The sequence below is a fragment of the Herbaspirillum rubrisubalbicans genome (assembly GCF_003719195.1).
GTDB classification, from domain to species: domain Bacteria; phylum Pseudomonadota; class Gammaproteobacteria; order Burkholderiales; family Burkholderiaceae_D; genus Herbaspirillum; species Herbaspirillum rubrisubalbicans.
This window is the reverse complement of the sequence record NZ_CP024996.1, coordinates 633,395-689,901: the sequence shown is the minus strand read 5'-3', so window position 1 is coordinate 689,901 and position 56,507 is coordinate 633,395. Positions and strand designations below refer to the sequence as shown.

Below are 56,507 nucleotides of genomic sequence, written 5' to 3'. Positions count from 1 at the left end.
CCTGATCTATCAGGTGCACGATCTGTCGGACGACGAAAAGATCGCCGCGCTGTTGCAGATCACGCTGGACCGCGGCCTGGAGATTCCTCCGGCCGTGATGATGTACATGCTCACCCACTATCGGCGCGACATGCCCTCGCTGTTGCGTATGCTTGACGCGCTGGACCGCTACTCGCTGGCCACCAAGCGCGCCATCACCCTGCCCTTGCTACGCGAACTGTTACAACAGGAATCCGGAGAACAATGAACCTCGCCCTTTTCGATCTCGACCACACCTTGCTGCCACTGGACTCCGACCACGAGTGGGGCGAATTCATGGCCCGCATCGGCGCCGTGGATGCCGACAGCTTCCGCAAAGCCAATGACCAATGGTTTGCCCATTACCAGAACGGCACCCTGGACCCGGTGGCCTACCTGGAATTCGCGCTGGGCAACCTGGCGCGCTTTTCGCGCGAGCAACTCGATGAAATGCATCTGCAATTCATGGACGAAGTGGTCAAGCCCGCCATCCTCCCGCAAGCCGTAGCCCTGGTCAAAAAACACCTGGATGCCGGCGACCTGGTGGCCATCGTCACCGCCACCAATCACTTCGTGACCAAACCCATCGCCGCCCACTTCGGGGTGGAGCACCTGCTGGCCGCCCTGCCGGAACTGGATGCGCTGGGCAACCTCACCGGCAAGCTCAACGGCACACCCACCTTCGGCCCCGGCAAGATCGTCCACACCGAAGCCTGGCTGGAGCGCCTGGGCCACACCCTCGACCAGTTCGAACGCAGCTACTTCTACAGCGATTCGCAAAACGACATCCCGCTCATGGAGCGCGTCACCGATCCCATCGCCACCAACCCCAACGACAAGCTGCTGGCCCATGCCCAGGCCCGCGGCTGGCCGGTACTGAACCTCTTCGCCGACGGCCACGCGCAATGATCAAGAAACTGATTCGCTCCATCCTGGGCAAGGGCAAGACGACCGACAAAAGCAAGACCAAGGCGGTCGGCCCGGACGGCAAGATCGAACCCGATGTGCTGGATCCGAAGCAACATGGCATCGATCCCGCCCTGGTCTCGCCCAATGCGGTACGCGTGACACAGACCCTGCAGGAAGCTGGCTACAAGGCCTTCATCGTCGGCGGCGCGGTGCGCGACCTGCTGCTGGGCATCAAGCCCAAGGATTTCGATGTCGCCACCAACGCCACGCCGGAACAGGTCAAGCAACTGTTCCGCCGCGCCTTCATCATCGGCCGTCGCTTCCAGATCGTGCACGTGATGTTCGGCCAGGAACTCATCGAGGTCACCACCTTCCGCGGCGCCTCGGCTGAAGCCGCGCCCAAGGATGAACATGGTCGCGTGCTGCGCGACAATACCTTCGGCGAGCAGCATGAAGACGCCACCCGGCGCGACTTCACCATCAACGCGATGTACTACGATCCGGCCAGCCAGGCCGTGCTGGATTACCACGGCGGCATCGCCGACATCCGCGACAAGAAGCTGCGCATCATCGGCGAACCGGAAGCCCGTTATCGCGAAGACCCGGTACGCATGTTGCGCGTGGTGCGCTTCGCCGCCAAGCTCAAGTTCACCATCGACCCGGCCAGCAGCGCGCCCATCCGCGTGATGGCGCCGCTGATCGACAACGTGCCCGCAGCGCGCGTGTTCGATGAAATGTTGAAGCTGCTCATGAGCGGCCACGCCCTGGCCTGCTTGCAGCAGTTACGCAAGGAAGGCCTGCATCATGGCCTGCTGCCGCTCTTGGACGTGGTGCTGGAACAGCCTCTGGGCGAGAAGTTCGTCAGCCTGGCGCTGGCCAATACGGATGCGCGCGTGAAGGAAGGCAAGGGGGTCTCGCCGGGCTTCCTGTTCGCTTCGCTCCTGTGGCATCAGGTGCTGGAAAAGTGGCGCGCTTATCAGGCTGCCGGCGAATATCCGATTCCTGCCCTGCATCTGGCCGCCGATGACGTGCTCGATGCTCAGACCGAGAAGCTGGCCCTGCAACGCAAGATCGCCTCCGACATGCGCGATATCTGGGCCATGCAGCCGCGCTTCGAACGCCGCGTCGGCAAGGCCCCGTACAAGCTGCTGGAACACCTGCGCCTGCGCGCCGGCTTCGACTTCCTGCTGCTGCGCTGCCAGTCCGGTGAACTCGATGCCGAACTGGGCGAATGGTGGGAAGCCTTCATCGCCGGCAATGGCGCCGAGCGTGAAGAACTGATTGCCCGCAAACCGACCGATACCGCCAGCGCCTCGGCCGGCCCCAAGAAGCGTAAGCGCCGTGGCGGCCGCAGCCGTAGCAAGTCCACAGGCGAAGGCAGCAGCAACGCCGAGAGTGAGCGCGAACAGGACGCGGCATCGGCACCTGCACCGCTGACCATCTCACTGGCCGAGGCCAGCAGCGACACACCCAGCGGCGCGCCCAAGCGGCGCCGTCGTCGGCGCAGCACGGGGAGTGACAGTGCGGGCAGCGGCGATGCTGCTCCGAGCAGTGAGGATTAAGCCGTCCATGGAGCAGTCTCCCACGCAAGCCTGGATCGGCATAGGCGGCAACCTGGGCGATGCCCGCGCCACGGTCGAACAGGCCATCGCACGGCTGGCCACGTTGCCGCAATCCCGGTTGTTAGCGCGTTCTTCGCTCTATCGCACTGCGCCCATCGACTCCAGCGGCGACGACTACGTCAATGCCGTGGCACTGATAAGCACCACCCTGCCGGCGCTTGAACTGCTGCACGCCTTGCAGGCCATCGAACTGCAGCACGGGCGTGAGCGCCCCTACCGCAACGCGCCGCGCACACTCGATCTGGATCTGCTGATGTATGGCGACCATATCCTCACGAGCGAAGAACTGATCCTGCCCCATCCCCGCATGGCCCAGCGCGCCTTCGTGCTGGTGCCGATGCTGGAGATCGATGAGACGGTGGAAATCGCTGGATTGGGGCCGGCGCGGCACTTTCTGAAGGAAATAACGGAGCAGCCGATCAGCCGGCTGTGAGAGCGACTGCGGGGATGGGGCAGTCGAACCGCCCCGCATAATATGAAGGAAAGCGTCAGGCAGTCCCACCTGTGGCAGCACCCTTCCCCAACGGTCGCAATTCATTCAAGCGGCGATGATGGCCCTTCAGCCACAACGGCAACTCATTGGCCGGCATGGGCTTGCCGATCAGGAAGCCCTGTCCCAGGCTGCAACCGAAATCTTGCAGCAAGCGCCAGTCTTCCATGGTCTCCACCCCTTCGGCGACGGTCACCAGTTCCAGCCGCTGCGCCATGTCCAGCGCCGATTGCAGGATCACCCGCAGGTTCTTGCGATCATGCGCGCCATGCACGAAGGAGCGGTCGATCTTCAGTTCCGTGAAGGGGATACGCGCCAGTTGCTGCATCGAGGAAAAACCGGTGCCGTAATCGTCAATGGACAGGCCAAAGCCCTTCAAGCGCAAGCGCGCCAACATGCCTAGCGAATTACCCTTGTGCGCCACCACCGAGCTTTCGGTGATTTCCAGCACCACGTTCTCGGCCGGCAGCGCGTGCTTGTCCACCAGCGCCAGGATGCGATGCATGAAGTCGGGTTGTTCCAGCGACAGCGGCGAGAGGTTTACCGCTACCTTGATGGCCAGACCGCGGCTGTGCCACACCGCAGCCTGCGCCATGGACTGGTCCATCATGCTGATGGTGAGATCGTGGATCAGGCCGCATTGTTCGGCCAGGGGAACGAAACGATCCGGCGGCACCATCCCGCGCTCGGGATGGATCCAGCGCGCCAGCGCTTCCACGCCCTTGAGGATGCCGGTCTGCACATCCACCTTGGGCTGGAAATAGGGCAATAGCTGGCCGCCGCCGATGGCTGCACCAAGATCGCTTTCGCACATCGAGGGCAAGGGATCATCGTGCGCCCGGGCCGCTGCGCCGTGCGGGCGGAAGGCTTGCAGGGCGGCGCGCAACTGGCCCTGGTTGAGCGGCTTTTGCAGCACACCGATCAGGTTCATGCCCAGCGCCTGGATCATGGTCTCCACCGACAACAGCAGCGAGGTCTCGCGGCTGGAGGCGACGATGAGTGGAATGTCGATGCCCTTCTGCTGCAATTGCTGGATCAGTTCGATGCCATCCATGCCCGGCATCTCCAGGTCAATCACGACTAAGCCGGGTGGCAGCTTGAGCATGGCCAGCAGGTCCAGCGCTTCGTTGCCGTTGCCGGCCTCGTAGATCAGGTCCACGCCCAGTTCCTGCAGCAGCGCGACGCTATGCTGGCGCTGCAGGGCACTGTCGTCCACCACCAGGGCGGACTCGATGAGCTCATTGAGGTTCTCTAGAGGCATATTGTTCTATCACGGCAGAGATATGTTCGAGCGGCAGAACGTCACCGACGCCCCCCATGTGTATGGCTTCTTTCGGCATCCCGAAGACCACGCTGCTGGCTTCGTCCTGGGCATAGGTGGCGGCGCCGCAATCGGCCATCTCGCGCATCCCCCTTGCCCCATCATCGCCCATGCCGGTCATGATGATGCCCACTGCATTGCGGCCGGCGGCCTTGGCCAGCGAGCGGAACAGCACATCCACTGAAGGCTTGTGCCGACTCACCAAGGGGCCATCCAATGTTTCCACATAGTACTGCTGACCATCGCGCCGCACGACCAGATGCTTGCCCCCCGGCGCGATCAATACCCTGCCTGGCAGCACCAGGTCTTGATGCTCGGCTTCCTTGACCTCGGCACCGGAGACGCGATGCAGGCGTTCGGCAAAGCTGCGCGTGAAACGCTGCGGCATGTGTTGCACCACCACGATGCCGGGACAGCGGCCATCCAGCCGTCCCAGTACCCGCTCCAGCGCCTGCGGCCCCCCGGTCGAGGCGCCGATGGCGACGATGCGCGCAGTCGGCGGACAGTATCCGTCTTGTGGTCCCGGTGGCGTCAAAACCGCGTCAGCGGTATAGCGCTGCAAACCTGAGGCCCAACCGTCATCATGCAACATTTCTCGGGACGCTGCTTTGACCATGCGCAGGTCGTCCGTCAACGGTACGCTACGGGTGACCATGGTCGTGCCACGTCCACCCGGGCCTGCCAGCATGGCCGCGCGAATGGCACCGGCCAGTTCGGCCACCGCCTCATGCAGGAAGTCGCGCACCCCCAGTTGCGGGCGAGCAATCACCGAGACCGCACCCGCCGCCAGAGCCTCGGCAGCCAACCCGCCTTGGCCCATGGCACGCGCACTGCACATGATGACCGGAGTGGGCCGGGTACTCATGATCTGGCGCAGGAAGGTGATGCCATCCATGCGCGGCATTTCGATATCCAACAGGATCACATCCGGCCATTCCTGCTGCATCTTGCGCAAGGCAAAGACCGGATCGGGCGCGGTACCGATGACGCGGATGTCGGTGGTCTGCGCCAGCAGTTGCTGCACCAGTTGGCGCACCACCGAGGAATCGTCCACCACCATCACGCGAATTGTCGGCGGGGTCGTCATTGCGGCTTGCGGTAGATGGAGGGGGAGTGCATCAGCAATTCCAGTTCCATGCCGTGCAGCGATTCCGAATGTCCCACCACCAGATAACCGCCCGGACGCAAGCGCGCGATGACATCGCGCAAGACCTTGAGCTTGGTGTCGCTATCAAAGTAGATGATGACGTTGCGCAAGAAGATCAGGTCATAGAGTCCATCGTCATGCTCATGCAGGGCCGTCAGGTTACGCTGGGCGAAATCGACCTTGGCGCGCAAGTCCGACTGCACCAGGAAATGACCTTCGTACTCACCCGTACCGAGCAGGCAATAGCGGCGCAGGTAAGGCCGTGGAATATTCTGGCCACGCGCCATCGGATAGAGCGCGCGGCGAGCAAAGCGCAAGACGCGCAGGCTGATATCGGAGCCCAATACCGACCAGCTACCTGCGGCTCGCTGCTGATCCAGCAGCATGGCCAGGGTATAGGCTTCTTCACCGGTGGCGCAGGCCGCGCTCCAGACGCGCAGGCTCTTGTGTTGCTCCCATTGCGGTAGCAGCTCCTGCTTGAGGAAATCGAAATGGCCCTGCTCGCGGAAGAAATAGGTTTCGTTGGTGGTGATCAGGTCGATGGCGCGCTGGCGCTCCTCGACGTCGTGCTCGCCGCTGATCCGGCGGAAATACTGGGTCAGATCGCGCAAACCAAGTTCGTGCAGGCGATGGTTGAGGCGGCTTTGCAGCAAGGCTTTCTTGGACAGCGGCAGATGCAGTCCGATGTGCCGCTTGAACAATTGCTGGAAAAGCAGCATGTCGTGATCACTGATCTCATCACCACCATGCGCCCCAACCGCGGCAGCCGCAGCAGCCGCAGCAGTGGCGCCAGCCCCGTCAGTGTTGGTGCTGCCAGGCCCCTCCAGCTTGCCGATGCTGGCCATGATCGCTACTCCCGCTGGGCGTCGGATGACAGCACCGGCACGCCCCCTAGCGCATCCTCGGCACTCATGCCCAGCAGGCTGGCCAGTTCATCGACCGATAACACGCGCGGCACGTCCAGCACTACGATGAAACGCTCATTGACGTTGATCATGCCAGCGATGAAATCGGCTCGGATGCCGGCACCGAAGGAAGGACGCGGTTCGATCTGGTCCACCCCGATGCCCAGTACCGCGCTGACCGCGTCGACCATCACCCCCAGCAGCAGCAATTGATCCTCCTGCATCAGTTCCATGATGATGACGCAGGTGCGCTTGCTCGGTACCGTAGGCGCACGCCCAAAGCGCACCGACAGATCGATCACCGGCACCACCGATCCGCGCAGGTTGATGACGCCGCGCAGGAATTGCGGCATCAGCGGCACTTCGGTAAGACCACCGAATTCGATGATTTCGCGGATACTGGCGATGGGCATGGCAAAGCTCTCGGTACCGACCAGGAAGGTCAGGAACTGGCGCGTCTCGATGACTTCTTCCTGCTGCCGCTTTCTGGCCGATTCGCCATTCAACGATACGCTGGGCATGACCTGCTCTCCTTGCTGCCACGGACAGTGCCGGGCGGGTTGTTGCGTGTGCGGCGTGCTGGCCACCATGGTCTATGTAAGTTCGTCACCGGCATGGGCGAGGCATCAGAAACGCTTGAACGCGGATTCATCCACGCCCGGCTCATCGTCCTCCACATCCAGCATCGAAAGCCGGCGTGGCGGCTCCTGCTTGGGAGCGCGCCCATTGTTGCTGCGTCCGCGAGCGGGCAGCTTCTGCATCTCGCCCACGCGGAAAAATCGCATCAGGTCTTGCAGATGGATGGCCTGGGCGCTCATCTCTTCGGAGGTGGCCGACAATTCTTCCGAGGCCGCCGCCGTCATCTGCGTAGTCTGCGCCATCTGGTGCACGGCATTGTTGATCTGTTCCAGGCCGGTGGATTGCTCGGCCGAGGCGGCGGCGATTTCCTGCACTAGGTCGGCGGTCTTGCGGATGGACGGCACCATCTGGTTCAACAGGCCACCGGCTTTCTCGGCCAGGCCCACACTGTTCTCGGCCACCGCAATGATTTCCTGGGCGGCGGTCTGGGCGCGCTCGGCCAGCTTGCGCACTTCGGCGGCAACCACGGCAAAGCCCTTGCCATGCTCACCGGCGCGGGCTGCTTCGATGGCCGCGTTCAAGGCCAGCAGGTTGGTCTGGTAGGCGATGTCATCGATGATGCCGATCTTGCTGGCAATCTGCTTCATCGCCGCCACCGTCTCGCGTACCGCTTCGCCACCTTCGGTGGCGGCACTGGCCGAGAGGCTGGCGATGCCATCGGTGGTGCGAGCGTTGTCGGCGTTCTGCGCGATGGTGGCGGTGATTTCTTCCACCGAGGCACTGGTTTCCTCGACGTTGGCGGCTTGCTGCGAGGAATTGTGCGACAGCGCCTGGGAAGAGGAGGAAATCTGTTCCGAAGCCGAGGCCAGGGCACTGGCGGTACCGCTGACGTCACCGATGACGTCGGTCCACTTGTTGACCATCTGCTGGGTGCTGTAGAGCACGCTGATCTTGTCGCGCTTGCGCAGCGGCACCGTGACCGTGAGATCGCCCTCGGCCACGCGCCGCAAGACGCTCATGGCCTCGCGCGGCTCGCCGCCGATCTGCGAGCGGATGGTGCGATAGGCAAAGCCCAGGCAGACGAACAACACCACCATCGAAGCCGTCAGCAGCCAGAATATCTTTTGCTCCAGCCGGGTATATTCGGTACCAGCCTGGATGACCCGGGCCTGGGTGCGTTCATCGACCTGGCGCAGGAAATCGTTGATCGGGGCCATCACGCGGCCGAACAGGGTGCGGTAGGTCTGATCGAAGACCAGTTCCTGGGCCATGGCCTGGTTGGGCGCACCCACCACGGTGAACTTGCCCTCGCCATCATCGAACTCGCCCTTGACCGCATGGAAGGCGGTGATCTCGATGCGGGAAAGTTGATCGGCCAGTTTCAAGGCTTCCTGCATCTTGGCCAGTTCCGGTTCGGGGAAGCCGGCGCGCTTCATCAGTTCGCTCAGCGGTACCGCCTGGGCAGAACCTTCCGCAGCCAGCTTGCGCGCGCTGACCAGATCCCAGTTGAAGCGATCATAGTTGGCCGGACGGGGACGCTTGCCATTACGGATGTCGAGGATCATATAGTAGCGATCCTCATCGTTGGGATCGCCCGTGGTGACGTAGGCGCGTGCAAATTTCGTCATATCCTCGGTCGTACGGCGCAACTCGTTGGCCAGGGCCGTAGAGGCATAGCGCGATTGGTGCGCGTCCTCCAGCGCGACATTGGCTTGCTTGAGCATATCGGTGAGGCCAATCACCACCGCCACCAGGACCGACAGCCCCGCCGCCAGCCAGATGAATATCTGCTTGATGCTGATCCTGTTGCTCATCGATTCTTGCATGGTCGCTCCCCCTTGGGCTGCACTCTTCATTGCGCGGACGCCACGCCGCGTTCGGCGTAGGCCGCCGTATTGCCTTGTTCCTGCTGCTGGGTGTGATGCACCAGGTGCGGGATATCCAGGATCAACGCCACGCGGCCATCGCCGAGGATGGTCGAGCCTGACAATCCCTTGACCTTGCCGAACAGTCTCCCCAGCGGCTTGATCACGGCCTGGCATTCGCCCAGCAGGCCATCGACCAGCAGGCCAGCGCGTAATTGACCGTACTGTACGATCACCAGGCTCTTGCGGGCCCGGCCCTGCTCGCGTGCAGGCAGGTCGAACAGTTCGCGTAGCGGTACGAAAGGCAAGGGCTCGCCGCGCACCGAGACGATGTGGGTACCATTGTGCTGGGGTGGCATGTCGATGCATTCGACCACCATGTCCAGCGGGATCACGAACACCGCATTACCCACCACCACCTGGAAGCCCGAGATGATGGCCAGCGTCAACGGCAAGCGCAGACGCACCACGGTGCCGCGTCCGCGTTCGGTATCGATGGCGACCTCGCCATGCAGGGCGTCGATGTTGCGCTTGACCACATCCATGCCCACCCCACGTCCCGATAGTTCGGTGACCTGCTGCGCGGTGGAAAACCCGGGTTCGAACACGCAGCGATAGATCTCGGCATCGGTGAGCTCGGCATCGGGTGCGACCAAGCCCTGGGCCACGGCCTTTTCCAGGATGCGATCGCGGTCCATGCCGCGGCCATCATCCATCACCTCCACCACCACGCTGCCGGACTCATGCATGGCGTTCAAGCGCAGCGTGGCCTTGGCCGGCTTGCCGGCGGCGATGCGTTCGGCGGCCGGTTCGATGCCATGATCGATGGCGTTGCGCACGATGTGCATCAGGGGATCGGCCAGGCGCTCGACCATGGATTTATCCAGTTCGGTGTCGGAGCCGGTCATGCTCAGTTCGATGTCCTTGTCGAGGTCACGTGCAATGTCGCGCACGATACGCGGGAAGCGCTGGAACACTTCGTTGATCTGCACCATGCGCAGGGTCAGCGCGGCATCGCGGATCTGTTCCATCAAGGTGTCGATGGCCTGGGTAGCTTCCTCGAACTGACTATCCTTGCGGCGCCGTGCGATCAGCCGGGCGCTGGCACCGGCAATGACCAGCTCACCCACCAGGTCGATCAACTGATCCAGCTTGGAGACTTCGATCTTGATGAACTTCTGTTCTTGCGCGCGCCGTTCCTCCAGCGGACGCGGGCGCTGTACCACATCGGCAATGGCAGAGGAGAGCAACGGCGGCGCAGCACTGTCCTTGAGGCCGATTGCCCCCAGGCAGCGCCACTGTGCGTCGTCGAACAGACCCAGGCCACGCCACAGACTGGCCAGGCGCACCGCCTCCTCCGGCGCCAGGCGTTGCAGCACGGTGGCGTAATCGGCCAGGCGGCTGTGCGGCGGCAGGATGTCGATGCGGCTGTCATCGCGCACGAATTCGAACACATCTTCCAGCGTCTGCCGGGTGGAGTCCGATGCCAGGCAGATTTCCACGCCCAGGTAGCAACTCTCGGCATCCATGGCGGCGGCCTCGGGAATGCTCGACTCCACCGGCAGGATGGCGACGATGCGGCCCAGCGAGCGCAGGTAGTGCAGGAAAGACAGCGGATCGAGTCCATCGCGCAGCACGTTCTGGTTGAACTGCAGCGACAAATGCCAGTAAGGGCAATCCACCGACAGTTGGGCACTGGCCTCCAGCTCGGGCGCCAAGGTCGCCGATGGGCCTTGGACGGCTACCGCAACGGCCATCTGTGGATCGACTCTGGTCACAGCCTGCGCCGGGGCTGACAGGGCCACCTGTTCCAGCTCGGCCAGCAGCGCGGCCCGGCGTTGGGCATTGGGCTCCTCGGCTTCCTGGCCGCGCTCGATGGCATCGACCAGTTCGCCAATGTAGTCGCCGCACTGCAGAAGCAGCGACATCAGGGGACCATTCAAGGCCAGCCTTTCTTCGCGCACCAAGTCCAGCACATGCTCGACCTGGTGGGTGAATTGCACGATGCTATCGAAGGCAAACAAGCCTGCCGAGCCCTTGATGGTGTGGGCAGCGCGGAAGATGGCGTTGATGCGATCGCGGCTGGGGCCTTCTACCTCGATCTGCAGCAGCGCCGACTCCATGGCCACCAGCAGTTCGCGGGCTTCCTGGACCACGGCGTCGCGGGCGCTATCCTTTTTCATGCGACCTCCAACAGCGGGCTGAAACGCTCGTGCAATTGCAACAGGTCCAGCGCAGCCAGGACGGCCGGACTGTAGGCGCCGATTTCCAGCTGGCGTCCACTGTTGTGCAGCTCGCGCCGCAAGAGCAGCAGTAACTGGATGCCGGCCGTGTCGAGCTCATCCACGCCGGACAGATCCAGCACCACGTGTGACTGCGCCAGCGTCAGTGCGTGCAGCAGTTCGGGCTTGCGCTCGGCCGCCTGGAAAATGGTCAGGCCGCCGCTCACGGTGAGCAGCACCCTGTCCTCTAGCACGGAATACGTCAGCGGCATGGTCTCGGTCTCGGCTTTCTCTTTCTGTTCCCGTTACGTCAGGGCTGCACCAGCTTGGCCACGGCATCGAGCAGCACCGGCGGCTGGAACGGTTTGTGGACCCAGGCGCGAATGCCTGCGGCCTTGCCTTCCTGTTTGCGCGCTTCACTGCTTTCGGTGGTCAGCATGATGACGGGAGTGAATTTGTAGGCGGGCATCTGTTTCATCTCGCGCACGAAGGACAGGCCATCGAGATGCGGCATATTGAGGTCGGAGATGACCAGGTTGAACTTGCGACCGTCCAACTTGCTCAAGGCCTGCCGACCATCGGTGGCTTCTTCCACGTGGTAACCGGCACTCTTCAAGGCAGCCGAGATGGTCTGCCGCAGGCTGAAGGAATCATCGACGATCAATATGCTCTTTTCCATCTCGCGGGCTCGCTGGATCAAAAGAAATCGACTTGGGATGGCACCGCAGGATGGCCTTGCTGGCCCGCGTGGACCTGGCGCTGCTCCTGGGTGGTATAGGTTTTTTCGAGATCGGCCAGCCATTGTTGCGGCGTGGGCAGCGCGGATGGGCCGGCCTCGGCGGCGCTGCGCAGGCGCACGATGTCTTGCTGTACATGATCCAGAATCTGGCTGATCCGATCTTGGAATTGCAGGTGCACCAGGATGTCGCAGACCTCGCGATCGACTTCGCGTCCTTCGTCTTCCAGTTGCTCCACCGTGGTACTGAGCTTCATGGCCGACTGGCGGAAGTCGGCAATGATCTGGTCGATCACGGCGCGCGAGTTTTCCACGATCTCATCGGCCCCGGCGACGGCCTCGCCGGTGGCGCCAATGGCCGCCAGGATCTGCTGGCGCGCACTCTTGGCGCGGGCGGCGATCTGGCGACTGTTTTCGGCCGAGCGTTCGGCCAGTTCCTGCCAGCTCTGGGTGTCACTCAACAGGTCGGTCACGCCAGTCTGACCGGCCAGTTGTTCATTCTGCTGGGCCAGGCGGCGGATGTCGTCATTGGCCGCCATCAGGCTGTCGAACTTGGTCACCAGTACCTGGCGCGAGGCCAACATGCCTTCCAGCACCGAGGCAATGGCCCCCAATTGTTCAGCTGCGTGCTGCACGGTCTGCAGGATTTCGCCATTGCTAGCGTGGCTGGCCGGGGCCAGCGCGCCGCCCAGGCGTTCGTGGATGCCCACGAAGCGAGCGGTGAGGCTATCGATGGCCGATTGCGTCTGCGCCCGCGCCAACTGCACATTGCCCTGCCACACCGGCAGGACTTCGCCCAGCAAACCGGCCAGTGCTTCTGGCTGCGCGGACGCAACGGCGGCAGGCGCCGACAGCGGCGACGCTGGTTGCGATGCCGCGGTAGAGGCCGGGGCAGGAGCGGGCAGGCAGGTCAGGTAGAAGGCGCCACCGATGAGCAAGCCCACCAGCGCACCCAGCCACCAGTGCTGGGCCAGCATCATGTACAGCAGCAGGTTCACCAGGCACAGCACCGGCAAGATATTGCGAAGCGATTTCACAGCCACGATCCCTGTTGGTTGTTGTCAGCTCGGGTCAGACCGCCTGGTAGGCGTTGCACAGCGCGGGCTTGACGTTGTTTACGGCAGGAAAGGGCGCATCTTTTGCCAAAGTCGCCATGCTTGCCATTTTTTTACGGCTGCAAAGAGACTTGGTCCATCCTGCGCGCACCAACCCACGATCTATTTTGCGGGCTGCCAGGGGCCGGCCTTGCGTGGAATAAAGGCCGAATTCCCGCTGAGTTGTAGTCGCACCGGGCTGCCATGATGAGAATGTTACAAAAGAAACAATCAAATCATCCACCACCAGCTCTCTCTGGCCGAGGTGAAATCAACTACAATGCCGCACCCCTTAGGCTCTGGATCAGCGGCAACCGCCGCCGGAGTGCTACAGTCATTTTTTCTATCACTACGTAGAGGCGCCGGTACTGACCGCCCACCAGGATGCCCATCCGGCGATCCTGCTGCCTATTGCAGAGGCAGAGATGCACGGCCAGCGCGCCTTTCTCACCTTTCTCAATTACGGAGGTTGAATTTTCCATGGCAGGCTATCTTCAGGAATCGGGCGCGGTGCGCGCCAAGCCGGTGACCACGCACACCCTGCAGGCGCTGCGCGCCAAGGGTGAGAAGATCACCATGCTGACCTGTTATGACGCCAGCTTCGCCACCCTCATGGAGCGCGCCGGGCTGGAGACGGTCTTGATCGGCGACTCGCTGGGCATGGTCAGCCAGGGCCACGATTCGACCCTGCCGGTAACCATCCAGGACATGGCCTACCACACCGCCGCCGTGGCGCGCGGCACGCGCACCATGCTGATCATCGCCGACCTGCCCTTCGGCACCTATCCCAGCCGCGAGGACGCCTTCCGCAATGCCGCGCTGCTGATGCAGGCTGGTGCGCAGATGATCAAGCTCGAAGGCGGCGTGTGGTTGGCCGATACCATCAAGTTCCTCACCGAGCGCGGCATCCCGGTGTGCGCGCACATCGGCCTGACGCCGCAATCGGTGCACCAGTTGGGCGGCTTCAAGGTACAGGGCAAGACCAGCGATGGCGCCACCCAATTGCACGCCGATGCCCTGGCCGTGCAGCAGGCTGGCGCTTCGCTGGTGGTGATCGAGGCGGTGCCGGCGGCGCTGGGCAAAGAAGTGACCGATCGCCTGGCAGTACCTACCATCGGCATCGGCGCCGGTCCCGATTGCTCGGGCCAGGTGCTGGTGATGCATGACATGCTGGGGGTGTTCCCGGGTCACAAGAGCCGCTTCGTGCGCAACTTCATGGAAGGGGCCAGTGGCATCGAGGATGCAGTGCGCCGCTATGTCGCCGCTGTCAAAGACGGCAGCTTCCCGGCGCAGGAGCATTGCTTCTGATCGCTTGCCCTTCAGCTGCGCACAAGCAAAAGGCCAGCGGAACATCACGCTGGCCTTTTGCTTTGCTGCTGATACGCAGACTGATGCTACTGCTTACTCGAAGAATTCCTTGACCTTGTCCTTCCAGGTCTTGGTCTGCGGGCTGTGCTTGGCGCCGCCTTCGGTGGTGAGCTGCTCGAACTCGCGCAGCAGTTCCTTCTGGCGTTCGGTCAGCTTGACCGGGGTTTCCACCACGACGTGGCAGAACAGGTCGCCCGGATAGCCGGAACGCACGCCCTTGATGCCCTTGCCGCGCAGACGGAAGGTCTTGCCGCTCTGGGTGCCTTCGGGAATGGAGAAGGATGCCTTGCCATTGAGCGTGGGGGCTTCGATCTCGCCACCCAATGCCGCCTTGGCGAAGGAGATCGGCATCTCGCAATGCAGGTCGTCACCATCGCGCTGGAACACATCATGCGGCTTGATGTGAATTTCCACGTACAGGTCGCCCGGGGGACCACCGTTGACGCCCGGCTCACCATTGCCGGATGAACGAATGCGCATGCCATCGTCGATGCCTTCGGGGATCTTCACCTCCAGCGTCTTGTTGCGCTTGATGCGACCGGCGCCGGCACAAGTGGTGCAGGGTTCGGGAATGATCTTGCCGCTGCCGTGGCACTTGGGGCAGGTCTGCTGGATGCTGAAGAAGCCCTGCTGCATCCGCACCTGGCCATGACCGCCGCAGGTGGTGCACGTGACCGGCGAGGTGCCGGGCTTGGCGCCGCTGCCGTGGCAGGTATCGCACTGGTCCCAGGAAGGTACGCGGATGGTGGTGTCGAAACCATGCGCCGCTTGTTCCAGCGTGATTTCCAGGTTGTAGCGCAGGTCGGCGCCGCGGTAGACCTGCGGGCCGGCGTTGCGGCCACGACCACCACCGCCGCCACCGAAGATGTCACCGAAGATGTCGCCGAAAGCATCGGCAAAGCCGCCCGCACCGGCAGCGCCGCCGGCTCCCATGTTGGGATCGACGCCGGCATGACCGTAACGGTCGTAGGCCTCGCGTTTCTGCGGGTCCGACAGCATCTCGTAGGCTTCCTTGACCTCCTTGAACTTGTCTTCCGCGCCCTTGCTGTCGGGGTTGCGGTCAGGATGGTACTTCATCGCCAGCTTGCGATAAGCCTTCTTGATCTCGTCGTCACTGGCGTTCTTGGCCAGTCCGAGCACTTCGTAAAAATCGCGTTTTGCCATGTTGTATAACCCACCTTGTTATTGTGTTCCGTCGCTGCTGCGATGGCCTGCATCCGCGGCCGCGCAAGCACGACCGGAAACCAACAATGTGAAAAAGCCGAGCTCAGCTTTTGACTGCGGACTCGGCGTACCGGCCTGGCCGAAAGACAACCCGGCCGGGTGGATGCTTCTCAAAAATCCGCCCGGGCTGCGGAAAACCGCACCCGGGCGCGAGCGCTGACGTCAGGTGAAACGACGCGTCAGTCCCGGATTACTTCACTTCCTTGAAGTCGGCGTCGACCACGTTGTCGTCCTTCGGTGCAGCACCACCGGTAGCACCAGCCTGGGTACCTGCGGCGCCGGCTGCACCACCGGCCGCAGCGGCCTGGGCTTGCTGGTCGGCATACATCTTCTCGCCCAGCTTTTGGGCAGCAGTCGACAGCGCCTCGGTCTTGGCGTCGATGGCGGCCTTGTCGTCACCCTTCAAGGCTTCTTCCAGGTTCTTGATGGCGGCTTCGATGACGTCCTTCTCGCCGGCTTCCAGCTTGTCGCCGTATTCGCCCAGGGCCTTACGGGTCGAGTGCACCAGGGCATCGCCCTGGTTGCGGCTCTCGGCCAGTTCCTTCAGACGCTTGTCTTCCTCGGCGTTGGCTTCGGCGTCGCGCACCATCTTTTCGATCTCTTCTTCATTCAAGCCGGAGTTGGCCTTGATGGTGATCTTGTTTTCCTTGCCGGTGGCCTTGTCCTTGGCGCCCACGTGCAGAATGCCGTTGGCGTCGATGTCGAAGGTCACTTCGATCTGCGGGGTGCCGCGCGGTGCCGGCGGGATGCCTTCCAAGTTGAATTCGCCCAGGGCCTTGTTGCCGGCAGCCATTTCACGCTCGCCTTGATAGACCTTGATGGTCACGGCCGGCTGGTTGTCGTCGGCCGTAGAGAACACCTGACTGAACTTGGTCGGGATGGTGGTGTTCTTCTTAATCATCTTGGTCATCACGCCGCCCATGGTTTCGATACCCAGCGACAGCGGGGTCACGTCCAGCAGCAGCACGTCCTTGCGGTCGCCCGAGAGGACCGAACCCTGGATGGCAGCACCCACGGCCACTGCTTCGTCGGGGTTGACGTCACGGCGCGGATCCTTGCCGAAGAATTCCTTAACCTTCTCGATCACCTTGGGCATACGGGTCATGCCGCCGACCAGGATCACGTCGTCAATGTCAGAAACCTTCACACCGGCATCCTTGATGGCGGTGCGGCAGGGTTCGATGGTCTTGGCGATCAGTTCCTCGACCAGCGACTCCAGCTTGGCGCGGGTGATCTTCAGGTTCAGGTGGACCGGCGCACCATTGGCCATGGCGATGTAGGGCTCGTTGATCTCGGTCTGTTGCGAGGACGACAGCTCGATCTTGGCGCGCTCGGCCGAGGCCTTGATGCGCTGCAGGGCAATGGCGTCCTTGGACAGGTCCAGGCCGTTGATCTTCTTGAATTCCTCGATGATGTAGTCGATCAGGCGCTGGTCGAAGTCTTCGCCACCGAGGAAGGTGTCACCGTTGGTGGAGAGCACTTCGAACTGCTTTTCGCCATCGACGTCAGCGATTTCGATGATGGACACGTCGAAGGTACCGCCGCCGAGGTCATACACGGCGATCTTGCGGTCACCCTTTTCCGCTTTGTCCAGGCCGAAGGCCAAGGCGGCAGCGGTCGGCTCGTTGATGATACGCTTGACGTCCAGGCCGGCGATGCGGCCAGCGTCCTTGGTGGCCTGGCGCTGGGCGTCGTTGAAGTAAGCCGGCACCGTGATGACGGCTTCGGTAACTTCTTCGCCCAGGTAGTCCTCGGCGGTCTTCTTCATCTTGCGCAACACTTCAGCCGAGATCTGCGGCGGGGCCAGCTTCTTGTCACGCACGCCGATCCAGGCATCGCCGTTGTCGGCGGCCACGATCTGGTAGGGCATCAGGTTGATGTCCTTCTGCACTTCCTTCTCGGTGAACTTGCGGCCGATCAGGCGCTTGGCGGCGTAGATGGTGTTCTTGGGGTTGGTGACGGCCTGGCGCTTGGCGGGCGCGCCGACCAGGATTTCGCCGTCTTCCTGATACGCAATGATGGAAGGCGTGGTACGTGCGCCTTCGGAGTTCTCGATCACCTTGGGCTGGTTGCCTTCCATGACGGCAACGCAAGAGTTGGTGGTGCCCAGGTCAATACCAATGATTTTTCCCATGATTTTTCCTCGTTCTTTCAGCCCTGGATGTCGGGCTACAGGTGTTTTGAATGGTTTGAATATGTGGAGGAAAGATGGACTTTCAAGCGCCGGAACCACCGGAATAAGCAAAAATGATGCCTTTTGCCGACTTCCCCCTCCGACGCCGGTCCACTTACTTTCCCTGGGCCACCGTCACCAGCGCCGGGCGCAGCAGACGTTCGGAAATCATATAGCCTTTTTGCAGTACGGCAACCACGGTGTTGGCTTCCTGCTCGGCCGGCACGGCCGATACGGCCTGGTGCTTCATCGGGTCCAGCTTCTCGCCGGCTTGCGGGCTGACTTCCTGCAGCTTGTTCTTTTCGAAGGCCGAGGTGAGTTGCTTCAAGGTCATGTCCACGCCTTCCTTGAGCGACTCCAACGAGGCGTTTTCGATCTTCAGGGCCATTTCCAGGCTGTCCTTGACGGCCAGCAGGGATTCGGCAAAGCCTTCGATGGCGAACTTGTGGGCCTTGGCGATGTCTTCCTGGGCACGGCGGCGGATGTTCTCGCCTTCGGCACGGGCGCGCAGGAAAGCATCCTGCATCTCGGCAGCCTTGGCTTCGGCAGCGGCCAGCTTCTCTTCCAGGGTGGGCTCGGCCGGTGCGGCTGCAGCGGCTTGCTCGGCGGCATTGGCCGCTCCGGTGGCAGCAGCGGCGGTGTCAGCAGCCTGGGGCTCTTGCTGGACGGATTGGGCTTCCTGTTTTTCGATGTCTTGCATTCCTGAATTACCTCCAACAAATCAATTGGTTACGTGCGTGCGGCAGACACTTGCCGCACACTGGCGTCGATCGATGCGGCTCAAGTAAGGCATCTCCCTGCTTTTTCAAGGGCTTTTTGCCTATTTCTGCCATTTCAAGAGGAAAATTGTTACGCGCGCTTACAAAAATTACTGGGCTTGGCTTCAAGTTAATTCGAGCCCGACCTAATATGAATTCGAGCCCCGCCGTGGGCCGGCTTCCCGGTTTCCCCTTCCCCTCATTCTTGTCGCGCCAACAAGGTGTCATCATGAAACTGCCACTGATTGCGGCCACTGTCCTCGTCGCCCTCTACAGCCTGCTGGCTACCGCATGGATCAGCTATACGCACCTGGTCGGTCAATACACGCTCTGACCGGATCTGGCCTCATGCCAACCCGGATTTATGCTTATATGAACGGATTGGCGTGCCTCGCCACGGCTGAAATTTTGCCAAGCAGGCAACACAAGGCTTCCAGCCTGCTATTTTAGCAGGCCGAGCTGGGCAAACCGCCGATTCCCGGCGGCAATATGAAGCTTTAGGAAAAATTACCGAGCTGCGCCCAGCGCCTTGGCGCGCTCGGCCGCAATGACGGCCTGGCGCGCCATCTCTTCGCGAGCGGCGGCGTTGCTCATGGTCGGCCAGCCGGCCAGGTGCTGCTCGACCAACTCGACCATGCCGGCGATCCAAGCTGGGGATTCATTCAGGCAAGGGATGAAGTGAAACTCCTTACCACCGGCATGGAGGAAGTCTTGCTTGACCTCCATGGCGATCTCTTCCAGCGTCTCCAGACAATCGCTGGTGAAGCCGGGGCACATCACATCGATGCGGCGCACCCCCTGGCGGCCCAGTTCCTGGGCGGTGGGCGCGGTGTAGGGCTGCAACCATTCGGCCTTGCCGAAGCGCGACTGGAAGGTGACCATGTACTGGTCCTCGTTCAGGCCCAGCGCTTGCGCCAGCAGGCGCGCGGTCTTGTAGCACTCGCAATGGTAGGGATCGCCCAGCATCAGCGTGCGCTTGGGCACACCATGGAAACTCATCAGCAACTTGTCCGGCCGGCCGTTGATCTCCCAGTGATCCAGCACCGACTGGCGCAGCGCCTGGAGATAGCCATCCTGGTCGTGATAGTTGCGGATCAGGCGCAGCTCGGGAATATTGCGTACCTGGCGGTAATGATCGAAGACCGCATCGAAAATCGACGCCGTGGTGGTGCCCGAATACTGCGGATAGGCCGGCAACACCAGGATGCGGCTGCAGCCCTGTTCCTTCAGTTGGTCCAGCACCTGCGGCAGCGAGGGCGTGCCATAGCGCATCGCATAGACCACCTGCAATTGATGATGGCCGCGTGCGGCCAGTTGCACGCCCAGGGCGGCCGCTTGGCGCTGGGTATGCACGCGCAGCGGCGAACCCTCTGCGGTCCAGATGCTGGCATATTTCTCGGCCGACTTGGAAGAACGAAACGGCAGGATGATGCCGTTGAGGATGACCCACCATACCGCCCGCGGGATTTCCACCACGCGCGGGTCAGACAGAAATTGCTTCAGGTAGCGGCGCAAGGCGCCGGCATGGGGCGCATCGGGCGTGCCCAGGTTGACCAGCACCACGGCGGTGGAGGCCGGGCTGCCATGGGTATAGGGAGGTTCTTTGCGAAAGGCCATGGTTGATTCGGCTCAGGTTTGTTGGTGTGGTAGTGACGGTTGCGCAGAGCCAGAACTCAAGAGGCCAGCAACTCGCGCGCATGTTTGCGCGTGGTGGCGGTGATTTCCAGGCCGCCCAACATGCGCGCGATTTCTTCCACGCGCGCCTTGGCATCCAGGCCATCGATGTCGGACAGGGTCTTGCCGCCCTCGCTGCGTTTCTTGACCTGGTAATGCTGGTTGGCCTGGCTGGCCACCTGCGGCAAGTGGGTCACGCACAGCACTTGGCGTTCCTGGCCCAGGCGCTTCAACAGGCGTCCCACCACTTCGGCGACGGCGCCGCCGATGCCGCTATCGACTTCGTCGAAGATCAGCGTAGGCACCGTGGCGGCCGCCGATGCGATCACCGAGATGGCCAGCGAGATGCGCGCCAACTCACCACCGGAGGCGACCTTGGCCAGCGCACGCGGGGCCACGCCGGCATGACCGGCCACCAGGAATTCCACCTGCTCCAGGCCATACGCCGCCGGCTCCACTTCATTGAGGGCGATCTCGAAGCGCCCGCCCGCCATCGACAAATCCTGCATCGCCGCCGTGACCGCCTCACCCAACGAGGCTGCGGCCTTGGCGCGGGCCTTGGAGAGTTTCTGCGCCAAGGTCAGATAAGCTGCCTTGAGCTTTTCTTCCTGTACGCGCAGGGCATCGAGGTCGCTGGCGTCGGCCAGTTGCTTCAATTGTTCGGAAAGCTTGCGATACTCCTCGGGCAGTTCATCGGGCTGCACATGGAATTTGCGGGCGGTGGAATGGATGGCTTCGAGGCGCTCTTCCACTTCCTGCAAGCGCGCCGGATCAAGCTCAACCCGACCCAGGTAATCATTCAAGGCATACACCGCTTCCTGCAACTGGATCTGCGCCGGTTCCAGCGCATCGAGCACGGGCTTCAGGGCGGTATCGACATCGACCAGCTTGCTCAGCTTCTGCGTAATCGAAGACAGTTGCGAGAGAATGGGCGACTCCGATTCGGAGATCACGCCCAGCGCTTCCTGCGCGCCGCCGATCAGGGCGGCAGCGTGCGACAGGCGGCTGTGCTCGGTGCTGATCTCGGCCCATTCACCGGGCTTCACGGCCAGCTTGTGCAGCTCGGCCACTTGCCATTCGAGACGCTCGCGCTCCAGCAATACGTTGCGCGCATCTTGCTCGAACTGTTCGCGCTGGCGGGCCAGGGCGCGCCAAGTCTTGTAGGATGCCGCCACCTCGCGCGCCTGCTCCAGCAGGCCGGCCTGGCTATCCAACAACTGACGCTGGGCATCGGCCTTCATCAGCGACTGGTGCGCGTGCTGGCCGTGGATATCCACCAGCATCTCGCCCACCTGGCGCAATTGCGCGGCGGTGGCGGCGCTGCCATTGATGTAGGCCTTGCTGCGGCCAGCATTGTCGATCACCCGGCGCAGCAGCACGCCATCGTGTTCAGCGGCCAATTCCTGCTCCTGCAACCAGGCCATCACTTCCGGGGTGGCGGTGAAATCGGCGCTCACATCGGCCTTGGCCGCCCCCTCGCGCACCACGCTGGGGTCGCCGCGCCCGCCCATGGCCAGCGCCAGGGCATCGATCAGGATGGATTTGCCGGCGCCGGTTTCGCCGGTGAAGACGGAAAATCCGCGCGCAAATTCGAGCTCGATGGCATCGACAATCACGAAGTCGCGAATCGTTAAGGTACGCAGCATGGTGGTCTCGCAGCGGGTTGGACGGACGGGCCAGTGTTCTCAAGCGAGCCGGCACGCGATGGCCGGGCTTGATGCGCGCTTATTGTAATCGGCCTTCTATGGAGGGGTATTCATTCCAGTGCAGCTTCTCGCGCAGGGTATCGAAATAGCTCCAGCCCTCGGGATGCAGGAAGGTGATCTTGTGCGCCGAACGGCGGATCACGATGCGGTCGCCATGCAGCACGCTGGTCAAGGATTGCATGTCGAAGTTGGCGCTGACCTCGCGCCCGGCCACCACCTGGATGACAATCTCGCAGGAATCCGACAGCGTGATGGGACGGTTGGACAACGAATGCGGCGAGATCGGCACCATCACGATGCCATGCAGGCTGGGGTGGAGAATAGGACCGCCCGCCGACAAGGCATACGCGGTAGAACCGGTCGGGGTGGCCACGATGAGACCATCGGAACGCTGGTTGTACATGAAGCGGCCATCGACTTCCACCCGCAGCTCGACCATGCCGGAGGTGGAACCGCGCGCCACCACCACGTCATTCAAGGCCAGGGCGCGGAAGATCTCGCCGCCCTCGCGATAGACCCGCGCTTCCAGCAGCGAGCGCGACTCGGCCTCGACCTTGCCTTCCAGCATTTCGCCCAGAGCCGGTATCATGCGGTCTTGCGCGATGTCGGTGATGAAGCCCAGGCGCCCCTGGTTGATGCCGATCAGCGGCACGTTGTAGGGCGCGAGCTGGCGCGCAATGCCCAGCATGGTGCCATCGCCGCCGACCACGATGGCCACGTCCGCATGTTGGCCGATCTGCTCGGGCGTCATGCTGTCATAGCCTTGCAGGGCGATGTTGTCGGCCGTTTCGGTTTCGAAGACCACGGTGTGGCCATGCGACTCCAGGAACACGGCGATGTCTGAGAGGATCTGCGCGATGCCGACGGCCTGGAACTTGCCGACGATGGCGACGGTTTTGGGTACGGCTGCCTGAACGGGTAATTTGATGGGCCACATGCTGCGGATTAGACCATAATTTGAGATGACATTGTAATGAAACCAAGCGCTTCCTCCCTGCCGCCCTCCACTGCCCCAGCAGCCCCTGCCCCCATCCAGGCCGTGCTGTTCGACCTCGACGATACCCTGTGGGCCATCGAACCGGTGCTGGTGCGTGCCGAAGGCCTGCTCTATGACTGGCTGCGCGAGCACGCTCCCGCCGTGGTAGCAGCCCATACCATTGCCAGCCTGCGCGAACGCCGCATGGCATTGATGCAGACCGATCCGGCCTACCGCATCGATCTGTGGAAGTTGCGCCATACGGCGCTGTCGCAAGTGTTTCGCGAGCATGACGTCGACCTGGCGCTGGTGGACCCGGCCATGGCGCTGTTCTCGGAAGCGCGCAGCACGGTGGCGCTGTTCGACGACGTGGAACCGGCTCTGCTGCGCATGAAGGGGCGGCTGACCCTGGGCTCGGTCTCCAACGGTTTTGCCGATCTGGAACGCATCGGGCTGGCCGGCCACTTCGGCGTCTCGATTGCCGCGCACCGCTTCGGCCGCGCCAAGCCGGACCCGGCCATCTTCCACGCTGCCTGCGCAGCGCTGCAGGCTGCCCCGGCAGCCACTGTCTACGTGGGCGACGATCCGCTGCTGGACGTACAAGGCGCGCAACAGGCCGGTCTGCGGGCGGTGTGGATGAACCGTTTCGACCGTACCCTGCCCGCAGGCATCCTTCCCGATGCCATCTGCCGCGACCTGCATGAGCTGCACGACTGGCTGCAGGCGCAAGCCTGATCCTTCGCCCAAATCGAGGCCAGGCTGACGCGCGTGTCACATTTGCCTGATAAGCCGCTAGAATATGCCCCATGCAACTCGATAACCGCGCCCGCACTCTCCTGAAAGCCCTGGTCGAACGCTACATCGCCGACGGCCAGCCGGTGGGTTCGCGCGCCCTGTCGAAACTGTCCGGCCTGGAACTGTCGCCGGCCACGATCCGCAACATCATGGCCGATCTCGAAGAGATGGGCTTCGTCGCCAGCCCGCACACCTCGGCCGGACGGGTGCCGACGCCACGCGGCTACCGCATGTTCGTCGATACCCTGCTCACCGTCGAAGCCATCGACGAAAGCGCCCTCGAAGGCCGGCTGCAGGCTCGAATGCAGCACAGCGGCTCATCCCAGAAGATCATCACCAATGCGGCCCAGGTGCTGTCCTCGCTATCGCAGTTCGCCGGCGTGGTGATGACACCCAAGCGCGAATCGGCGTTCCAGCAGATCGAATTTCTGCGCCTGTCGGAAAAGCGCATCCTGCTGGTCATCGTCGACCAGGGCGGCGACGTGCAGAACCGGATGCTGTTGACCGAGGTCGATTACACCCCCAGCCAGCTGACCCAGGCCGCCAACTACATCAACCAGCACTACGCCGGCCAGTCCTTCGACCAGGTGCGTCTGCATCTGCAAGGCGAGCTGCGCCAGTTGCGCGACGACATGACCGTCTTGATGCAGGCCGCGGTCGAAGCCGGCAGTGACGCCATGAGCGAAGAGGCCGACAACAACGTGGTCATCTCCGGCGAGCGCAACTTGCTATCGGTGACCGACCTGTCCTCCAACATGAATTCGCTGCGGCGCCTGTTCGACATGTTCGAGCAGAAGACCGGCCTGTTACAGTTGCTGGATGTCTCCAGCAAGGCCACCGGGGTGCAGATCTTCATCGGCGGCGAATCGCAACTGGTGCCCATGGATGACATGAGCATCGTCACCGCTCCCTATGAAGTCAACGGCCGCATCGTCGGCACCCTGGGCGTGATCGGGCCAACCCGCATGGCCTACGAGCGCGTCATCCCCATTGTCGACATCACCGCCAAACTGCTCTCCAGCGCCTTGAGCCAGCACTGAAGAAGCGCCCCCGATGAACGCAAAAAAGCCACGCGTTACATCCCGTGGCTTTTTCTTCACAAAGCATTGCCAGAGTAAATCCAGGCAAGCCGAGTTGGACTTATTTCTTCACTTTCTTGCAGTTCTTGCAATGACCGTACAGCGCCAGAGCATGGTCGGCGATCTCGAAACCATGCTCCTGAGCAATCTTCAACTGGCGCTTCTCGATCTCGGCGTCGAAGAATTCCTCGACCTTGCCGCAATCCAGGCAGACCAGGTGGTCATGGTGCGAGCCTTCGTTCAATTCGAAGACGGCCTTGCCGGTCTCGAAGTGATTACGCTGCAGCAGGCCGGCCTGCTCGAACTGGGTCAGCACCCGGTAGACGGTGGCCAGGCCTACGTCCAGGTTGTCCGACAGCAATTGTTTATAGACGTCTTCGGCGCTCAGGTGGCGCACGGTGGTGTTCTGGAAGATTTCAAGAATCTTCAGGCGCGGCAGGGTGGCCTTCAGGCCGCTGGCCTTCAGTTCGGATGGATTGTTCGGCATGGTAGAGTGGGTTCCCGGGGTTTACTGGTCTCAAACAGGCGCGGCGGTCCACTGGGAAGACCTGGGACCGTTCCGGGGAGGCCGTGGGGAGAGCCTTTTACGACCGGAACGCACTCATGCCTATTTAAGAAGTAAGTTCTAGCTTATCATATAGTGCTTTAGGCTCATGGCTCAACCCGGTTGAAATCTTTATGCGTATGCTTTCCCGAATGAAGTCCCGTCATCACACCGCCGCAATCGGCCTGTTTGCGGCGCTGGCCGTCTCCCTGACCGGCTGTTCCTCGACCAAGGCCCCGGACCAGGCCGCCTCGGCCGACACCTCGGGCGTGAAGGTGACCGGCAAGAGCTCGAGCCTGTTCGGCTTTTTGCGGCCCTATCGCATCGACATCCAGCAAGGCAACTTCGTGTCCAAGGAAATGGTGGCGCAACTGCGTCCCGGCCTGACCCGCGACCAGGTGCGCTTCGTGCTGGGTACGCCGCTGCTGACCGACATGTTCCACTCCAACCGCTGGGACTACGATTTCCGCCTGGCCAAGGGCAATGGCGAGATCATGACCAGCCGCGTCACCGTGTTCTTCAAGGATGACCTGCTCGATCACGTCCAGGGCGGCCAGGACCTGCCCACCGAAAGCGAATACCTGACCCTGATCACCGATGCCAAGGTCGGCTCCAAGGCCAGCTTTGGCGACAAACCCAAGGACGACAGCGAGATCAAACCGGCCTCGCCGGTGGCGCCCTCCTCGGCCACCAACAAGTAATACCGCTGACCTTAGACCACTGATATCAGATCTCTGACCTAAGACCTCTGACCTGCCCCGTCATTTCGAGTTTTCCATGACTGCATTGAATATCGCCGTAGCCGGCGCCTCCGGGCGCATGGGCCGCATGTTGATCGAAGCCATCCTCAACGCCGACGACCTGAAGCTCTCCGGCGCCCTGGACACCCCCTCCGCACCCACCCTGGGCAGCGATGTCGGCCTGTTCCTGGGCAAGACCACCGGTGTGATCATCGAGTCCGACCTGGCCCGTGGCCTGGCCGGCGCCGATGTGCTGATCGACTTCACCCGTCCTGAAGGGACCTTGAAGCACCTGCAATACTGCGCCGAACATGGCGTGAAGGTGGTCATCGGCACCACCGGTTTTGAACCCGAAGGCAAGACCGCCATCGCCGAATTCGCCAAGCGCATCGCCATCATGGCCGCGCCCAACATGAGCGTGGGCGTGAACGTGACCATGAAGCTGCTGGAAATGGCGGCCAAGAATTTCTCGCATGGCTATGACATCGAGATCATCGAAGCGCACCACCGCCACAAGGTCGATGCCCCCTCCGGCACCGCCCTGAAGATGGGCGAAGTGATCGCCGATGCGCTGGGCAAGAAACTCGACGACGTCGCCGTGTATGCCCGCGAAGGCGTCACCGGCGAGCGTGATCCCTCCTCGATCGGCTTTGCCACCGTGCGCGGCGGCGACATCATCGGCGACCACACGGTGCTCTTCGCCGGCATCGGCGAGCGCATCGAGATCTCGCACAAGTCCTCCAGCCGCGTCTCGTACGCCATGGGCAGCCTGCGCGCCGCCCGCTTCTTGGCCGACAAGCCAAGCGGCCTGTACGACATGCAGGACGTGCTGGGCTTCAAGTAAGCCAGGCCGTAGCCAGCCCAAGAGATGCCCGACGCTGCCGCGCCCCACCAGGTCCGGCAGCGAATTTTTTTAAGGCCGGCCGCTTAACGCGACCCTATTCCCTGATCTTCCTCCCCCTAGACCGAAAGCACGCACCATGGAACCGAACGTTGGATTTGCCCACTACTGGGCGCAAGGCGATGCCGTTTCCCACTCCGTCGCCTATCTGCTGTTGATCATGTCCATCGCCAGCTGGTACTACATTCTCTCCAAGGCCTGGACCGCCTTGCGCATCCGCCGCGGCAGCAATGCCCTGGAGCAGTTCTGGCAAGCCCCGACCCTGGCCGACGCCAGCGCCGCCATGCAGCGCCTGGACAGTGAGCAGATCTACACCCCCATGGCTGAACGCGCGGCCGAAGCCGCCGACATCGGCAGTCGCCAACAGGGCGCGCCGTCGCTCAATGCCGCCACCGATCCCAGCGAACTGATCACGCGCACCCTGCGCCGCGAAATCAACCGCGTCTCGGCGCGCCTGGAACGTGGCCTGACACTGTTGGCCTCGGTCGGCTCGACGGCGCCCTTCGTCGGCCTGTTCGGTACCGTCTGGGGCATCTACCACGCCCTGGTGGCGGTCTCGGCCAGCGGCACGGTGCAGATCGACAAGGTCGCCGGCCCCGTGGGCGAAGCCCTGATCATGACCGCGCTGGGCCTGTTGGTGGCCATTCCCGCGGTGCTGGCCTACAACGCCTTCACCCGCATCAACCGCGTGGTGCTGGCTGAACTGGATGGCTTCGCTCACGACCTGCACGCCTATCTCACCACCGGCGAACGCGTCGGCGGGATGCGCAAGTAATTCCTTCTCCACTGTCATCCACAGGAGGCAATCATGAGTTTCGGCGGATTCAACGACAACCAGAACTCGGCCCCGATGGCCGACATCAACGTCACCCCCATGGTCGACGTGATGCTGGTGCTGCTGGTGATCTTCATCATCACCGCGCCCATGTTCACCCACGCCCTGAAGCTGGACCTGCCCACGGCGCAATCCAGCCCAGCCCCGGAAAAACCGGAAACCATCACCCTGGGCATCGACGCCGCCGGCAAGCTCTACTGGAACGACCAGCCGGTCAGCCAAGCAGAGATGGATACGCGCCTGGCGGCCGCTGCAGAAAAGAAACCCCAGCCCGAGCTGCAACTGCGCGCCGACAAGTCCACCCGCTACCAGACCATCGCCGAGCTGATGTCGGCTGCGCAGGGCGCCGGCCTGACCAAGCTGGGCTTCGTCACCGATCCCCAGGCCAGCAGCAAAACACCAGCAAAAGCAAATTGACTGAAACTGATTGAGCAAGAAGAGACCCACATGGCCACCGTACAACTGGCGGGCGACCGCATCACCGACTGGGACAGCTTCCACACCGAGAGTGTGCAAGCCTTCGGCTTCCCGGATTTCTATGGCCGCAGCATGGATGCCTGGGTCGATTGCCTGTCCTACCTGCGCGATGAGGATGGCATGTGCAAGTTCCGGTTGAAGCCCAAGGAAGTGCTGACCATCGAGATCAGCCACAGCGCCGAGTTGCACCAGCGCCTGCCGGAGTTGGTGGAAGATGTGGAGTTCTGCTGCACGGCCATCAATGACCGCTGCGAGGATTATGGCGAGCCGCCGGTGATCGAGCTGGTCTGGAAGTGAGCCTGCCTGTTTTCACTTCCCTTCACATCGTCCACATCGATCCCGCGGCTCAGGCCGATCTGGCGGGCAGATCAGTCGATTAATTCATCTCCATCGTAAAAAGGATAGGGCCCATCGAATTGACCGATGAAGGCCGTATGGCTGACCAGGCTGCTGGTGGCCGCATCCCACCAATGCAACTGGTAACCGGGTGGCTCCATGACGAAGCAGGACGGCGCCTGCGGGTCCAGGTCCAGCTGCACCTGGTGCGATACCCCCGGGCAGGTGCTGGCCAGCGTGCCGCCAAAGCGCCGCTGGATGGAGCGGTGCAGGTGACCGCACAGGATGCGCTCGACCTGCGGATGCTTGCGCACCACCGCCTCCAGCGCCGCTGGATTGGCCAGGCCCATGTCATCCATGTGACCGATGCCGGTGGTAAAGGGGGGATGGTGCATGGCGACCACGGTGGGACGCTGCGGCTGCTGCGCCAATACCTCATCGAGCCACAGCAGGCTGGCCGCTGACAACTCGCCGCCGCTGGCGCGCGGGATCACGCTATCGAGCGCGATGAGGCGCACCGGATAATCCTCGATCACGTATTCGATACGCTCGCCCCCTTGCTGCAGGTAGGCATGTTCCGGGAAGGCTGCGCGCAAGGCATTACGCTCATCGTGATTGCCCGGCAGCAGGTAGTAAGGCATGGTCAGCGGCGCCAGCAGTTCGCGCAGGCAGGCGTATTCGGATGGCTTGCCGAAGTCCACCAGGTCGCCGGTGATGATGAGCACGTCGGGGCGCTGCTTCAAGGAGTTGACCTGCGCCACGCAACGACGCAGGCTCTCGGCGGTATCCACCACGCGATAGGATTTCTTGCCATCGGTCTTGATGTGCAGGTCGGAAATCTGTCCCAGTATCATGCGTTCTCCTTCTCGGCGCGCGGCGCCAGCTTGACCAGGGCCTCGGCCGAGACCCGGATGCCGATCTGCTGACCCGCCTGCCACCAGCCGCGGCGGCTGGTCTCGGCGATGACCGGTCGCTCCACGCCGATCTCGATTTCAAAACGGGTGCGGTCACCCAGGAAAAAGGTATTGATCAACTTGCCGCGCACGCATTGCGCATCGGCCTCGGTGATGTCCACCACCTCGACATCCTCGGGACGGAACATGGCGCAGGCCGGCTGGCCTTGCAATGCTGCATCCAGCGTATCGACCAGCGGCAGGCTGCCGGTGGGCAACAGCAGACGATCACCCGAGACGATGCCATGCACGCGATTCATCGCGCCGATGAAATCGGCCACGAACTCATTGGCCGGATGATAGTAGATCTCTTGCGGCGTGCCGATCTGCGAAATCTTGCCACGCTCCATGACCACGATGCGATCACCCAACGCCATCGCCTCGCCCTGGTCGTGGGTGACATAGATGGCGGTAATGCCCAGGCTACGCAAGAGCTTGTTGAGGTCGCTGCGCACCGCTTCGCGCAGCTTGGCGTCCAGCGCCGTCAAGGGTTCATCCAGCAGCAGCACGCGCGGCTCCATGGCCAGTGCGCGCGCCAGTGCCACGCGCTGCTTCTGACCGCCCGAGAGCTGGTCCACGCGACGATGCGACAGGCCCTGCAGATGCACCATCTCCAACAGACTCTCAACCCGCTCGGCACGTTCGGCCGCCGGGATCTTGCGGATCTTCATGCCATAGGCGATGTTCTCGCCCACGCTCATGTTGGGGAACAACGCATAGTTCTGGAACACCATGCCCACCCCGCGCTTTTCGATGGGCAGCGCGGTCACGTCTTCGTCGCCGAAGAACACGCGCCCGCCCATGTCGGGGAATTCGAGACCGGCGATCATGCGCAGCGTGGTGGTCTTGCCACAGCCCGAGGGGCCCAGCAGGACCAGGGTTTCACCGGGATGGATGTCCAGGTCCAGGGGCTGCAGGGCGCGCGTGCCATTGGCAAAGGACTTGGCGCATTGTTGCAGGCGGATGGAAACGGCTTGTTGGTTCGACTTCATAGACTGACTTTCTTGCGTGTTGCCTGGGTTACCCACTGCATACCGATGAGGAGCGGGATGATCATGAAAAAGAAGATCAGCGTATAGGCCGATCCCACCTCCAGCCGCATCGATGCATAGGCATCGGCCAGGCCCACCGGCAAGGTCTGGGTCAGCGGTGTGTGCAGCATCCAGGTGATGTTGAATTCGCCGATCGACAGCGTCACCACCATCAGCGCACCGGCCAAAATACCCGAGGCGCAATTGGGAATGACGATACCGAAGAAACGCCGCATCCGTCCGGCGCCGAGGCTGGCGGCAGCCTCTTCCAATTGGGCCAGTTGCGAAGACTGCATCACCGCCAGTACCGGACGCACCATGAAGGGCAGCGTGAAGATCACATGACCCACCAGGATGAAGAGGATGCTGGCGCGAAAATCACGCCACTGACCATAGGCCATGATCAGCGCCAGCGCCGTGGCCAGGCCCGGCACGGCCACCGGCATCATCAGCAATTCCTCGATCACGCGCGCCAGGCGGCTGTGACCACCGCGATAGCGCGCCAGCATGTAGGCCAGCGGCACCCCGGCCACCAGCGTCACCACCAGGCAAGCCAGGGCGATGATGAGCGAACGCCAGATGGTCGGCTGGTACATATCCCACACCTGGGCCACCCAGCGCAGCGTGAGTCCACTAGACAAGCCGACGAAGAAATTCTCGGTCACGCCGGCCAGCATCGACAGCACCACCGGCACCACCAGGAAGGCGCACACCAGCAGCGTGAAGGCCAGTTGCACATAAAAACGGAAACGATTCTGCATGAGCTGCTCCTTATGCCGCCGCCGCGACACCGCTGCCAGTGAGCGAGCGCGCCAGTGCCAGCATGGCCCAGGTGATCACCCCCAGCACGATGGACAGCGAAGCGGCCGTGGCAAAGTTGGCGTAGCCGGTGAATTCGTTATAGATGGTCATGGGCAGCACATCGATATTGGCCGCCAGCGTGAAAGCAGTACCGAAGGCACCCACACTGGTGGCAAAGCAGATCGCGCCCGATGAGATCAAGGCCGGCAGCAAGGCGGGCAACACCACGTGCAGCAACACCTGCCAGGGGCGCGCACCGAGCGAACGGGCGGCCTCTTCCAGCGAGGGATCGAGCTTCTCGGCTGCGGCCACCACGGTCAAGATCACGCGCGGAATCGAGAAATACAGGTACCCCAAAAACAGCCCCGCCAGCGAATACGCAAACACCAGCGATTCACCGAAGAGCCAGTTGCTCAAGGCGCCGATCAAGCCCTGGCGCCCGGCCAGCATGATGACCATGAAGCCGACCACCACGCCGGGGAATGCCAGCGGGAAGGTCAGCATGGCCAGCAACAACGACTGACCAGGAAAACGATGACGTTGCAGGAACAAGCCAACGAAGACCGAGATGGCCAGGGTCGCTGCGGTGACCACCGCCGACAGCACCAGGGTGGAGACCAGGCTGGCAAAGTAATGGCGGTTGGTCAGCACCGACAGGTAGGCCATGGCCCCCTCCGGGCCGGACGCGCCCACCCCCACCAGCCGCACCATGGGCAGCAGCCAGAAGGCGCAGAACAGCGTCAGCCCCGGCACGGCGAAACACAGCCACACGCCATTGCCGGCCGCACGCGGACGGGGATTGGCCGGCTGCTTTGGCGGCGCGGCCGGACTGGCAGTGGAAATCACGGTTTTCATGCTTGCTCCTGCGGCCTGCATTTAGCGAACTTCCGCCAGGTAGCGCTCGCCGAACTTGCGCTGGACTTCGGCCATCTTGCCGTAATCGACCGACTTGGCACGGGCGTATTCGGTAGCCGGCAGGAAGCGCGACTCAGCTTCCTTGGACATGGCCGAGGCACGCACCGGACGCAGATAGGCATTGGCCCAGATGGCCTGGCCCTGGTCGGACAGCAGGAAGTCCAGCACCTTCTTGGCTTCGGCCTGGTGCGGGGCATTCTTCACCAGCGACACCACGTAGGGCACGGTGACGGTACCTTCGCTGGGGATCACGAAGGCCACGTTGGCGTGGTCCTTGTACTTGGCGCGATAGGCGTCGAAGTCATAGCCCAGCAGGATGGGGATTTCACCCGAGATCAGACGGGCGTAGGAAGTCTGCTTGGGGACGATGGGCTGGTTCTTCTGCAGGTTCTTGAAGTAGGTGATGGCCGGCGAGAAATCATCCAGCGTACCACCCAGTGCCTGGTTGATCGCCACCGCGCCGACATAGCCGACGAAGGCCGAGGCCGGGTCCAGGTAACCGATCAAGCCCTTGTATTCCGGCTTTTGCAGGTCAGCCCAGGACTTGGGAACCGGCTTACCCTTCAAGGCATCGACGTTGACCATGATGCCCATGGTGCCGGAGTGGATGGTGAACCAGTAACCGTCCGGGTCCTTCAGACCATTTGGAATATCGTTCCAGTGCGCCGGCTTGTAGGCGGCCACCAGATCCTTGTTCTTGGCTTCGATACCGAAGGACACGCCGAGATAGGTGAAGTCAGCCACCGGGCTGGCCTTCTCGGCAGTCAACTGGGCCAGGGCCTGGCCACTGTTCTTGTTGTCGGGCGGCACGGTGATGCCGGTCTTGTCCTTGATCGCCTTGATCTGGGCGGCCCAGTCAGCCCACTCCGGCGGGCAGTTGTAGCAGATCGCGGTTTGGGCCGATGCGGCCAGGGAAGCCGACAGCAACAGTGCGCCGGCAGCGGTTTGAATAACACGTTTCAGGAACATGTCAGATCCTTTCCAATAGGTTGAATAACACAGGGACGACAAACGATAGAGGACAGATGTCAAAGGACAGATGTCAAACGACAGACATCAGGAATCAGGAACATCCGCGACGTAAAAAAAAGACACCCACTACAAACTCGAAGACGACACCGCCGCCACCGATCCACCCTGGCGCAACACATGCGGCAGGATGTGACGCACCTCGGCGGCGGCAGCCACCGGAGCGGCGCCCTCGACATCGGCCACCGCCGGCACGGCGCGCTCGATGGCATCGACCAAGGTACGCAGAGCCACCTCGCCGATCTGTTCCGAGGGCTGGACCACGCTGGCCAGCACCGGCTGCACCAGGGCGCCGACCGGAATGCCGTCGAAGCCCATCACCGAGATATCGCCCGGCACCTGCAATCCCAGCGCGCGCAAATCGCGCATGGCGCTCAAGGCCAACAGGTCGTTGGAGCAGAACAAGGCCGTGGGGCGCTGCTGCGGATCGGCCATCATCTGCTGGTAGTCGGCGGCGGCGGTGAGGGTGTGGCGCTCTACCTCAATGGCCGGCAGCGGCGCCAGGCCGGCCGCGCGCATGGCGTCGAGGTAGCCGTAATAGCGTTGCATGGCGCGGTCGGAGGCGGTGAAGCGGCCCGAGAGCATCTGGATGCGGCGATGTCCCAGCCCGATCAGGTAGGCCACCGCGTCACAGGCGGCGGCGCGGTTATCGACCGAGACCGAGGCGCGATGCGCCACCGTCTCCACGCCCGCCAACTGGTTGTAGGTCAGCACGAAGGGAATGCGCTCGCGCTCCAGCAAGTCCAGCGTGGCATTTGCGCCGGCATCGGCCACCGTCAGGATCACCCCGTCCACCCGATGGCCCAGCAGCAGCTCGACGGCGGCCGACTCCTCTTCCGGCAGGTATTCGGTGGTGGTGAACATGACCGAGTAATCCAGCGCCCGGGCGGCCAGCTCTATGCCTTGCAGGCACTGGGCGAACACCGTGTTGGACAAGGTGGGCAGCACCACGCCCACGGTGCGCGAGTTGCCGGCACGCAGGTTGCGGCCGGTGAAATTGGGACGAAAACCCAGCTCGGCGATGCTGCGATGGATCTTCTCGGCCGTCTCCGCGCTCACCGAGCCGGGCTTGTTGAGCAGGCGGGAAACAGTGGCAATGGAGACGCCAGCCAGATGGGCAACTTGTTTGATGGAGGGACGCACGGCGGTACCGGGGGCAAATGAAAACGATTTCATGATGCCGCCGGATTATTACGCCCTCATGACCATGCCGGGGGTGTGGATATGAAGCAAAACGCCCGGGAGGGCTGGCTTGCCGCTCTTTAGACGCAAGCACAGTTGGGTGCCAAATTCATCTACTAAGCAATAAAAAATTGCTTTTTCACAATTTTTCGAGATTTTACAAGAATACTTTCGAGAAACATCCACTCGATCGCTGTCAATGGTTTCATATGCAAGGCCGGCCAGCAGCGCTGGTCAGCCACACGACTCCAGCCCATCGCCCCCCCAAAAAAAATGGGCCGGAAAAGTGTAGCTGCTATCCCTGTCGCCGCCCTGCTCAGGCGCAGGGATCTTTGCCCGCCTCTTCACGGAGGCGGGCTTTTTTTTGCATTGCCGGGGACGGGGCTGGGCATCGGCCGAACAGGATGCGGCCCGGAATGCCGCGCCAGGGTGGCGAGCCGGTATAATGCAGGGTTTCCGATTGCATTCCCTTCCCAACCGAATTCCATCCGTATCAGCCGTCATGCAAGATAAATACAGCCCAGCCGAAGTCGAACAGTCCGCACAGCAGCACTGGAACGCCATCGACGCCTACAAGACCGTCGAAAACGCCCGTGACAAGGAAGGTCGCGACAAGAAGAAGTTCTACGCCTGTTCGATGCTGCCCTATCCCTCCGGCAAGCTGCACATGGGCCACGTGCGCAACTACACCATCAACGATGTGATGTACCGCTACCTGCGCATGAACGGTTACAACGTCCTGATGCCCATGGGCTGGGACGCCTTCGGCATGCCCGCCGAAAACGCCGCCATGGCCAATGGCGTGCCGCCGGCGCAGTGGACTTATTCCAATATCGAATATATGAAGTCGCAGATGCAGTCCATGGGCTTGGCCATCGACTGGTCGCGCGAGATGACCGCCTGCCGTCCCGAGTATTACAAGTGGAACCAGTGGATGTTCCTGAAGATGCTGGAGAAGGGCATCATCTACAAGAAGACCGGCACCGTGAACTGGGACCCGATCGACCAGACCGTGCTGGCCAACGAGCAGGTCATCGATGGTCGTGGCTGGCGCTCGGGCGCCGTGATCGAAAAGCGCGAGATCCCGATGTACTACGCCAAGATCACCGACTACGCCGACGAGCTGCTGGAACACGTCGAGACCAAGCTGCCCGGCTGGCCCGAGCGCGTGCGCCTGATGCAGGCCAACTGGATCGGCAAGTCCACCGGCGTGCGCTTCGCCTTCCCGCACCAGATCAAGGGTGCGGACGGCCAACTGATCAACGACGGCAAGCTGTTCGTCTTCACCACCCGCGCCGACACCATCATGGGCGTGACCTTCTGCGCCGTGGCCCCGGAACACCCGCTGGCCACGCTCGCCGCAGAAAACAACCCGGCCCTGCAAGCCTTCATCGCCGAGTGCAAGCAAGGCAGCGTGATCGAAGCCGACATGGCGACGATGGAAAAGAAGGGCATGCCCACGGGCCTGTACGTGACCCATCCGCTGACCGGCGACCAGGTCGAGGTGTGGATCGGCAACTATGTGCTGATCACCTACGGCGACGGCGCCGTCATGGGCGTGCCGGCACACGACGAACGCGACTTCGCCTTCGCCCGCAAATACAATCTGCCGATCAAGCAGGTCATCGCCGTGGAAGGCAAGACCTACTCCACCGAGGCCTGGGAAGAATGGTACGGCGACAAGGAATCCGGCAAGACCATCGCTTCGGGCAAGTACGATGGCCTGGGCTACCAGGCCGCCGTCGATGCGGTGGCCGCCGATCTGGCCGCACAGGGCCTGGGCGAAAAGAAGGTGACCTTCCGCCTGCGCGACTGGGGCATCTCACGCCAGCGCTACTGGGGCACGCCGATTCCCATCATCCACTGCCCGGATTGCGGCGACGTTCCCGTGCCCGAGCAAGACCTGCCGGTGGTGCTGCCGGAAGACTGCGTGCCGGACGGCAGCGGCAATCCGTTGAACAAGCACGAACAATTCCTCAAGGTCGATTGCCCCAAGTGCGGCAAGCCGGCCCGTCGTGAAACCGACACCATGGACACCTTCGTCGATTCGTCCTGGTACTACATGCGCTATACCTCGCCGGGCAGCAACGATGCCATGGTGGACGCCCGCAATGATTACTGGATGCCCATGGACCAGTACATCGGCGGCATCGAACACGCCGTGCTGCACCTGCTGTATGCGCGCTTCTGGACCAAGGTCATGCGCGACTTCGGTCTGGTCAAGTTCGACGAACCCTTCACCAATCTGCTCACGCAAGGCATGGTCTTGAACGAGACCTACTATCGCGAAGACGCCGCCGGCAAGAAGACCTGGTACAACCCGGCCGACGTCGACCTGTCCTTCGACGACAAGGGCCGCCCGGTCTCGGCCGTGTTGAAAGAAGACGGCCAGCCGGTGATGATCGGCGGTACCGAGAAGATGTCCAAGTCCAAGAACAACGGCATCGACCCGCAAGCGCAGATCGACCAGTACGGCGCCGACACGGCCCGTCTGTTCACCATGTTCGCTTCGCCCCCGGAACAGACCCTGGAATGGTCCGGCGCCGGTGTCGAAGGCGCCAACCGCTTCCTGCGCCGCGTCTGGACGTTCGGCTACAACAACGCCGCGCGCATTACCGCTGCAGGTGCCATCGATGCGGCCCAGCTCGACGATGGCTTGAAGACCCTGCGCCGCGAAGTACACAAGGTCTTGCAACAAGCCGACAACGACTTCAAGCGTATCCAGTACAACACCGTGGTCTCGGCCTGCATGAAGATGCTCAACACGCTGGAAGCGGCCAAGCCGGCTGCCGGCGCGGCCGGTGATGCAGTGCTCGCCGAGTGCTTCTCGATCTTCCTGCGCGTCTTGAACCCGGTCGCCCCACACATCACCCACGTGCTGTGGCAGCAACTGGGCTATGCCGGCACGCACGGCGACATCCTTGATGCCGCCTGGCCGCAGGTCGATGCCGCCGCGCTGGAGCAGAGCGAAATCAAGCTGGTGGTGCAGGTCAATGGCAAGCTGCGCGGCGAAGTCACGGTTCCCAAGGAGGCCGACAAGGCCACCATCGAAGCGGCAGCCCTGACCAACGAAGACGTCAAGAAATTCCTGACCGGCGCACCGAAGAAAGTGATCGTGGTGCCGGGCAAGCTGGTCAACATCGTTGCCTGATCCGGCCCAACTTTAACGACGGAACTCCATGCGCGCTCAACTCCAAATCAAGCGTTTCTCGCAATGGCTGCTGCTGGTGGCCGCAGCCGTGGTGCTCACGGCCTGCGGCTTCCATCTGCGCGGCGCGGTCGACCTGCCCTTCAAGACCATCTACCTGGGCTTCGGGCCCAATTCGCCGGTAGGCGTGGAACTGAAGCGCAACCTCGAAGCCAGCGGCGCCAAGGTACTCAGAGATCCCAAGGAAGCGGAAGTCAACCTGAAGGTGCTGGCCGACACCCGCGACCGCCAGGTGCTGACCTTGAACACCGACGGCCGCGTGCGTGAATATGCACTGTTCCAGCGCTTCACCTTCTCGGTCACCGATGCCAAGGGTGTGATCGTGATCCCGCCCACGGCCATCACCCTGCGCCGCGTCATCACCTATGACGAAAACCAGGAACTGGCCAAGCAAGCCGAAGAAGTGCTGCTCTATCGTGACATGCAGTCCGACCTGGTGCAGCAGATCCTGCGCCGCCTGTCGGCCTCCAAGAACGCCATCCACAACGAAAAGGCTGCGGCCGATTCGGATTCCTGATCGGCGCACCCGGACTGCCATGCAACTGCGCCACGACTCTCTGGACGCCCATCTCGGCAAATCGCTGGCACCACTGTACGTGATCGCCAGCGATGAGCACCTGCTGGCGCTGGAGGCTGCCGACAAGATCCGCCGCAGTGCTCGTGCCCAAGGCTATACCGAGCGCGAAGTGCTGGTGGTGGAGCGCAGCTTCAAGTGGGGCGAACTGCTGGCAGCCAACCAGTCGCAATCGCTGTTCGGCGACAAGAAGCTCATCGAACTGCGCATCCCCGCCGGCAAGCCAGGCAAGGATGGCGGCCAGGCGCTGCAGGATTACGCGGCCAATCTTTCACCCGACAATCTCACCATCATCAGCCTGCCCAAACTGGACTGGGCCACGCAAAAGGCGGCCTGGGTCGGCGCGCTGCAACAGGCTGCGGTCTATATCGACATCCCGCTGGTGGAGCGCGCCCAGTTGCCGGGCTGGATCGGCAACCGGCTGGCCGCCCAGCAGCAGAGCGCCGAGCGGCCCTGCCTGGACTTCATCGCCGATCGCGTGGAAGGCAACCTGCTGGCCGCGCACCAGGAAATCCAGAAGCTGGCCCTGCTCTATCCGGCCGGGCAACTCAGTTTCGAGCAGGTGCAGGATGCGGTCCTGAACGTGGCCCGCTACGATGTCTTCAAGCTCAACGAAGCCATGCTCTCCGGCGACATCGCACGCCTGACGCGCATGATGGAAGGCTTGAAGGGGGAAGGCGAAGCGCTGCCGCTGGTGCTGTGGGCTGTCACCGAAGAAATCCGCACTTTGCTCAAGCTGAAGTCCGGCATGGCCCAGGGCAAACCCGTGGGCGCCTTGCTCAAGGAATACCGCATCTGGGGCCCGCGCGAGCGGCTGATGGAACCGGCCCTGCGCCGCATCAACCTGGCCACGCTGGAACAGGCCTTGCAGGAGGCGGCCCTGGTGGACCGCATGGTCAAGGGCCTGCGTGCCCGCGCCTTTGCTGGCGACCCATGGGACGCCTTGCTGCAATTGGGCCTGAAACTGGCACGCGGACGCTGACCAGCACCGAGAACCCACATCGATATCGAACCCGACGCGCTCATTGACCGCGCCAAGCAGGAACCCGAATGGAAAACATCGAACTCTACATGAACCGCATCGGCCAACAGGCCCGTGCCGCCTCGCGCGCCATGGCCCGTGCCGATACCGCCTCCAAGAACCAGGCCCTGCTGCTGATTGCCGCCGCCATCCGGCGCGACGCCGAGCTGCTGCGTGCGGCCAATGCGCTGGACCTCGATGCGGCCCGCGCCAATGGCCTGGCCGAAGCCATGCTGGACCGCCTCACGCTGTCGGACAAGGCCATCGCCACCATGGCCGAAGGCCTGGAGCAGATCGCCTCCCTGCCCGATCCCATCGGCGAGATCAGCAACATGAAGTACCGCCCCACCGGCATTCAGGTCGGCCAGATGCGTGTGCCACTGGGCGTGATCGGCATCATCTACGAAGCCCGCCCCAACGTGACGGTGGATGCTGCCGGCCTGTGCATCAAGAGTGGCAACGCTACCATCCTGCGCGGTGGTTCCGAAGCCATCCATTGCAACCAGGCCCTGGCCAAGCTGGTCAAGGAAGGCCTGGCCGGTGCCGGCCTGCCTGAGGAAGCAGTGCAAGTGGTCGAGACCACCGACCGTGCCGCCGTGGGTGCGCTCATCACCATGCAGGAGTACGTGGACGTGATCGTGCCGCGCGGCGGCAAGGGCTTGATCGAGCGCCTGATGAAGGAAGCCAAGGTGCCGATGATCAAGCACCTCGACGGCATCTGCCATGTCTACATCGATGACCGTGCCGACACCCGCAAGGCGCTGGACGTGGCCTTCAACGCCAAGTGCCATCGCTACGGCACCTGCAACACCATGGAAACCCTGCTGGTCTCGCGCAACATTGCCGCGGCCATACTGCCACCGCTGTCCGAGCTGTATCGCGTCAAGGAAGTGGAATTGCGCTGCGACGCCGAAGCCGCCGAGATCCTGGCCGACTACCCGTTCCTGAAGGCGGCCACCGACGAAGACTGGGACACCGAATACCTGGCCCCGATCCTGGCCGTGAAGGTGGTGGCCGACGTCGAAGAAGCCATCGAGCACATCAATCGTCACTCTTCCCAGCACACCGACAGCATCGTCACCGAGGACTACACCCGCGCCATGCGCTTCCTGCGCGAAGTCGATTCGGCCTCGGTCATGGTCAATGCCTCCACCCGCTTTGCCGATGGTTTTGAATATGGCCTCGGGGCGGAAATCGGCATCTCCAACGACAAGCTGCACGCGCGCGGCCCGGTGGGGCTGGAAGGCTTGACCTCGCTGAAGTATGTGGTGCTGGGCCAGGGGCAAGTGCGTCAATAAATCTCTGAGCACCCGTCAGCGCCAACGTCACATCAACCTCATCGACAAGGACCGTCATGCTCTGGATCAAAGCCCTGCACATCGTCTTCATCGCCTCCTGGTTCGCCGGTCTGTTCTACCTGCCGCGCATCTTCGTGAACCTGGCGCAGGAAACCGACCTGGTCGCCCGTGAGCGCCTGCTGGGCATGGCGCGCCGGCTGTATCGCTTCACCGGCATGATCTCGCTGGTGGCGCTGGCGCTGGGCGTGTGGCTGCTGGTCATCACCTGGCAGTTCTGGAAGGGGCCGGGCAACGGCTGGCTGCACGCCAAGCTGTTGCTGGTGGTACTGGTGATCGGCTACCAGCACGCCTGCGGCTCCCTGCTCAAGAAATTCGAGCACGGCAAGAACACCCGCAGCCACCTCTGGTTCCGCTGGTTCAACGAAGTGCCGGTGCTGCTGATGCTGGCCATCGTGATCCTGGTGGTCGTCAAGCCATTCTGATTGCTGTATCCACGCACGATTCCCCACACCCTCATCCATTCCGGAGCCGGTCATGAGCAAAGTCTGTGAGTACTTCTTCGCGCCACATTCCCCCTTCGCCTACCTGGGCCACGAGCGTTTCGTCGCCCTCGCCGAAAAATACCAGGTGCAGATCCTGCCCAAGCCCTTCGACCTGTCCAAGATCTTCGGTGTCTCGGGCGGCCTGCCGCTGGCCAAACGCGCACCGCAACGCCAAGCCTATCGCTTGAAGGAACTGGCGCGCTGGAGCGAATTCCTGGGTAAACCCATGGTGTTGCAGCCGACCTATTTCCCGGTCAACAGCGACACCGCGGCGCGCCTGATCATCGCCACCCAGCTGGCCCACGGCACCGCCGCCGCGCTGCGCCTGACCGGCGCCATCATGCGCGCAGTGTGGGAAGAACAGAGGAACATCGCCGATACCGATACCCTGGTGGCCATCGCCAACGCGCTGGAGCACGATGGCGCGGCGCTGCTGAAGTCGGCCGAGACCGCCAGCGTGCAGGCCGAATTCGACCGCTTCACCGATGAAGCCAATGCCGCCAGCGTCTTTGGCGCACCGTGGTACATCTACCAGGGTGAAGGCTACTGGGGCCAGGATCGCCTGGACTTCGTCGAGCGCGCCTTCGCCAAAGGCTGACGCGGCCAGCGTACAATGACGCCGGACTGCGCCCTTGCAGTCCGGCGTTTTCATTTCTGAAACCCTGTTTTCCAACGGATAAAAGGTACTCCCATGCAATCCCCCGACACTCACTACTCTTACTTCTGCCCCTGCCCGCGCGGCCTGGAGGTGGCCCTGGCCGAGGAACTCAACGAGATCGCCCAGCACGCCGGCACCGCCGCCAACCTCAAGGTGCACAACCAGGTGCCCGGTGGCGTGCATTGCTCCGGTACGCTCCTGGCGGCCTACCAGATGAACCTGCACTCGCGCATCGCCAGCCGCGTCCTCTTGCGCATGGGCCATGGTTCCTACAAGAACGAAAACGACATCTACGACCTCACCCTGGCACAAGCCTGGGAAGACTGGTTCAAGGTCTCGCACACCATCCGCGTGGACCTGACCGCCGTGAAGTCGCCCTTGCGCAGCCTGGAATTCACCACGCTCAAGATCAAGGATGCCATCTGTGACCGCTTCCTCGACCAGTTCAAGCTGCGTCCCTCGGTCAACACCCGCACCCCCGACATGCGCATCGCCGGCTTCGTCGATGCCCACAATTTCACGGTCTACCTGGATACCTCGGGCGAGGCTCTGTTCAAGCGCGGCTGGCGTGAAGAAACCGGTGACGCGCCGCTGCGCGAAAACCTGGCCGCAGGCCTGTTGCGCACCGCCGGCTGGAAGCCGGGCGTGCCGCTGTTCGATCCCATGTGCGGTTCCGGCACCATCCTGGCCGAGGCTGCGCAAATCATCGCCGGCGTGCCGCCGGGTGCGCGCCGTCGCTTTGCCTTCGAGAAGTTCAGCAACTTCGATGCCGATGCCTGGTTCGGCATCAAGGGAGACTTCAAGCCCAATCCGATCCCGACCACCCCCACGCTCTTCGGCAGCGATATCTCCGGCGACATGGTAGAACTGACCCGCAAGAACCTGCTGCGCGCAGGCGTGCATTTCGAAGTGCCCTTGAAGCAGATCGAGGCGCAGGAAATCAAGCCGCCACTGGACGCCGAAGGCCAGCCGCTGGTCGGCATCATCCTCTCCAACCCGCCTTACGGCGAACGGATCGGCGTGCGTGGTGATCGCGCCCTGCCTACCGAGGAATTGTTTACGCAATTCTTCAGCGCCTTCTCCAGCACCTTGAAGCAACGCTTTGCCGGCTGGCGCGTGTTCCTGTTCTCGGCCGACCTCGGCCTGCCCAAGCTGATGCGCCTGAAGGAGTCGCGCAAGACGCCGTTCTTCAATGGCGCACTGGAGTGCCGCCTGTTCCGCTTCGACATGGTGGCCGGCTACAACCGCCGCGAGGAAGCCAAGCCGGTGTCGCGCAACAGCGAAGACTGATCGTTCTGGCATGGATGGATTGTCAACTTCTACAAGACAATCCTTCCCGCCGCGGCCGGTTTATCCGGCTCGCATTCTTCCCTACAGTGTGGACATGGCCAGCCTCGATGCACCCGCAAGCAAAAACGCGCAAGGGCTGACCTGCCTTCCTCCACTCCACACTTTCCGGGATCATCATGACCACCGTTACCGTCAACACCCGCGCCGACTACGCCGCCTTCCTGCTGCGCGTCACCATGGGCGTCTTCTTCCTGGTCCACGCCGGACTGAAAATCTTCGTCTTCACCCCGGCTGGCACGGTCGGCTTCTTCGCCTCGCTGGGTGTGCCCGGCTGGTTCGCCTATCCGGTCATGGCACTGGAAGTGGTGGGTGGCCTCGCGCTGGTACTGGGCTACTATGGCCGCTGGCTGGCCCTGCCCCTGGCGGCGGACCTGCTGGGCGCCATCGTGTTGGTGCATGGCAAGGCCGGCTTCTTCTTCACCAATCCCAAGGGCGGCTGGGAATACCTGGCGCTGTGGATCGTCGGCCTGATTGCCGTGTTCCTGCTGGGCGATGGCGCCTTTGCCATGAAGCGTGAAGAGCCACGCTGATAATAAAGCTCTGACATCAGAGCTCTGACCACGCAAGCAGCCGGGCCATGCGCCCGGTCTCGATGTTTTGGATAATTCGTTTTTGCAAGGAAAGCATCATGTCTACCAGCTCCGATAGCCTCCATCTGCCCTCGTTGTTCGTCTCGCACGGCTCGCCCATGCTGGCCGTGGAACCCGGCCGCACCGGTCCGCTGCTGGCCGGCATCGGCGCGGCGCTGCCACGCCCGCGCGGCATCGTGGTGATGTCGCCGCATTGGGAGACGTTCACCCCGCGCGTGGGCAGCCAGGCCCAGCCGCGGGTGATCCATGACTTCGGTGGTTTCCCGCCTGCTCTGTATGAACTGGACTATCCCGCCCCTGGTGCGCCGGCCCTGGCCGAACACGTGGCGCAGCGTCTGCGCGATGGCGGTCTGCCGGCCCATACCGATGGCGGTTGGGGACTGGACCACGGCGCCTGGGTGCCGCTGCGCTACCTGTATCCCCAGGCCGATGTGCCGGTGATCCAGTTGTCACTGCAATCGCAGCAGCCACCGGCCTATCACTTCCAGGTCGGGCAGTTGCTCGCACCGCTGGCCAGGGAAGGCATCCTCTTAATCGGTTCGGGCAGTTTCACCCACAACCTGCGCGAGCTGCGCCGCACTGACAGCGCGGGCAGCGATGCGCCACATGCGCTCGAATTCCTGCAATGGTTCTTGGACCGGATGCAGGCCGGCGACCTGCAAGCCCTGTTCGGCTACCGGACCACCGCCCCGCACGCGGTGCGCACCCACCCCAGCGATGAGCATTTGTTGAGTCTGTTCTTCGCCATGGGCGCGGCCGATGACTGGACCCGGCTGGTACACCTGGACAGCGGTTCGACGTATCATAGCCTGCGCATGGATGCCTTCGCCTTCGGCACCGCCTCCAGCCTGCTGGCACAACTACCGGCAGCCGCCTGAGCCGCCGTCTTCCCGCGATGCGCCAGCGCGGCGCCATCTCGGGGGGAAACGATTTGAACAAACTGCGCGAAATCGAATGCTTCATCGCCGTGGCCGACCTCGGCAGCTTCGTCAAGGCCGCCGATGCGCTGGGCATTTCCAAGGCAGCGGTCTCGCGCACGGTGCTGGAACTGGAAGCCCGCCTCGGTTCACGCCTGATGCAAAGAACCACGCGGCGACTATCCCTCACCGAAGCCGGCGCGCTCTACCTGGAGCGCTGCAAGCAGATCGTCGCAGCCCTGGAAGAAGCCGACGACCTGCTGGCCGCAGGCAGCACCAAACCCACCGGCCTGTTGCGCATCAATGCCCCGCTCACCTTCGGCGTGCTGCACCTGGCACCGCTGTGGCCGATGTTCCTGGAGCGCTATCCAGAGGTCGAGCTGGACATCACCTTGTCGGACCGCATCATCGACATCATCGATGAAGGCTACGACCTGGCCATCCGCATCGCCCGCCTGTCGGATTCGACGCTGGTGCATCGCAAGCTCACCAGCACCAGTCTGCCGATCTGCGCCTCGCCCGCTTACCTGGAAAAACACGGCACGCCGCGCCATCCGCACGAACTGGCACAGCACCAGATCATCAGCTACAGCTATAACCACGGCAAGGATGAATGGCAATTCAACGGCCCCGAGGGACCGGTCAGCGTGCGGGTCAACGCGCGGATGCATGTCAATAATGGCGATAGCTGCGTGCAGGCAGCATTGGGTGGCATCGGTATCACGCGCCAGCCGACTTTCATGATCGACCAGTACCTGCGCAGCGGCCAACTGGTTCCCCTGCTCACTGACTTCCCCGCGCCCGACCTGGGCATCTATGCCGTCTATCCCAGTCGTGCCCATCTGCCGGCCAAGGTCAGGGCCATGCTGGATTTCCTGGCCGACGCCTTCGCCCAGGTGCACTGGAGCGATTGACTGCGCACAAGCCGCAAGACCACATCGAGCCCTGCCGGCCAGACATCAATGAAGTGTTACCGGATGCTTCGCTTTGCCACAGGTGGGGCTACGCCTGCTTAAATCTGGGCTTTCATTTTGCGGAGTTGTTCATGCCCGGCTTTGCTCTGCCCTCCTTTCCCAAGTCACTGCTGTGTGCTGCGGCATCGGCCCTGATGTTGGCCACGGCGCTGCCGGCCATGGCCACGCCACTGGTCGATCTGATCGCCAGCGACATCCTGCCCATGACCGAACCGCTCAAGAGTGACCTCAACCTCAACCCCAACCAGCAGATCCTATGGCGCCAGACGGAGCAAAAGACCCGCGCCATCCTGGCCCAACGCCAACAGCGGCGTGCCAGCCTGCAAGCGCATACGGATCAGGTCTTGCACAAACCAGGCGGCGACTTCCGTGAGCTGGCCGCCGACTATGACGCCGATGCTCACGCCGCCGAAGAGGAAGCGCACCAGTTGCGTGAAATCTGGTTTGAGATGGCCGATGCACTCGATGACGGTCAGCGCAAGCAGGTCCAGGATTACATTCTGGACCGCATGCAGCGCGTGGCCGATGGTCCTGCTCAAGACGAGCAAGGACACGCCCGCTCCGGTGGGACCAGTGGTAGTCGTGGTGGCATGGGGCGTGGCATGGGGAGCGGTGCCGGCGGCATGGGCGGCGGGGGTGGTGGTATGGGTGGTGGTATGGGCGGCGGCAGCTTCAGCACCGACAGTGGCTTCTGATGCAGCGCCGCCCCGGCCTCAATCAAGCCTGCTCGGGCGGCAGTTCGACCTTGTAGATTTCCTTACCGCCGGTGTTGTGCAGCGTGACGGTGAGCGTCTTGCTCTTCGCATCAATCTTGCCAATACCGAAGAACTGCAACAGGTCGGCCGGTGAGCGATTCTGCTTCATGTCGGCCGGGATGCTGACGAAACGCACGTCCGGGCCAAAGGTACGGTCGATCTCGCCGGGACCGAAGGTGCCCGCATTGATCGGCCCGCCGACGAATTCCCAGAAGGGCTTGAAGTCGGTGAACTGGGCGCGTTCGGGCGAGTAATGCGTGGCCGAGGCGTAGTGCACGTCGGCCGTCACCCAGACCACGTTCTTGATGTCGTGCTGCTTGATGAAGCGCAGCAGCTCGGCCACTTCCAGCTCGCGCCCGGAAGGTTTGCCATTGTCGGCATTGGCCCAGGCTTCGAAAGTGCCTTTGGGCACGTCCGGGTTCAGGTCCGGCACCACGATGGACAGCGGCATATCGCTGGCGATCAGCTTCCAGGTCGAGCGCGAGCGCAGCAGGGCTTGCTTGATCCAGCGCATCTGCTCGGGACCGAGGAAGTCGGCATCATGTCCCCCCTTTTGGCGATTGGGCGAGTTCCTGCCGCGATAACTGCGTTCGTCCAGCATGAACACTTCCAGCAGCGGCCCATGGTTGAAGGCACGATAGATGCGGAACGGATCGGCGCTATCGATGCGGAACGGGTTGTGCTCGAACATGGCCTGGCGCGCACGCGCGGCCAGCACGTCGATGTTGCGTTCGTCGTAGCGTTTTTCCTGGGGACCGATCACCTGGGTGGGATACCAGTTGTTGCGCACCTCGTGATCGTCCCATTGCACCAGGAACGGCACCTCGGCGGCGAAGCGGCGCTTGTTGGCGTCCAGCATGTTGTAGGCGAAGTTGCCGCGATAGTCGTCCAGCGTCTGCGCCACCTTGGACTTGGCTTCGGTGACCACGTTGCGCCACAGGCTGCCGTCGTCCAGCTTCACTTCGGCCTGGATCGGGCCATCGGCATAGATCTGGTCGCCCGAGTGGATGAAGAAATCTGGACGGAAACGGCGCATTGATTCATATACCCGATAACCGCCCCACTGCTCGTTGATGCCCCATCCCTGGCCGGCTTCATCGCCCGAGAAGGCAAAGGTGATGTCGCGCACCTGGCCGTGCTGAATCGCGGCCGGCACCATGAGGCTGCCGGTCAGCGGTTCGCTCAAGGCCGACTCATGCACCAGGTCCTGGAAGCGCACACGGTAGTAGACACGCTGGCCAGCCGGCAGGCCGCGCAGATCCACGCGGGCACTGTAGTCGTCACGGGCCAGCGCGGTGGGGCCGGCGATACGGATGGGATTGGCGAAATGCTCGCTGGTGGAATACTCGACCAGGATGCGCGCCGTGCGATCACTACGCGCCCAGACCATGGCGCTATCGCGGGTGACGTCGCCGCTCATGATGCCGCTGGGCAACTGCGGACGCAGGCGTTCGGAAGTGACGATGGCCGGCGCCACCGCCAAGGAGGCGGGGCTGGCGATCACGGCCGCACTGCCCACGGCGGTGGCGGCACTGTCGCGCAGGAAACGGCGACGGCTGTGGTCGGCTGGCGAATTCTGGTCGGGCATGGCAACTCCTGTGAGGGTGAGGAAACAGAGGGGGAGTTGCAATGTAGCGATCCAGTATGACCGTTCCATGAAAGCAGGATGACCAAGGCTGACCTGAGGGTCTGGAAAATGCAAAATGATGCGATTTTCACAAAATTTCGGGACCACCAAGGGCTAGCTGACAACGCGCACCAAAATACAGCTTCAATGCGGGGGTCTCGGCGCGATCGCACGAAATTCGTGCAAAACTTCATATCCAGAATGGATGCGCACCGAAAAAGTCCTTAAAAATCAAACCACTGCCGAAAAATCACCAAAATGGAACGGAAATTGCTTGAATCCAGGCTTTCCATTCTTTCATTGCACAATTTTTGGGAGATTTTCTGGTGGACGATCACAAAAACGGCGCAGACGCCCTCTTCATCCTGCTGGGGGCGATCATGATCCTGGCCATGCACGCCGGCTTCGCCTTCCTTGAACTGGGCACGGTGCGCAAGAAAAACCAGGTCAATGCCCTGGTCAAGATCCTGGCCGACTTTGCGGTCTCGACCATCGTCTATTTCTTCATCGGCTATTACGTGGCCTATGGCGTGAGCTTCTTTGCCGGCGCCGAGACACTGGCCCAGAAAAGCGGCTTCGAACTGGTCAAGTTCTTCTTCCTGCTGACCTTTGCGGCGGCCATCCCGGCCATCATCTCGGGCGGCATTGCCGAGCGTTCCAAGTTCAATCCTCAACTGGTGGCAACAGCCGTGCTGGTCGGTCTGGTGTATCCCTTCTTCGAGGGTATCGCCTGGAACCAGCACCTGGGTGTGCAGGCCTGGCTAGCAGCCCGCTTCGGCGCCCAATTCCATGACTTCGCCGGTTCCATCGTGGTCCATGCCGTGGGCGGCTGGATCGCGTTGCCGGCGGTACTGCTGCTGGGCGCGCGCCGTGGCCGCTACAGCAAGGAAGGCGCTGTGGCGGCGCACCCGCCCTCCAACATCCCCTTCCTGGCGCTGGGCGCGTGGATCCTCACGGTGGGTTGGTTCGGCTTCAACGTCATGAGCGCGCAGACGCTGGAGAAGATGAACGGGCTGGTGGCGATGAATTCGCTCATGGCCATGGCCGGCGGCACCCTGGTAGCGCTGCTGATGGGCCGCAACGATCCCGGCTTCGCCTACAACGGCCCGCTGGCCGGCCTGGTGGCCGTGTGCGCAGGCTCGGACCTGATGCACCCGCTGGGCGCACTGATCACAGGCGGCATCGCCGGCGCCATCTTCGTCTGGATGTTCACGCGTACCCAGAACAAATGGAAGATCGACGACGTGCTGGGCGTGTGGCCGCTGCACGGCCTGTGCGGCCTGTGGGGCGGCCTGGCGGCCGGCATCTTCGGCCTGCAGGCGCTGGGGGGGCGCGGTGGCGTGTCCTTCATGGCGCAGTTGATCGGCAGCCTCATGGGCATCGCCATTGCGGCGCTGGGGGGATGGATCGTGTATGGCTTGCTCAAGAAGGCGGTCGGCATCCGTCTCGATCCTGAGCAGGAATTCGAAGGGGCTGACCTGGCCATTCACAAGATTTCTTCGACGGCGGAGAGGGAGACCAGTTGGTAAGTTCTCGCGGGTTGATTCCTTGCGCCGACTAACTGATGGATGTACCGTCCGCGACGGTACATCCACAGACTCAAAACAAGGGCAACCTTGCACTGATCCAATCCCATTTGGTCGGCGGCATCGATATCGACTGCATGGGACTTTCTCTTGCGCTATCGAAGTAGATGATGGAATCCGTGCCTTCAGCCAGGTCTCGCTCGGTCGCCGAATTCAGGTAGTAAGAAAAATAGCGCTGGGCTACGAGATCGCCGGAACGATCAAAAACCTGAAGCCTGATCTTGGTGCCGTTGGTAATATCCGCACCACACAGCTTGACCTCATACACTGCGCCATGAAAATCTTTCTTGCCTCCCCTCAGATCCTTCGTGAAAGATTCGCAGCGTCCATAGGTGGGTTGATTAAAGTAAGTGAAAAGACCAACTGCCATAGCAACCACAAAAGCTATGCCAATGAATTTAATGGCTCTAATCTGCATATTTCACCAAGTTTGAAGGTGATAGGTTTTTTGAGTTTGAGGTAAACAGGCTTTGAATAGACCATGAAGTCTTCCCCTCGTTGATGCTTTTCTCGCCATCGATTGTAGTCAGCGTTAAACACCGGGAAGTAAACGTCTGGCTCTCTAAATTTGCCAAAGAAACTCTTGCGAGTGTCTACCGGCTTGTTGATGGCCTTTACCCATATGTCGATATCTGAATCGCTCTTTCGTTGTCCAGATCCCGTCAACCAGGTACCCGGCGCAATAATAATTCCATGCTTATTCCAATGCCCCAAATACTGTTCTCCGTTGAATGAATAGTTGTCTTTCACATAGGCGTAGACATGTGTAATTTTCCCGATGGCGTCGACACAGTAAAAGTTCTTTGATTTTTCGTATCTAAAATATTTCTCGCCGGATATCTCGACATTGCCCACCGCGATATAGATGTTGAAGTTTGCCAACGACCCAGTGAGATCGGTCAAAGTCAGACCATCAAAGGTGTCTCCATCACGTATTGATACGAGCTGAAACTGCCAATCAACATGAAATTGCAGAAGATCTGATAAGGACTCTGATGTGTTGAAGCTAAGATTGGTTGTCCGCTCCTCGGAAAATCGTTTTTTTATTCTGTTCAGAATTTTCTTTTTTGCGAAATCAACGGCGACATCATTGTAGACATCCTTGGCCAAAAGCTTTTCATATTTTTTCCTGACGCCCCCAAACTTCAGCGCCCAATCAAGAGTCACGTCGGTATCATTAATCGGCTGGACCGACGTGGGATTGTTGTCATAGACGTGGGCAGAACCGGTGAACCACCTTAGAGCCAGTTTGGCCGAGACCGTCCAGCCCAGATTAGCCATTGCAACTGGCACATCCTGAAGATCGAAATTAGGCGGATTCTCGCAAACCTCTGCTTCCAGTTGTTTAGGAGTCTCTTTGGCCTTTGGTTGATTCGCTTTGGGATTTTTTCTAGCTTGCGGCGCTTCAGTTTGCCTCTGAGCCTTTGGCACCTCCATAGTTGGCTTGGGGGGCGATGGTTTTTCGCCGGGTGCTGGCCTATCAAACGAGACACTTTTTTGCGTGTCCAAGGGAATGCATCCTTGAGCTGCCTTGAACTCTTTCAACTCCCATCCGAACAGACCTTTCTTTAGGTGGTAATACGAAACTTTTTTGATATCCGCCATCGCTACTCCACGAATGAATTAATCAAGTATTTCCAAATGCTCTGCATGAACGCTTCGACGAGCCTCGTTAAAGAACCGGGCGATGCCCGTCGTGAATATTGAGTGGGCAAGCATCGCAAGGGGGGGGACTCGTGGTCGCTGGATGATATTTCGACCGCATCAGAAAATGCTGTGGGCTCCGCAAGGGAGGGATGGAACAACAAGGAAAACCTGGTGAATTTCGAATTTATTCGGAAGGGGGGGCTGGGGTTTGTCGAGCAATTTCAGGCAACAAGACCCTTAGCAGCTTTTGAATAGATTCAACTTTTGGCGAATTTGACAATTACTGGAGCAGGGCTCCAGTAAGGGCAGCGAGGTGGAAAGATGGTTGGCCGGAGTCGGGCCTGGTCCATTCACAATTTGCCAGTTAAATACTAGCTTGACGCTTCTAACTGGAGCGCGTCTTAAGGCCTGTTGCCGCATCGAAGAGACCCGGAGCGAGCGTATCTAGGCGGACCTTAGTTGGGTGAGGTGGGGCGATCTGTAAAGAAATCGTTCTGAGAAAAACTACAATTGCGTAACTGTACCAAGCTCAATACGCTACATTGACACACTCCATGAAAGCCGCCCACACGGTGGCTTTGGTCTTTGCGCAGGATAAAAATAGGCGTGAGTGCGAGCGAGTCCCGTTTGGGATGAAGTGCAAGGCGCGAATTTGGGTCAAGACTGGGCGTCTTGACCCAAATTCGTAACGCAGCAATTCGCCCAAACGGGCCGCTCCCTTCGGGTTATGCTCAGAAAGGGCGCTGGCCGCGTTGCGCGCCTTGCCAGCGCCCTTTCTGGGCAGAACGCATCTCACGCCTATTGATGAAATGAGTTCTGGTGGTTTCGATCAGCTTTTGGGAATCTTGGTTGGATGAGTCATAGCAATGATGGCGCTTGTTGCTGCAAGACAGTTTCGGCCACTGGGCCAAAAAACTGTCGCGTCATGCTGAAAAAAGGACTGAGTGCGTGCTGGTGCGGAACGAGATCGATCGCAACCAGATGCGACAGGCTCCAGCCTTGCTGTTGGTGTTGGGCATACAGCTTGTCCAACTCCTCCCACCAGCTCTGGCGTAGCGTGATGAGGTACGGACTATTAAGATTGAGTAGATCAATCGTGTATTGAGCGCGGTCTCGATCTGCGGCCGTTAAATTATTGGCCGGCACAACACGACCATCCGACAGGTAAGCAAAAAAGCGAGCACAGTCCGGTTGATGGCACGTAACAAAGCGTGCCATATCGCATGAAGCCTGCTTGCCAGGAGCGTGGCCGCCAAAGGTGGCCCTGCCTAGCTGCTTGAACCGACCAAGATCATTGGCACTATCCAAAGCGCTGGCTGCGAGGTTTGTATAGTCAAAGGTTCGTACCGGATTTTGGCTTTTGTTCTCCACATGCTCAATATGGTAGCCATGCCCCAATTGATCGGCGCGGATCTCGCTGTAGCAACAAAGCTGGTATTGCTCATGCTGTAGAGATTGCCTCACCGCAGCTTTGTGGCCAAAGCTAGTCCATCTGGTGGTTGCCTGGGTATGCGTTTGCGGCGGGTTGGCATGAGCCTGCGCCAAGTGATAGCCGCCACCGCCAATCTTTTGAATTGACCTCATCCTTTCAGTACCTTTGGTCCTAGTGTTTTTTGGCGAGCAATGCTGCGTTGTATGCGCTGAAGTTGAGGGTGTGTCTCACCTAGCAAAGCTAAGAGTTCGTCAAGTAGACGAACTGCGTCGTCACTTTCATACTGACCTTGATCGACCAGTTCGGTCAGACGTTGTAACTGGGGCTTTTCGCTCACAGGAGGCTGTGGATCAACCTGCATCACGGCATACATTACTGTGCCGCTTGGTTCACCGTAAGTTCGTGCCAACGGCGGTTCAGCAATCAAGTTGCCGGTAGGATCGATACCGATGACGCGAATACACTCCTGCCTCACTGTGCTAAGCACCTGCGGACTATGTGTTGTGACGATGAACTGGATTTTTGGGAACGCCTTCTGTAGCTGTCCAAGCACCAGTTGCTGCCAGCGTGGATGAAGGTGCATGTCCACTTCGTCAATGAGGACAACACCATAGGTTTCCTTTGCAGCAAGCCCGCCCAAATGTGGATTGAGTTTGATACAACGATAGGCAACATCTCCCACCATCGCCAACATGCTGCGAATGCCATCACTGAGGTCATCCACTTTCATCCGTCCATGTGCGTCGTGGTACAGAATGATGGACTTCTGATCCTCCACGCTGTATTCCAAGGTATGCCATCCGCTAGTTTCCTTCAGGAAGATATCCACGACCTCCTGAATAACCTTGATGCGATGATCCGCGTTGCTTCGCTCCTCATCGGTCACATGCTGACGCTCGCGCATATTGCTGCGGCTTTCCCAGGCCCAGATAAACCATTCGCGGAAATGCTTATAGGATGAAGCTGGATCCATGCAGTTGCGGTAGCCGAAGGTACGAATCGGCAGATCTGCCTCTTCAGCTTTACTAAGCTTGTCTGCGTCTCGCAGGTGCTTTTGGGCCCACAGACGACCAGTGCCGTAATAACCGAAGACGGGCAAATCACGCTGGTTTGGGCTCTCGCTTTGCACCTGCTTCTGGACCGCCTCAGCCCACTGCTTCATGAGTTTGGTGTTGTCATCGTCAAGCGTCTTCGTCTTCCGATCTTCCTTTTCACGAAAGCGACGCCACGTCTTGGCAGTATCAGTTCCCCAGTCCCCCGTCAGCTCGACCTCAACCGGTAACAGACGGACCATGGTTCCGCTGGTATGGCCTTGGATCAGTCGCGCATCATCAACAGAAATGCTGTTGGATGGGTCATTAAAAGTAGATGACTTGGCCAGATCAAAACTCTTGATAAAGGGCCAAACACCAATGCGGATTGCATCCAGCACAGTCGACTTTCCCTGCCCATTTTCAGCAACTAGCACAGTCAGCCGTGAAGAGGTATTGAACAAGAGCTCAAAATCGCCGAAACAGCGGAAGTTTTTGAGACGTAACCTATCTAGACGCATACAGATTGCTCCAGAGTAATCGCTCGCAAAAGCAAGTCACTCAATTCGTAGTTAACACTGGCCACCCCGAAATCGGCTGCCCTGGGGAACGGATTGGGCACATAGTGCGGGGCCTTCAACGCTATCCCCATCCGCAATAGTCGGCATGAGTTTATCGGCTTGATTCAACGTTGTCATGTTGTGCATGGACCGCATCGTAGAGACCCGGAGCGAACGTATCTAGGCGGACCTTAGAAAGCCACCCGCACGGTGGCTTTGGTCTTTGCGCAGGATAAAAAAAGCCCCACTCCTCACGGAGCAGGGCTTAACGCCTCCTCGGGGGGATGAGGAGGCGGGACAGCTTTGCGGCGCGGCATACGCCCGCCGCCATGACCTTCCTATCTATCCTTGCCGCAGACCGGGCGCGAAAAAATCAGCCATGTTGCCCTGCGTCCAATCCTTCACTACCTGGTCCTCACACCAGACACGGTATTCATAAAACCGCTCCCCCTCCGACAGGTCCAGCGCCCGGCTCTCGATGACGTAAGTCGTCCCGCCGATGCAGATTTTCATCCGATGGGAATCCATGCCGACCTCATCTTGCTGACTCATGGCTCCCTCTGTGTTTCCTCGTGTCTACACAAACCGGCCTGCAGGGCTTGACCCAAGTCAGCTTCGGGGCAGAACGAGGGGACTTGTCCGACATCATTTTGCATTGAGCACTACAATGCCCCATTGGCACGAACATCATAAAAACTCCGTGGGTCAATAAAAATTCCTGCCCCATAGGAAAAAGTCCGCCACAAGGAACACGTAAGTTCTTGCCTCTACAGTATGGAAATTTGTTTATTTCGCATTTTTGCTTATGGCAGCGCTAACTAGAAGTGAAAAATATTAAAGTATTTTTCTTTTGTTGTATTTCTGCCATCCATAAAATATTAAATATGCGAAATATTCAAATTTTATCTAGCACAGTTATACTTTTACAAGGATCAATCAAATGGGACGCGCAGTACCATCTGATGACAACGACATGCCGCCCAGCGACCCTGCGATGACCTCACGGGAAGCCGCCAAGATGCTGGGTGTTTCGATCACGACCGCCCAGATGTGGATGGAAAGCGGAATGCTGGCCTCCTGGAAGACACCAGGCGGTCACCGGCGTACCCGGTTGAGTTCGGTCATGACCTTGCTCGGCCACCGCGAAGTGAAACAACCCGAGCCCACCGCCGGTCCGTCTGCGCCACCGATCGAGGTTCCTTATCCGGTCAGCCAGAACGAGCCTGAACGTGCGCGCTTTGTTGAACAGATCATGGAAGACGTACATTGCGAGGCCCGCTTTCAACGCCTGACATGGCTCGCCAGCGAATTGCTGGACGTGCCCATCGCCCTGGTCACCTTCCTGACCTCGGAACTACAGATCTTCCGCGCTGCACACGGCTTGAACATCAGTTCCACGCCGCGCTCCTGGGCCTTCTGCAATTACGCCGTCATGCAGGAAGATATCTTCACCGTCCCCGATGCCACCCGGGATGCGCGCTTCGTCAACAATCCCATGGTCACCTCGGATCCCTACATCCGCTTCTACGCCGGCATCCGCCTGATGCACCAGGGCAAGGCCTTTGGCTCGCTGTGCGTGATCGATACCGAACCGCGCATCCTGCGTGCGCATGAGCGGCAGGCGCTGGAAGAACTGGCGGTCATGGCCACCGACATTCTCTCGCTGCAAATCCTCGAAACGCGGCATCAGTAAGACGCGCTGCTGCTCAGCGGGACATTCCCATCCACTCTTCCAGTTCCTCGGCCGGCATCGGCCGGGCGATGGCATAGCCCTGGGCATAATCGCAGCCGAGATGTTGCAACAGGCGCACCGTGCGTTCACACTCCACGCCTTCGGCCACCACGCCAAAGCCAAGCTGGTGCGCCAGGTGGATGATGGACGGCACGATCACCTGGTCGGCCTCGTCATCGACCAGGCCACGAATGAAGGAACGATCGATCTTCATGACGTCGGCCGGGATGCTCTTGAGGTAGCTTAGATTGCTGAAACCCGCACCGAAATCATCGATGGCCACCTTCACCCCCAGTTCGCGGATGGCCTGCACGCGCTGGCGTACCACCTCGGGATTGCTGGCCATGGCGCTCTCGGTAAATTCGATCTCGATCAATCCCGGCGGCACCATGTGCTGCATCAACAACTGCGCCAGCAGGCACTGCAAGTCATCCGCCTCGAAATCCCTGGCCGAGGTATTGATAGCCACCGGCGTGGCGCGTCCGCGCTGCGCCCAGTGCGCTGCCTGTTCCACCGCCTGGCGGACTACCCAGGTGGTGATCTGGCGGATCTGGGCGGTCTTTTCCGCCAGGCTGATGAACACCTCCGGCGAGATATTGC

General features: G+C 61.4%; 55 protein-coding genes (2 of these 55 running past the window's edge). 25 read left to right on the top strand and 30 right to left on the bottom strand.

Translation table 11 applies throughout. The annotated features are described in order from the left end of the window. The 4 genes in view from hda to folK are tightly spaced (at most 7 nt apart) and all read left to right on the top strand, a layout consistent with a single transcriptional unit that may run on beyond the window. Positions 1 to 247 carry the 3' end of a DnaA regulatory inactivator Hda gene (gene hda, locus RC54_RS03115; RefSeq protein WP_058894218.1) on the top strand. It extends 470 nt beyond the left edge of the window, so the window shows 247 of its 717 coding nt (coding positions 471-717); the start codon falls outside the window, past its left edge; the stop codon is at positions 245 to 247. Next, positions 244 to 927, top strand: coding sequence for a histidinol-phosphatase (locus tag RC54_RS03110; RefSeq protein ID WP_017455240.1), 684 nt, complete (start codon positions 244 to 246; stop codon positions 925 to 927). The genes hda and RC54_RS03110 overlap by 4 nt, the downstream gene beginning before the upstream one ends. Further along, complete coding sequence (gene pcnB / locus RC54_RS03105) at positions 924 to 2,489, top strand: polynucleotide adenylyltransferase PcnB (protein ID WP_058894217.1); 1,566 nt, start codon at positions 924 to 926, stop codon at positions 2,487 to 2,489. The genes RC54_RS03110 and pcnB overlap by 4 nt, the downstream gene beginning before the upstream one ends. Before the next feature lie 7 nt (positions 2,490 to 2,496). After that, positions 2,497 to 2,982, top strand: coding sequence for a 2-amino-4-hydroxy-6-hydroxymethyldihydropteridine diphosphokinase (gene folK / locus RC54_RS03100; protein ID WP_058894216.1), 486 nt, complete (start codon positions 2,497 to 2,499; stop codon positions 2,980 to 2,982). Between the two features lie 55 nt (positions 2,983 to 3,037). Here the strand turns inward: folK and RC54_RS03095 are convergent, their stop codons facing one another. From RC54_RS03095 to RC54_RS24990, 10 genes are all read right to left on the bottom strand, one after another. Next, complete coding sequence (locus RC54_RS03095) at positions 3,038 to 4,300, bottom strand: EAL domain-containing response regulator (protein WP_058894215.1); 1,263 nt, start codon at positions 4,298 to 4,300, stop codon at positions 3,038 to 3,040. Next, on the bottom strand, positions 4,278 to 5,447 hold the full coding sequence (locus RC54_RS03090) for a protein-glutamate methylesterase/protein-glutamine glutaminase (RefSeq protein WP_061789669.1): 1,170 nt from the start codon (positions 5,445 to 5,447) through the stop codon (positions 4,278 to 4,280). Before RC54_RS03090 ends, RC54_RS03095 begins: the two co-directional genes overlap by 23 nt. After that, entirely contained in the window at positions 5,444 to 6,352 is a 909-nt protein-coding gene (locus RC54_RS03085; protein ID WP_061789668.1) for a CheR family methyltransferase, read from the bottom strand. The genes RC54_RS03090 and RC54_RS03085 overlap by 4 nt, the downstream gene beginning before the upstream one ends. Positions 6,353 to 6,357: 5 nt before the next feature. Beyond that, on the bottom strand, positions 6,358 to 6,933 hold the full coding sequence (locus RC54_RS03080; RefSeq protein WP_017455246.1) for a chemotaxis protein CheW: 576 nt from the start codon (positions 6,931 to 6,933) through the stop codon (positions 6,358 to 6,360). Between the two features lie 105 nt (positions 6,934 to 7,038). Continuing rightward, on the bottom strand, positions 7,039 to 8,817 hold the full coding sequence (locus RC54_RS03075; protein ID WP_058894212.1) for a methyl-accepting chemotaxis protein: 1,779 nt from the start codon (positions 8,815 to 8,817) through the stop codon (positions 7,039 to 7,041). A gap of 26 nt (positions 8,818 to 8,843) precedes the next feature. Further along, complete coding sequence (locus RC54_RS03070) at positions 8,844 to 11,039, bottom strand: chemotaxis protein CheA (protein ID WP_058894211.1); 2,196 nt, start codon at positions 11,037 to 11,039, stop codon at positions 8,844 to 8,846. Continuing rightward, entirely contained in the window at positions 11,036 to 11,350 is a 315-nt protein-coding gene (locus tag RC54_RS03065; RefSeq protein ID WP_058894210.1) for an STAS domain-containing protein, read from the bottom strand. Before RC54_RS03065 ends, RC54_RS03070 begins: the two co-directional genes overlap by 4 nt. 38 nt (positions 11,351 to 11,388) lie before the next feature. After that, positions 11,389 to 11,757, bottom strand: coding sequence for a response regulator (locus RC54_RS03060; RefSeq protein ID WP_026052357.1), 369 nt, complete (start codon positions 11,755 to 11,757; stop codon positions 11,389 to 11,391). A 17-nt stretch (positions 11,758 to 11,774) separates the two neighbouring features. Then, on the bottom strand, positions 11,775 to 12,851 hold the full coding sequence (locus tag RC54_RS03055; RefSeq protein ID WP_058894209.1) for a hypothetical protein: 1,077 nt from the start codon (positions 12,849 to 12,851) through the stop codon (positions 11,775 to 11,777). Between the two features lie 34 nt (positions 12,852 to 12,885). Continuing rightward, positions 12,886 to 13,152 carry a hypothetical protein gene (locus RC54_RS24990; protein ID WP_156481304.1) on the bottom strand — a complete coding sequence of 89 codons (267 nt, stop codon included), beginning with the start codon at positions 13,150 to 13,152 and terminating at the stop codon, positions 12,886 to 12,888. Between the two features lie 236 nt (positions 13,153 to 13,388). On the opposite strand from RC54_RS24990, the gene panB reads away from it, so the two are divergent. Then, positions 13,389 to 14,216, top strand: coding sequence for a 3-methyl-2-oxobutanoate hydroxymethyltransferase (panB, locus tag RC54_RS03045; RefSeq protein ID WP_017455253.1), 828 nt, complete (start codon positions 13,389 to 13,391; stop codon positions 14,214 to 14,216). A 93-nt stretch (positions 14,217 to 14,309) separates the two neighbouring features. Here the strand turns inward: panB and dnaJ are convergent, their stop codons facing one another. From dnaJ to RC54_RS03010, 6 genes are all read right to left on the bottom strand, one after another. After that, on the bottom strand, positions 14,310 to 15,440 hold the full coding sequence (gene dnaJ / locus RC54_RS03040) for a molecular chaperone DnaJ (RefSeq protein WP_017455254.1): 1,131 nt from the start codon (positions 15,438 to 15,440) through the stop codon (positions 14,310 to 14,312). Between the two features lie 250 nt (positions 15,441 to 15,690). Beyond that, positions 15,691 to 17,634 carry a molecular chaperone DnaK gene (gene dnaK, locus RC54_RS03035; RefSeq protein ID WP_061789666.1) on the bottom strand — a complete coding sequence of 648 codons (1,944 nt, stop codon included), beginning with the start codon at positions 17,632 to 17,634 and terminating at the stop codon, positions 15,691 to 15,693. 154 nt (positions 17,635 to 17,788) lie between these two features. After that, entirely contained in the window at positions 17,789 to 18,373 is a 585-nt protein-coding gene (gene grpE / locus RC54_RS03030) for a nucleotide exchange factor GrpE (protein ID WP_017455256.1), read from the bottom strand. A gap of 565 nt (positions 18,374 to 18,938) precedes the next feature. After that, positions 18,939 to 20,048 carry a ferrochelatase gene (gene hemH, locus RC54_RS03020; protein ID WP_058894206.1) on the bottom strand — a complete coding sequence of 370 codons (1,110 nt, stop codon included), beginning with the start codon at positions 20,046 to 20,048 and terminating at the stop codon, positions 18,939 to 18,941. A gap of 56 nt (positions 20,049 to 20,104) precedes the next feature. Continuing rightward, a complete protein-coding gene (gene recN, locus RC54_RS03015) occupies positions 20,105 to 21,751 on the bottom strand; it encodes a DNA repair protein RecN (protein ID WP_061789665.1) in 1,647 nt (548 codons plus the stop codon). Between the two features lie 79 nt (positions 21,752 to 21,830). Continuing rightward, positions 21,831 to 22,748: an NAD kinase gene (locus RC54_RS03010; protein ID WP_017455260.1), complete on the bottom strand. Its 918-nt coding sequence runs from the start codon at positions 22,746 to 22,748 to the stop codon at positions 21,831 to 21,833. Between the two features lie 36 nt (positions 22,749 to 22,784). On the opposite strand from RC54_RS03010, the gene RC54_RS03005 reads away from it, so the two are divergent. Beyond that, positions 22,785 to 23,522, top strand: coding sequence for an HAD family hydrolase (locus RC54_RS03005; RefSeq protein WP_061789664.1), 738 nt, complete (start codon positions 22,785 to 22,787; stop codon positions 23,520 to 23,522). A gap of 71 nt (positions 23,523 to 23,593) precedes the next feature. Beyond that, entirely contained in the window at positions 23,594 to 24,622 is a 1,029-nt protein-coding gene (gene hrcA, locus RC54_RS03000; RefSeq protein WP_058894203.1) for a heat-inducible transcriptional repressor HrcA, read from the top strand. 100 nt (positions 24,623 to 24,722) lie between these two features. On the opposite strand, the gene fur is transcribed toward hrcA, so the two are convergent. Next, positions 24,723 to 25,148: a ferric iron uptake transcriptional regulator gene (gene fur / locus RC54_RS02995; protein WP_058894202.1), complete on the bottom strand. Its 426-nt coding sequence runs from the start codon at positions 25,146 to 25,148 to the stop codon at positions 24,723 to 24,725. A 209-nt stretch (positions 25,149 to 25,357) separates the two neighbouring features. On the opposite strand from fur, the gene RC54_RS02990 reads away from it, so the two are divergent. The 5 genes from RC54_RS02990 (at position 25,358) to RC54_RS02970 (ending at position 28,455) form a co-directional block, all read left to right on the top strand. After that, positions 25,358 to 25,906, top strand: a complete 549-nt coding sequence (locus RC54_RS02990) for an outer membrane protein assembly factor BamE (protein WP_058894201.1) — start codon at positions 25,358 to 25,360, stop codon at positions 25,904 to 25,906. 76 nt (positions 25,907 to 25,982) lie between these two features. Further along, a complete protein-coding gene (gene dapB / locus RC54_RS02985) occupies positions 25,983 to 26,789 on the top strand; it encodes a 4-hydroxy-tetrahydrodipicolinate reductase (RefSeq protein WP_061789663.1) in 807 nt (268 codons plus the stop codon). Positions 26,790 to 26,925: 136 nt separating this feature from the next. Next, positions 26,926 to 27,621, top strand: a complete 696-nt coding sequence (locus RC54_RS02980) for a MotA/TolQ/ExbB proton channel family protein (protein WP_017455266.1) — start codon at positions 26,926 to 26,928, stop codon at positions 27,619 to 27,621. Positions 27,622 to 27,654: 33 nt separating this feature from the next. Further along, on the top strand, positions 27,655 to 28,098 hold the full coding sequence (locus RC54_RS02975; RefSeq protein ID WP_058894199.1) for an ExbD/TolR family protein: 444 nt from the start codon (positions 27,655 to 27,657) through the stop codon (positions 28,096 to 28,098). A 30-nt stretch (positions 28,099 to 28,128) separates the two neighbouring features. Then, on the top strand, positions 28,129 to 28,455 hold the full coding sequence (locus RC54_RS02970; RefSeq protein ID WP_017455268.1) for a barstar family protein: 327 nt from the start codon (positions 28,129 to 28,131) through the stop codon (positions 28,453 to 28,455). Between the two features lie 71 nt (positions 28,456 to 28,526). On the opposite strand, the gene RC54_RS02965 is transcribed toward RC54_RS02970, so the two are convergent. From RC54_RS02965 to RC54_RS02940, 6 genes are all read right to left on the bottom strand, one after another. After that, positions 28,527 to 29,348: a phosphodiesterase gene (locus RC54_RS02965; RefSeq protein WP_044527868.1), complete on the bottom strand. Its 822-nt coding sequence runs from the start codon at positions 29,346 to 29,348 to the stop codon at positions 28,527 to 28,529. Further along, entirely contained in the window at positions 29,345 to 30,439 is a 1,095-nt protein-coding gene (locus tag RC54_RS02960) for an ABC transporter ATP-binding protein (protein ID WP_058894198.1), read from the bottom strand. Before RC54_RS02960 ends, RC54_RS02965 begins: the two co-directional genes overlap by 4 nt. Further along, entirely contained in the window at positions 30,436 to 31,239 is an 804-nt protein-coding gene (locus tag RC54_RS02955) for an ABC transporter permease (RefSeq protein WP_058894197.1), read from the bottom strand. The genes RC54_RS02960 and RC54_RS02955 overlap by 4 nt, the downstream gene beginning before the upstream one ends. A 10-nt stretch (positions 31,240 to 31,249) precedes the next feature. Continuing rightward, the gene (locus tag RC54_RS02950) at positions 31,250 to 32,134 is read right to left on the bottom strand and encodes an ABC transporter permease (RefSeq protein WP_058894196.1); all 885 of its coding nucleotides are present in this window, start codon (positions 32,132 to 32,134) and stop codon (positions 31,250 to 31,252) included. Positions 32,135 to 32,155: 21 nt separating this feature from the next. Then, entirely contained in the window at positions 32,156 to 33,163 is a 1,008-nt protein-coding gene (locus RC54_RS02945; RefSeq protein WP_058894195.1) for an ABC transporter substrate-binding protein, read from the bottom strand. 129 nt (positions 33,164 to 33,292) lie between these two features. Next, entirely contained in the window at positions 33,293 to 34,366 is a 1,074-nt protein-coding gene (locus RC54_RS02940) for a LacI family DNA-binding transcriptional regulator (protein WP_061789687.1), read from the bottom strand. 541 nt (positions 34,367 to 34,907) lie between these two features. Here RC54_RS02940 and leuS point away from each other — a divergent pair. The 11 genes from leuS to RC54_RS02885 all read left to right on the top strand — a co-directional run bounded on the left by leuS (position 34,908) and on the right by RC54_RS02885 (position 46,232). Then, positions 34,908 to 37,556: a leucine--tRNA ligase gene (gene leuS, locus RC54_RS02935; RefSeq protein ID WP_061789662.1), complete on the top strand. Its 2,649-nt coding sequence runs from the start codon at positions 34,908 to 34,910 to the stop codon at positions 37,554 to 37,556. A gap of 28 nt (positions 37,557 to 37,584) precedes the next feature. After that, positions 37,585 to 38,130 (top strand): LPS-assembly lipoprotein LptE, encoded by a 546-nt coding sequence (locus RC54_RS02930; RefSeq protein WP_058894193.1) that lies wholly within the window; start codon positions 37,585 to 37,587, stop codon positions 38,128 to 38,130. A gap of 19 nt (positions 38,131 to 38,149) precedes the next feature. Further along, a complete protein-coding gene (gene holA / locus RC54_RS02925) occupies positions 38,150 to 39,169 on the top strand; it encodes a DNA polymerase III subunit delta (protein ID WP_061789661.1) in 1,020 nt (339 codons plus the stop codon). Positions 39,170 to 39,237: 68 nt separating this feature from the next. Beyond that, complete coding sequence (locus tag RC54_RS02920) at positions 39,238 to 40,506, top strand: glutamate-5-semialdehyde dehydrogenase (RefSeq protein WP_061789660.1); 1,269 nt, start codon at positions 39,238 to 39,240, stop codon at positions 40,504 to 40,506. 56 nt (positions 40,507 to 40,562) lie between these two features. Continuing rightward, entirely contained in the window at positions 40,563 to 40,988 is a 426-nt protein-coding gene (locus RC54_RS02915; protein ID WP_044527865.1) for a CopD family protein, read from the top strand. 52 nt (positions 40,989 to 41,040) lie between these two features. Further along, positions 41,041 to 41,646 (top strand): 2-hydroxychromene-2-carboxylate isomerase, encoded by a 606-nt coding sequence (locus RC54_RS02910; protein ID WP_061789659.1) that lies wholly within the window; start codon positions 41,041 to 41,043, stop codon positions 41,644 to 41,646. A gap of 93 nt (positions 41,647 to 41,739) precedes the next feature. Beyond that, a complete protein-coding gene (locus RC54_RS02905) occupies positions 41,740 to 42,996 on the top strand; it encodes a THUMP domain-containing class I SAM-dependent RNA methyltransferase (RefSeq protein WP_061789658.1) in 1,257 nt (418 codons plus the stop codon). Between the two features lie 176 nt (positions 42,997 to 43,172). Further along, positions 43,173 to 43,586: a DoxX family protein gene (locus RC54_RS02900; RefSeq protein WP_058894188.1), complete on the top strand. Its 414-nt coding sequence runs from the start codon at positions 43,173 to 43,175 to the stop codon at positions 43,584 to 43,586. A 98-nt stretch (positions 43,587 to 43,684) separates the two neighbouring features. Then, positions 43,685 to 44,524 (top strand): dioxygenase family protein, encoded by an 840-nt coding sequence (locus RC54_RS02895; RefSeq protein ID WP_058894187.1) that lies wholly within the window; start codon positions 43,685 to 43,687, stop codon positions 44,522 to 44,524. Between the two features lie 53 nt (positions 44,525 to 44,577). After that, complete coding sequence (locus RC54_RS02890; protein WP_058897465.1) at positions 44,578 to 45,477, top strand: LysR family transcriptional regulator; 900 nt, start codon at positions 44,578 to 44,580, stop codon at positions 45,475 to 45,477. A gap of 131 nt (positions 45,478 to 45,608) precedes the next feature. Continuing rightward, complete coding sequence (locus tag RC54_RS02885) at positions 45,609 to 46,232, top strand: hypothetical protein (protein WP_061789657.1); 624 nt, start codon at positions 45,609 to 45,611, stop codon at positions 46,230 to 46,232. Positions 46,233 to 46,254: 22 nt separating this feature from the next. Here the strand turns inward: RC54_RS02885 and RC54_RS02880 are convergent, their stop codons facing one another. Next, on the bottom strand, positions 46,255 to 47,880 hold the full coding sequence (locus tag RC54_RS02880) for an alkaline phosphatase D family protein (protein ID WP_061789656.1): 1,626 nt from the start codon (positions 47,878 to 47,880) through the stop codon (positions 46,255 to 46,257). 365 nt (positions 47,881 to 48,245) lie between these two features. Here RC54_RS02880 and RC54_RS02870 point away from each other — a divergent pair, with 365 nt between their 5' ends. Then, positions 48,246 to 49,448: an ammonium transporter gene (locus RC54_RS02870; protein WP_061789686.1), complete on the top strand. Its 1,203-nt coding sequence runs from the start codon at positions 48,246 to 48,248 to the stop codon at positions 49,446 to 49,448. 70 nt (positions 49,449 to 49,518) lie between these two features. On the opposite strand, the gene RC54_RS02865 is transcribed toward RC54_RS02870, so the two are convergent. The 5 genes from RC54_RS02865 to RC54_RS02845 form a co-directional block, all read right to left on the bottom strand. Further along, on the bottom strand, positions 49,519 to 49,875 hold the full coding sequence (locus RC54_RS02865; RefSeq protein WP_061789654.1) for a hypothetical protein: 357 nt from the start codon (positions 49,873 to 49,875) through the stop codon (positions 49,519 to 49,521). A gap of 14 nt (positions 49,876 to 49,889) precedes the next feature. Beyond that, positions 49,890 to 51,110 (bottom strand): DUF6402 family protein, encoded by a 1,221-nt coding sequence (locus RC54_RS02860; protein ID WP_174526105.1) that lies wholly within the window; start codon positions 51,108 to 51,110, stop codon positions 49,890 to 49,892. Between the two features lie 900 nt (positions 51,111 to 52,010). Beyond that, positions 52,011 to 52,736, bottom strand: a complete 726-nt coding sequence (locus RC54_RS02855; RefSeq protein WP_082803119.1) for a retron system putative HNH endonuclease — start codon at positions 52,734 to 52,736, stop codon at positions 52,011 to 52,013. Continuing rightward, on the bottom strand, positions 52,733 to 54,136 hold the full coding sequence (locus RC54_RS02850) for an AAA family ATPase (RefSeq protein WP_058894182.1): 1,404 nt from the start codon (positions 54,134 to 54,136) through the stop codon (positions 52,733 to 52,735). The genes RC54_RS02855 and RC54_RS02850 overlap by 4 nt, the downstream gene beginning before the upstream one ends. 381 nt (positions 54,137 to 54,517) lie before the next feature. Further along, on the bottom strand, positions 54,518 to 54,727 hold the full coding sequence (locus tag RC54_RS02845; protein WP_058894181.1) for a hypothetical protein: 210 nt from the start codon (positions 54,725 to 54,727) through the stop codon (positions 54,518 to 54,520). A 388-nt stretch (positions 54,728 to 55,115) separates the two neighbouring features. Here RC54_RS02845 and RC54_RS02840 point away from each other — a divergent pair, with 388 nt between their 5' ends. Beyond that, positions 55,116 to 55,868, top strand: coding sequence for a GAF domain-containing protein (locus RC54_RS02840; RefSeq protein ID WP_058894180.1), 753 nt, complete (start codon positions 55,116 to 55,118; stop codon positions 55,866 to 55,868). Between the two features lie 13 nt (positions 55,869 to 55,881). Here RC54_RS02840 and RC54_RS02835 read toward each other — a convergent pair whose 3' ends face one another. Continuing rightward, positions 55,882 to 56,507, bottom strand: partial view of a sensor domain-containing phosphodiesterase gene (locus RC54_RS02835; protein WP_244216435.1) — the 3' end only. The gene runs 1,165 nt beyond the window's last position; only the last 626 of its 1,791 coding nucleotides appear in the window; the start codon falls outside the window, past its right edge — the gene reads right to left on this strand; it ends in the stop codon at positions 55,882 to 55,884.

What these genes read in the sequence shown, in the direction of transcription:
- RC54_RS03110 (WP_017455240.1), top strand. Translation starts at nt 244, where the DNA reads ATGAACCTCGCCCTTTTCGATCTCGACCACACCTTGCTGCCACTGGAC.
- pcnB (WP_058894217.1), top strand. Translation starts at nt 924, where the DNA reads ATGATCAAGAAACTGATTCGCTCCATCCTGGGCAAGGGCAAGACGACC.
- folK (WP_058894216.1), top strand. Translation starts at nt 2,497, where the DNA reads ATGGAGCAGTCTCCCACGCAAGCCTGGATCGGCATAGGCGGCAACCTG.
- RC54_RS03095 (WP_058894215.1), bottom strand. Translation starts at nt 4,300, where the DNA reads ATGCCTCTAGAGAACCTCAATGAGCTCATCGAGTCCGCCCTGGTGGTG.
- RC54_RS03090 (WP_061789669.1), bottom strand. Translation starts at nt 5,447, where the DNA reads ATGACGACCCCGCCGACAATTCGCGTGATGGTGGTGGACGATTCCTCG.
- RC54_RS03085 (WP_061789668.1), bottom strand. Translation starts at nt 6,352, where the DNA reads ATGGCCAGCATCGGCAAGCTGGAGGGGCCTGGCAGCACCAACACTGAC.
- RC54_RS03080 (WP_017455246.1), bottom strand. Translation starts at nt 6,933, where the DNA reads ATGCCCAGCGTATCGTTGAATGGCGAATCGGCCAGAAAGCGGCAGCAG.
- RC54_RS03075 (WP_058894212.1), bottom strand. Translation starts at nt 8,817, where the DNA reads ATGCAAGAATCGATGAGCAACAGGATCAGCATCAAGCAGATATTCATC.
- RC54_RS03070 (WP_058894211.1), bottom strand. Translation starts at nt 11,039, where the DNA reads ATGAAAAAGGATAGCGCCCGCGACGCCGTGGTCCAGGAAGCCCGCGAA.
- RC54_RS03065 (WP_058894210.1), bottom strand. Translation starts at nt 11,350, where the DNA reads ATGCCGCTGACGTATTCCGTGCTAGAGGACAGGGTGCTGCTCACCGTG.
- RC54_RS03060 (WP_026052357.1), bottom strand. Translation starts at nt 11,757, where the DNA reads ATGGAAAAGAGCATATTGATCGTCGATGATTCCTTCAGCCTGCGGCAG.
- panB (WP_017455253.1), top strand. Translation starts at nt 13,389, where the DNA reads ATGGCAGGCTATCTTCAGGAATCGGGCGCGGTGCGCGCCAAGCCGGTG.
- dnaJ (WP_017455254.1), bottom strand. Translation starts at nt 15,440, where the DNA reads ATGGCAAAACGCGATTTTTACGAAGTGCTCGGACTGGCCAAGAACGCC.
- dnaK (WP_061789666.1), bottom strand. Translation starts at nt 17,634, where the DNA reads ATGGGAAAAATCATTGGTATTGACCTGGGCACCACCAACTCTTGCGTT.
- grpE (WP_017455256.1), bottom strand. Translation starts at nt 18,373, where the DNA reads ATGCAAGACATCGAAAAACAGGAAGCCCAATCCGTCCAGCAAGAGCCC.
- hemH (WP_058894206.1), bottom strand. Translation starts at nt 20,048, where the DNA reads ATGGCCTTTCGCAAAGAACCTCCCTATACCCATGGCAGCCCGGCCTCC.
- recN (WP_061789665.1), bottom strand. Translation starts at nt 21,751, where the DNA reads ATGCTGCGTACCTTAACGATTCGCGACTTCGTGATTGTCGATGCCATC.
- RC54_RS03010 (WP_017455260.1), bottom strand. Translation starts at nt 22,748, where the DNA reads ATGTGGCCCATCAAATTACCCGTTCAGGCAGCCGTACCCAAAACCGTC.
- RC54_RS03005 (WP_061789664.1), top strand. Translation starts at nt 22,785, where the DNA reads ATGAAACCAAGCGCTTCCTCCCTGCCGCCCTCCACTGCCCCAGCAGCC.
- hrcA (WP_058894203.1), top strand. Translation starts at nt 23,594, where the DNA reads ATGCAACTCGATAACCGCGCCCGCACTCTCCTGAAAGCCCTGGTCGAA.
- fur (WP_058894202.1), bottom strand. Translation starts at nt 25,148, where the DNA reads ATGCCGAACAATCCATCCGAACTGAAGGCCAGCGGCCTGAAGGCCACC.
- RC54_RS02990 (WP_058894201.1), top strand. Translation starts at nt 25,358, where the DNA reads ATGAAGTCCCGTCATCACACCGCCGCAATCGGCCTGTTTGCGGCGCTG.
- dapB (WP_061789663.1), top strand. Translation starts at nt 25,983, where the DNA reads ATGACTGCATTGAATATCGCCGTAGCCGGCGCCTCCGGGCGCATGGGC.
- RC54_RS02980 (WP_017455266.1), top strand. Translation starts at nt 26,926, where the DNA reads ATGGAACCGAACGTTGGATTTGCCCACTACTGGGCGCAAGGCGATGCC.
- RC54_RS02975 (WP_058894199.1), top strand. Translation starts at nt 27,655, where the DNA reads ATGAGTTTCGGCGGATTCAACGACAACCAGAACTCGGCCCCGATGGCC.
- RC54_RS02970 (WP_017455268.1), top strand. Translation starts at nt 28,129, where the DNA reads ATGGCCACCGTACAACTGGCGGGCGACCGCATCACCGACTGGGACAGC.
- RC54_RS02965 (WP_044527868.1), bottom strand. Translation starts at nt 29,348, where the DNA reads ATGATACTGGGACAGATTTCCGACCTGCACATCAAGACCGATGGCAAG.
- RC54_RS02960 (WP_058894198.1), bottom strand. Translation starts at nt 30,439, where the DNA reads ATGAAGTCGAACCAACAAGCCGTTTCCATCCGCCTGCAACAATGCGCC.
- RC54_RS02955 (WP_058894197.1), bottom strand. Translation starts at nt 31,239, where the DNA reads ATGCAGAATCGTTTCCGTTTTTATGTGCAACTGGCCTTCACGCTGCTG.
- RC54_RS02950 (WP_058894196.1), bottom strand. Translation starts at nt 32,134, where the DNA reads ATGAAAACCGTGATTTCCACTGCCAGTCCGGCCGCGCCGCCAAAGCAG.
- RC54_RS02945 (WP_058894195.1), bottom strand. Translation starts at nt 33,163, where the DNA reads ATGTTCCTGAAACGTGTTATTCAAACCGCTGCCGGCGCACTGTTGCTG.
- leuS (WP_061789662.1), top strand. Translation starts at nt 34,908, where the DNA reads ATGCAAGATAAATACAGCCCAGCCGAAGTCGAACAGTCCGCACAGCAG.
- RC54_RS02930 (WP_058894193.1), top strand. Translation starts at nt 37,585, where the DNA reads ATGCGCGCTCAACTCCAAATCAAGCGTTTCTCGCAATGGCTGCTGCTG.
- holA (WP_061789661.1), top strand. Translation starts at nt 38,150, where the DNA reads ATGCAACTGCGCCACGACTCTCTGGACGCCCATCTCGGCAAATCGCTG.
- RC54_RS02920 (WP_061789660.1), top strand. Translation starts at nt 39,238, where the DNA reads ATGGAAAACATCGAACTCTACATGAACCGCATCGGCCAACAGGCCCGT.
- RC54_RS02915 (WP_044527865.1), top strand. Translation starts at nt 40,563, where the DNA reads ATGCTCTGGATCAAAGCCCTGCACATCGTCTTCATCGCCTCCTGGTTC.
- RC54_RS02910 (WP_061789659.1), top strand. Translation starts at nt 41,041, where the DNA reads ATGAGCAAAGTCTGTGAGTACTTCTTCGCGCCACATTCCCCCTTCGCC.
- RC54_RS02905 (WP_061789658.1), top strand. Translation starts at nt 41,740, where the DNA reads ATGCAATCCCCCGACACTCACTACTCTTACTTCTGCCCCTGCCCGCGC.
- RC54_RS02900 (WP_058894188.1), top strand. Translation starts at nt 43,173, where the DNA reads ATGACCACCGTTACCGTCAACACCCGCGCCGACTACGCCGCCTTCCTG.
- RC54_RS02895 (WP_058894187.1), top strand. Translation starts at nt 43,685, where the DNA reads ATGTCTACCAGCTCCGATAGCCTCCATCTGCCCTCGTTGTTCGTCTCG.
- RC54_RS02885 (WP_061789657.1), top strand. Translation starts at nt 45,609, where the DNA reads ATGCCCGGCTTTGCTCTGCCCTCCTTTCCCAAGTCACTGCTGTGTGCT.
- RC54_RS02880 (WP_061789656.1), bottom strand. Translation starts at nt 47,880, where the DNA reads ATGCCCGACCAGAATTCGCCAGCCGACCACAGCCGTCGCCGTTTCCTG.
- RC54_RS02865 (WP_061789654.1), bottom strand. Translation starts at nt 49,875, where the DNA reads ATGGCAGTTGGTCTTTTCACTTACTTTAATCAACCCACCTATGGACGC.
- RC54_RS02860 (WP_174526105.1), bottom strand. Translation starts at nt 51,110, where the DNA reads ATGGCGGATATCAAAAAAGTTTCGTATTACCACCTAAAGAAAGGTCTG.
- RC54_RS02855 (WP_082803119.1), bottom strand. Translation starts at nt 52,736, where the DNA reads ATGAGGTCAATTCAAAAGATTGGCGGTGGCGGCTATCACTTGGCGCAG.
- RC54_RS02850 (WP_058894182.1), bottom strand. Translation starts at nt 54,136, where the DNA reads ATGCGTCTAGATAGGTTACGTCTCAAAAACTTCCGCTGTTTCGGCGAT.
- RC54_RS02845 (WP_058894181.1), bottom strand. Translation starts at nt 54,727, where the DNA reads ATGAGTCAGCAAGATGAGGTCGGCATGGATTCCCATCGGATGAAAATC.
- RC54_RS02840 (WP_058894180.1), top strand. Translation starts at nt 55,116, where the DNA reads ATGGGACGCGCAGTACCATCTGATGACAACGACATGCCGCCCAGCGAC.